Source organism: uncultured Oscillibacter sp., from assembly GCF_910584465.1.
Classification (GTDB): domain Bacteria; phylum Bacillota; class Clostridia; order Oscillospirales; family Oscillospiraceae; genus Oscillibacter.
Window position 1 is genome coordinate 1 of sequence record NZ_CAJUBK010000018.1, and the last position, 41,779, is coordinate 41,779.

General features: G+C 66.4%; 42 protein-coding genes. 21 read left to right on the forward strand and 21 right to left on the reverse strand.

What is annotated here, in order from left to right:
- Nucleotides 1-359 precede the first annotated feature (359 nt).
- The 3 genes from QZ332_RS06215 (at nucleotide 360) to QZ332_RS06225 (ending at nucleotide 3,309) form a co-directional block, all read left to right on the forward strand.
- A complete protein-coding gene (locus tag QZ332_RS06215) occupies nucleotides 360-1,559 on the forward strand; it encodes an acetyl-CoA carboxylase biotin carboxylase subunit family protein (RefSeq protein ID WP_295763697.1) in 1,200 nt (399 codons plus the stop codon).
- Between the two features lie 138 nt (nucleotides 1,560-1,697).
- Entirely contained in the window at nucleotides 1,698-2,300 is a 603-nt protein-coding gene (locus QZ332_RS06220; RefSeq protein ID WP_295763699.1) for a DUF4358 domain-containing protein, read from the forward strand.
- Nucleotides 2,301-2,610: 310 nt separating this feature from the next.
- Nucleotides 2,611-3,309: a flagellar brake protein gene (locus tag QZ332_RS06225; RefSeq protein WP_295763701.1), complete on the forward strand. Its 699-nt coding sequence runs from the start codon at nucleotides 2,611-2,613 to the stop codon at nucleotides 3,307-3,309.
- Between the two features lie 145 nt (nucleotides 3,310-3,454).
- Here QZ332_RS06225 and spoVAC read toward each other — a convergent pair whose 3' ends face one another.
- On the reverse strand, nucleotides 3,455-3,895 hold the full coding sequence (gene spoVAC, locus QZ332_RS06230) for a stage V sporulation protein AC (RefSeq protein ID WP_295763703.1): 441 nt from the start codon (nucleotides 3,893-3,895) through the stop codon (nucleotides 3,455-3,457).
- 281 nt (nucleotides 3,896-4,176) lie between these two features.
- On the opposite strand from spoVAC, the gene QZ332_RS06235 reads away from it, so the two are divergent.
- From QZ332_RS06235 to QZ332_RS06245, 3 genes are read left to right on the forward strand one after another with little or no spacing between them, the layout of a single operon-like run.
- A complete protein-coding gene (locus QZ332_RS06235) occupies nucleotides 4,177-4,377 on the forward strand; it encodes a VOC family protein (protein ID WP_295763705.1) in 201 nt (66 codons plus the stop codon).
- Nucleotides 4,374-5,486: a radical SAM family heme chaperone HemW gene (hemW, locus tag QZ332_RS06240; protein WP_295763707.1), complete on the forward strand. Its 1,113-nt coding sequence runs from the start codon at nucleotides 4,374-4,376 to the stop codon at nucleotides 5,484-5,486. Before QZ332_RS06235 ends, hemW begins: the two co-directional genes overlap by 4 nt.
- 17 nt (nucleotides 5,487-5,503) lie before the next feature.
- A complete protein-coding gene (locus tag QZ332_RS06245; RefSeq protein ID WP_295763708.1) occupies nucleotides 5,504-6,514 on the forward strand; it encodes a putative ABC transporter permease in 1,011 nt (336 codons plus the stop codon).
- A 3-nt stretch (nucleotides 6,515-6,517) separates the two neighbouring features.
- Here QZ332_RS06245 and QZ332_RS06250 read toward each other — a convergent pair whose 3' ends face one another.
- The 7 genes from QZ332_RS06250 to QZ332_RS06280 form a co-directional block, all read right to left on the reverse strand.
- Nucleotides 6,518-6,817: a DUF4298 domain-containing protein gene (locus QZ332_RS06250; RefSeq protein WP_295763710.1), complete on the reverse strand. Its 300-nt coding sequence runs from the start codon at nucleotides 6,815-6,817 to the stop codon at nucleotides 6,518-6,520.
- A gap of 56 nt (nucleotides 6,818-6,873) precedes the next feature.
- On the reverse strand, nucleotides 6,874-7,899 hold the full coding sequence (locus QZ332_RS06255; protein WP_295763793.1) for a rod shape-determining protein: 1,026 nt from the start codon (nucleotides 7,897-7,899) through the stop codon (nucleotides 6,874-6,876).
- Nucleotides 7,900-8,003: 104 nt separating this feature from the next.
- Nucleotides 8,004-8,681, reverse strand: coding sequence for a ComF family protein (locus QZ332_RS06260; protein ID WP_295763713.1), 678 nt, complete (start codon nucleotides 8,679-8,681; stop codon nucleotides 8,004-8,006).
- On the reverse strand, nucleotides 8,678-8,914 hold the full coding sequence (locus tag QZ332_RS06265) for a helix-turn-helix domain-containing protein (RefSeq protein WP_295763716.1): 237 nt from the start codon (nucleotides 8,912-8,914) through the stop codon (nucleotides 8,678-8,680). The genes QZ332_RS06260 and QZ332_RS06265 overlap by 4 nt, the downstream gene beginning before the upstream one ends.
- Nucleotides 8,915-9,511: 597 nt before the next feature.
- Nucleotides 9,512-11,719 (reverse strand): ATP-dependent RecD-like DNA helicase, encoded by a 2,208-nt coding sequence (locus tag QZ332_RS06270; RefSeq protein WP_295763718.1) that lies wholly within the window; start codon nucleotides 11,717-11,719, stop codon nucleotides 9,512-9,514.
- 36 nt (nucleotides 11,720-11,755) lie between these two features.
- On the reverse strand, nucleotides 11,756-12,085 hold the full coding sequence (locus QZ332_RS06275; RefSeq protein WP_295763721.1) for a hypothetical protein: 330 nt from the start codon (nucleotides 12,083-12,085) through the stop codon (nucleotides 11,756-11,758).
- Nucleotides 12,086-12,495: 410 nt separating this feature from the next.
- Entirely contained in the window at nucleotides 12,496-12,708 is a 213-nt protein-coding gene (locus tag QZ332_RS06280) for a helix-turn-helix transcriptional regulator (RefSeq protein ID WP_295763723.1), read from the reverse strand.
- A gap of 85 nt (nucleotides 12,709-12,793) precedes the next feature.
- Here QZ332_RS06280 and QZ332_RS06285 point away from each other — a divergent pair, with 85 nt between their 5' ends.
- On the forward strand, nucleotides 12,794-13,012 hold the full coding sequence (locus tag QZ332_RS06285; protein WP_295763726.1) for a hypothetical protein: 219 nt from the start codon (nucleotides 12,794-12,796) through the stop codon (nucleotides 13,010-13,012).
- A 3-nt stretch (nucleotides 13,013-13,015) separates the two neighbouring features.
- Here the strand turns inward: QZ332_RS06285 and ybeY are convergent, their stop codons facing one another.
- The 4 genes from ybeY to QZ332_RS06305 all read right to left on the reverse strand — a co-directional run bounded on the left by ybeY (nucleotide 13,016) and on the right by QZ332_RS06305 (nucleotide 16,100).
- On the reverse strand, nucleotides 13,016-13,504 hold the full coding sequence (ybeY, locus tag QZ332_RS06290; RefSeq protein WP_295763728.1) for an rRNA maturation RNase YbeY: 489 nt from the start codon (nucleotides 13,502-13,504) through the stop codon (nucleotides 13,016-13,018).
- Nucleotides 13,501-14,487: a PhoH family protein gene (locus QZ332_RS06295; RefSeq protein WP_295763731.1), complete on the reverse strand. Its 987-nt coding sequence runs from the start codon at nucleotides 14,485-14,487 to the stop codon at nucleotides 13,501-13,503. Before QZ332_RS06295 ends, ybeY begins: the two co-directional genes overlap by 4 nt.
- A gap of 123 nt (nucleotides 14,488-14,610) precedes the next feature.
- The gene (locus QZ332_RS06300) at nucleotides 14,611-15,810 is read right to left on the reverse strand and encodes a sporulation protein YqfD (RefSeq protein WP_295763734.1); all 1,200 of its coding nucleotides are present in this window, start codon (nucleotides 15,808-15,810) and stop codon (nucleotides 14,611-14,613) included.
- Nucleotides 15,804-16,100 (reverse strand): YabP/YqfC family sporulation protein, encoded by a 297-nt coding sequence (locus QZ332_RS06305; protein WP_295763737.1) that lies wholly within the window; start codon nucleotides 16,098-16,100, stop codon nucleotides 15,804-15,806. Before QZ332_RS06305 ends, QZ332_RS06300 begins: the two co-directional genes overlap by 7 nt.
- A gap of 126 nt (nucleotides 16,101-16,226) precedes the next feature.
- Here QZ332_RS06305 and QZ332_RS06310 point away from each other — a divergent pair, with 126 nt between their 5' ends.
- Entirely contained in the window at nucleotides 16,227-17,141 is a 915-nt protein-coding gene (locus tag QZ332_RS06310; RefSeq protein WP_295763741.1) for a sporulation protein, read from the forward strand.
- A gap of 463 nt (nucleotides 17,142-17,604) precedes the next feature.
- Here the strand turns inward: QZ332_RS06310 and QZ332_RS06315 are convergent, their stop codons facing one another.
- The 6 genes from QZ332_RS06315 to deoC form a co-directional block, all read right to left on the reverse strand.
- Nucleotides 17,605-18,546 (reverse strand): ABC transporter permease, encoded by a 942-nt coding sequence (locus tag QZ332_RS06315; RefSeq protein ID WP_295763744.1) that lies wholly within the window; start codon nucleotides 18,544-18,546, stop codon nucleotides 17,605-17,607.
- The gene (locus QZ332_RS06320) at nucleotides 18,543-19,670 is read right to left on the reverse strand and encodes an ABC transporter permease (protein ID WP_295763746.1); all 1,128 of its coding nucleotides are present in this window, start codon (nucleotides 19,668-19,670) and stop codon (nucleotides 18,543-18,545) included. The genes QZ332_RS06315 and QZ332_RS06320 overlap by 4 nt, the downstream gene beginning before the upstream one ends.
- A gap of 3 nt (nucleotides 19,671-19,673) precedes the next feature.
- On the reverse strand, nucleotides 19,674-21,182 hold the full coding sequence (locus tag QZ332_RS06325) for an ABC transporter ATP-binding protein (RefSeq protein ID WP_295763796.1): 1,509 nt from the start codon (nucleotides 21,180-21,182) through the stop codon (nucleotides 19,674-19,676).
- Nucleotides 21,183-21,399: 217 nt separating this feature from the next.
- Complete coding sequence (locus QZ332_RS06330; protein WP_295763749.1) at nucleotides 21,400-22,593, reverse strand: BMP family ABC transporter substrate-binding protein; 1,194 nt, start codon at nucleotides 22,591-22,593, stop codon at nucleotides 21,400-21,402.
- A 161-nt stretch (nucleotides 22,594-22,754) separates the two neighbouring features.
- Complete coding sequence (gene deoD, locus QZ332_RS06335; protein ID WP_295763751.1) at nucleotides 22,755-23,480, reverse strand: purine-nucleoside phosphorylase; 726 nt, start codon at nucleotides 23,478-23,480, stop codon at nucleotides 22,755-22,757.
- Between the two features lies 1 nt (nucleotide 23,481).
- On the reverse strand, nucleotides 23,482-24,138 hold the full coding sequence (gene deoC, locus QZ332_RS06340; RefSeq protein WP_295763753.1) for a deoxyribose-phosphate aldolase: 657 nt from the start codon (nucleotides 24,136-24,138) through the stop codon (nucleotides 23,482-23,484).
- A 171-nt stretch (nucleotides 24,139-24,309) separates the two neighbouring features.
- Here deoC and QZ332_RS06345 point away from each other — a divergent pair, with 171 nt between their 5' ends.
- The 4 genes from QZ332_RS06345 to hflX all read left to right on the forward strand — a co-directional run bounded on the left by QZ332_RS06345 (nucleotide 24,310) and on the right by hflX (nucleotide 27,885).
- Complete coding sequence (locus tag QZ332_RS06345; RefSeq protein WP_295763756.1) at nucleotides 24,310-25,524, forward strand: S1C family serine protease; 1,215 nt, start codon at nucleotides 24,310-24,312, stop codon at nucleotides 25,522-25,524.
- 127 nt (nucleotides 25,525-25,651) lie between these two features.
- Complete coding sequence (gene rpmE / locus QZ332_RS06350; RefSeq protein ID WP_016321164.1) at nucleotides 25,652-25,855, forward strand: 50S ribosomal protein L31; 204 nt, start codon at nucleotides 25,652-25,654, stop codon at nucleotides 25,853-25,855.
- A gap of 140 nt (nucleotides 25,856-25,995) precedes the next feature.
- Nucleotides 25,996-26,523, forward strand: a complete 528-nt coding sequence (locus tag QZ332_RS06355; protein WP_295763758.1) for a flavin reductase family protein — start codon at nucleotides 25,996-25,998, stop codon at nucleotides 26,521-26,523.
- A gap of 90 nt (nucleotides 26,524-26,613) precedes the next feature.
- The gene (gene hflX / locus QZ332_RS06360) at nucleotides 26,614-27,885 is read left to right on the forward strand and encodes a GTPase HflX (protein ID WP_295763761.1); all 1,272 of its coding nucleotides are present in this window, start codon (nucleotides 26,614-26,616) and stop codon (nucleotides 27,883-27,885) included.
- Here hflX and QZ332_RS06365 read toward each other — a convergent pair.
- The gene (locus tag QZ332_RS06365) at nucleotides 27,872-28,087 is read right to left on the reverse strand and encodes a hypothetical protein (protein WP_295763764.1); all 216 of its coding nucleotides are present in this window, start codon (nucleotides 28,085-28,087) and stop codon (nucleotides 27,872-27,874) included. The genes hflX and QZ332_RS06365 overlap by 14 nt on opposite strands.
- A gap of 83 nt (nucleotides 28,088-28,170) precedes the next feature.
- Here QZ332_RS06365 and QZ332_RS06370 point away from each other — a divergent pair, with 83 nt between their 5' ends.
- Together QZ332_RS06370 and QZ332_RS06375 are read left to right on the forward strand one after the other, a co-directional pair.
- A complete protein-coding gene (locus QZ332_RS06370) occupies nucleotides 28,171-28,419 on the forward strand; it encodes a helix-turn-helix domain-containing protein (RefSeq protein ID WP_295763767.1) in 249 nt (82 codons plus the stop codon).
- Nucleotides 28,412-29,044, forward strand: a complete 633-nt coding sequence (locus QZ332_RS06375; protein WP_295763770.1) for a YigZ family protein — start codon at nucleotides 28,412-28,414, stop codon at nucleotides 29,042-29,044. Before QZ332_RS06370 ends, QZ332_RS06375 begins: the two co-directional genes overlap by 8 nt.
- Nucleotides 29,045-29,118: 74 nt before the next feature.
- Here the strand turns inward: QZ332_RS06375 and QZ332_RS06380 are convergent, their stop codons facing one another.
- Nucleotides 29,119-32,580: a hypothetical protein gene (locus QZ332_RS06380; protein ID WP_295763772.1), complete on the reverse strand. Its 3,462-nt coding sequence runs from the start codon at nucleotides 32,578-32,580 to the stop codon at nucleotides 29,119-29,121.
- Nucleotides 32,580-35,054 (reverse strand): RND family transporter, encoded by a 2,475-nt coding sequence (locus QZ332_RS06385; protein WP_295763774.1) that lies wholly within the window; start codon nucleotides 35,052-35,054, stop codon nucleotides 32,580-32,582. The genes QZ332_RS06380 and QZ332_RS06385 overlap by 1 nt, the downstream gene beginning before the upstream one ends.
- A 174-nt stretch (nucleotides 35,055-35,228) precedes the next feature.
- Here QZ332_RS06385 and QZ332_RS06390 point away from each other — a divergent pair, with 174 nt between their 5' ends.
- From QZ332_RS06390 to QZ332_RS06420, 7 genes are all read left to right on the forward strand, one after another.
- Nucleotides 35,229-36,569: a VCBS repeat-containing protein gene (locus QZ332_RS06390; protein ID WP_295763776.1), complete on the forward strand. Its 1,341-nt coding sequence runs from the start codon at nucleotides 35,229-35,231 to the stop codon at nucleotides 36,567-36,569.
- 159 nt (nucleotides 36,570-36,728) lie between these two features.
- Nucleotides 36,729-37,421, forward strand: coding sequence for a response regulator transcription factor (locus QZ332_RS06395; RefSeq protein WP_295763779.1), 693 nt, complete (start codon nucleotides 36,729-36,731; stop codon nucleotides 37,419-37,421).
- A gap of 14 nt (nucleotides 37,422-37,435) precedes the next feature.
- Nucleotides 37,436-38,881, forward strand: a complete 1,446-nt coding sequence (locus tag QZ332_RS06400; protein WP_295763781.1) for a HAMP domain-containing sensor histidine kinase — start codon at nucleotides 37,436-37,438, stop codon at nucleotides 38,879-38,881.
- Between the two features lie 389 nt (nucleotides 38,882-39,270).
- Complete coding sequence (locus QZ332_RS06405) at nucleotides 39,271-40,245, forward strand: DUF1385 domain-containing protein (protein ID WP_295763784.1); 975 nt, start codon at nucleotides 39,271-39,273, stop codon at nucleotides 40,243-40,245.
- Nucleotides 40,246-40,256: 11 nt separating this feature from the next.
- Nucleotides 40,257-41,123: a peptide chain release factor N(5)-glutamine methyltransferase gene (gene prmC / locus QZ332_RS06410; RefSeq protein WP_295763787.1), complete on the forward strand. Its 867-nt coding sequence runs from the start codon at nucleotides 40,257-40,259 to the stop codon at nucleotides 41,121-41,123.
- Nucleotides 41,124-41,137: 14 nt separating this feature from the next.
- Nucleotides 41,138-41,332: a PspC domain-containing protein gene (locus QZ332_RS06415; protein WP_363323974.1), complete on the forward strand. Its 195-nt coding sequence runs from the start codon at nucleotides 41,138-41,140 to the stop codon at nucleotides 41,330-41,332.
- Between the two features lie 46 nt (nucleotides 41,333-41,378).
- Nucleotides 41,379-41,779, forward strand: a 401-nt coding sequence (locus tag QZ332_RS06420) for an ATPase domain-containing protein (RefSeq protein WP_295763790.1), incomplete at its 3' end; no start/stop codon positions are given.

Here is a 41,779-nt window from a genome sequence, read left to right on the forward strand (position 1 = left end):
TGGTGGCGTAGCTCACCAGGGCCGCCAGCAGCACCGCCCAGCAGATCAGGTGGATAAAGCCCCGCCAGTTGTTGTTCCTGCCGCTGTCCGGCTTCTTATTGTTGTTGTTTTGGTCCATATATGGGATCGCTCCTTTCAAGGGGGACCGCGTATCTCGAGCCAAAGGTGATGAGCGGCGAAATTATATCGCAGTATATCACAGAAGCCGGAAAGTCTCAAGGAGGTTTCATGAAGTTTCTGTAAATTCCCCCCCTCTGGGCATCCGGGGCCGTCCTCCCCCACTTTCCCTCTTGCAATCCTCCTTGGAGAGGTCTATAATTCAATGCTATGAAGCGCTAAACAAAGGAGGACTCCCCCTCATGAACTTCGTTTTCATCTCACCCAACTTCCCCGAGGCTTACCGCTGGTTCTGCATCCGCCTGCGGGAGAACGGCGTCAACATCCTGGGCGTGGGCGACGCGTCCTATGACGAGCTCCACCCCGACCTGAAAAAGGTCCTCCGCGAGTATTACCGGGTGGACAGCCTGGAGGACTACGATCAGGTGCTCCGGGCCCTGGGCTACTTCACCGGGCAGTACGGCAAGATCGACTGGGTGGAGAGCAACAACGAATACTGGCTGGAGCTGGACGCCCAGCTCCGCACGGATTTCAACATCACCACCGGCCTGAAGGCCGACCAGATCGAGCGGTTCAAGAGCAAGACGGCCATGAAGGAGTTCTATAAAAAGGCCGGGCTCCCCTGCGCCCGGTACGCTCCCGTCACGGACCTGGAGGCCGGGCTGGCCTTCGCCCACGAGGTGGGCTATCCCATCATCGTCAAGCCCGACAACGGCGTAGGGGCCATCGCCACCTGGCGGCTCAAGAGCGACGAGGACATGCGGGAGTTCTTCCGGGACCCGCCGCCGGTGCCCTATCTGATGGAGGAATACGTCTCCGGCTCCGTCACCACCTACGACGGCATCTGCGATTCGAGGGGGGACGTCCTGTTCGCCGCCAGCCACATCACCCGGAACTCCATCATGGACATGGTGAACGAGGGCGTGCCTACCTATTATTATGTGGACAAGGAGGTCCCCGCCGACGTGGAGGCCGCGGGCCGGGCCACGCTGAAAGCCTTCGGCGCGTTCAGCCGCTTCTTCCACCTGGAGTTCTTCCGCCTGACGGCGGACAAGCCGGGCCTGGGCCGCGTGGGGGACATCGTGGCCCTGGAGGTCAACATGCGTCCCGCCGGCGGCTACACGCCGGACATGCTGAACTTCGGCCAGAGCGCCGACGTGTACCAGATCTGGGCGGACATGGTGGCCTTCGACGAGCTGCGCCACACCTATGACGGCCCCCACAGCTACTGTGTCTACGCCGGGCGGCGGGACGAGAACCGTTACGTCCTCACCCTGCCCCAGCTGGAGGCCCGCTGCGGCGGTCATGCCCGGCTCTTCACCCGGATGCCCGACGCCCTGGCGGGCACCATGGGCAACCAGGTCGCCATCGCCTGCTTCGACACGGTGGAGGAGGTGGACGCCTTCGTCCGGGCGGCCTTCCAGCTGGAGGACGAGGCTTGATGCAGGATATCCAAAGGGGCGGCGGTCTGCCGCCTCTTTTTTCGTGCAGATCTTTTCCCGAAACGGGAACCTTTCCCCCGGGCCCTGCGTCAAACTATCGGAAGCAGCCAAACAAAGACTTCGATCAGGAGGACGACTATGAAAACGAAACTTTTTGCGCTGATGCTGGCGCTGGCCCTTGCCCTCTCCCTGTCCGCCTGCGGCGGATATACCGCCCAAGGCGGCGCGCCCGCAGACGGCGCCCCGGGGACGGACGCCCCCGGGACCAGCGCCCCCGGGGACGGCTCCCCGGGAGCGGACGCCCCCGAAGCCCCCGAGGGCCCCGCCCCCCAGGAGGACGTGGACCTCGCCGGATTCTATGATGCCCTGCTGGCAGAGACCGAGTGGCCCAGCCTGATGCCCCTGGAGGGAGAAGTGCTGGACAGCTTCTACCCCGGACTGTCGGACCTCAGCCTGAAGCAGTGCCTGGTGAACACCGCTGCCATCTCCGCCGCCGTGGGCGAGATCGCCCTGGTGGAGGTCGAGGACGCCGAGGACGCCAAGACCGTCGAGGAGATCTTCCAGGCCCGCATCGACTACCAGGTCGGCGACGAGGAAAATCCCGGCGGGGCCTGGTATCCCGAGACCATCGAGGGCTGGCGGAAAAACTCCCGCATCGTCACCCAGGGCACCTGCGTCATGATGGCCGCGGGCGACGCCGCCGACGACGCCGTGGAGCGCTTCAACGCGCTGTTCGCCTGAGCGAAGCGGAGGGACGAAGGTCCCTCCGCTTCAGGCTGTCGAAAAGTCTTTTCGACAGCCTGAGCAAGTTTTCAGAACTTTTTTGAAAGTTCTGAAAACTTATTTATCGGAAACGAAAGGGACCCTTCCTGGGTCCCTCTCGTAGCTCTCTTCCTTCCCGTCGATGTAGTTTCTCCTACTTTTTCGACAGGCTGGGGCGGAGGGACGAAGGTCCCTCCGCTTTTTCTATAGTTGCAAATCCCACTTGCCTTCCTTCGGGCTATCCATTATAATGGCCCTATCATCTGAAAAATAAGGAAAGGGATGCCACGTGGGAATACTCGATCTGTTCAGGAGCCGCCGGGAAGGAGCGCCCCCGCCGCCGGCCGTCCAGCCCCAGCTCTCTACCGACCCCGCCGACTACGCCCACATGCGGGTGGAGGTCACGGCTTTCGACGGACAGCTGCTGTTCGTCGCCAAGCTGATGTACCCCCGGGGGACCACGGCGGAGCTGCACCAGTACTTCGACTCCGCTCTCCCGGAGGATACGGAGCCCGTCCGGGTCCGCATCCGGGGCTATCATGACCACACCAAAAAGGCGGTCTACATGGAGGGCGTCATCACCCCCATGCCCAAGCACATCTGGAAGGTGGAGGAGCTGGTGGTGAACCGGGTGGGGAACGACCGGGCCTTCTTCCGCCTGGACACGGACCTCGACGCCCATATCACCAAGTTCAGCGGCCGGAACGCCGGGGAGGCGCCCTGCAAGCTGCTGAACATCAGCGTGGGCGGGGCCCGCATCGCCGCCGAGCAGCAATACTGGGAGGGCGACAAGCTCCTGCTGAACGTGCAGCTCTCCGAGGACCGGGACAACTCCGTCATGTTCTGCCAGGTGCTCCGGGTCATCGAGAAGGAGGACGGCCCTTATGAGTACGGCTGCCAGTTCCTGGAGCTGACGGAGGCCGACGAGGGGAAGATCACCCAGAACATCTTCGACATCCAGCGGAAGATGCGGGGAGGATCCCAGTAGGGACGGTGTGCCCAAGCCCCGGCGTGGGCGCACCCGCCCGCAGGAGGAGCGGGGATGCCCGCGGCGGGGCGCAGGCGCGCCGCGAGAGGGGGCCGGGAGGGTCCCCTCTCGCTTTCGATCCGAGGACTTCCCTATCCGGGGGACCTCAGAGCCGGAACAGCTGCAAGATCACGCCGTACAGCACGCTGGCCACCGTGCCGAAGACGATGACCGGCCCCGCCACGGTGAACATCTTCGCCGCCATGCCGGTGACGAAGCCCTCGCTCTTGAAGTCGATGGCCGGGGACACCACGGCGTTGGCAAAGCCGGTGATCGGCACCAGCGTCCCCGCCCCGCCGAAGCGGGCGATCTTGTTGTAAAGGTTCAGCCCCGTCAGCAGGGCGGAGAGGAACACCAGCGTGCAGGAGGCGGCGGTGCCCGCCTCTTCCTTGTTCAGCCCGGCGGAGGACCAGCCGTTGGTGATGGCCTGGCCCAGCACGCAGATGGCCCCGCCGATGACGAAGGCCAGGGCCACGTCCTTGACGATGGGGGATTTCTTAGACTTCTGCTTGACGTACGCCTGATACTCCTTGGGAGACATGTCCATGGGAAAGCGCCTCTTTTCCTTCTTGGTTTCCCATAGCTTTCCCCCCGCCGCCGGGAATATTCCCCGCGGGAGCGGCCGCGTCCCGCCCCGAGGACCGCGTCCGGGCGGCGTTCGTGGTATCGTCAGCGAAGCCGGAAGGGAGCGTCTGCTCCTTCCCGCCCGGCGGACCAAAGCTCCGCCAGGGCGCGCCGCGCCGCAAGGGAGCGGATCCAAAGGATCCTCCCCCGCTGTGCCGGCTATGACATGAGGAGCCGTGAGGCCAAGGAACGGAGGACGAGATCATGGAATTGAAAAACACTTTACCGGCCGTGACGGACATGGAGCGCAGCCTTGCGTTCTATGAGGAGGTCCTGGGGCTCCGGGTCATCGCGGACTTCGGCGCGAACGAGACCCTGACCGGCGGCCTGTGCCTGCAGACCCCGGAGCAGACGGCGGAGCGCATGGACGTCCCTGTGGACTGCGTCCGGGAGAACGCCCGATGAGCCGGCCCCTGGGCATCTACATCCATGTCCCCTTCTGCAGGCAGAAGTGCGTCTACTGCGACTTCTACTCCCTCCCCCGCCGGGAGGGGGACATGGACGCTTACGTCTCCGCCCTCCGCGCCCAGCTGCTGGGGACGGACTTCTCCGGCTATGAAGCCGATACCGTCTACTTCGGCGGCGGAACCCCCAGCTATCTGGGCCCCCGCCGCCTGACCGCCCTGCTGGAGGCGGTCCATGCCGCCTGCGGCGTGGACCCGGGGGCCGAGATCTCCTTCGAGGCCAACCCCGACTCCGCCGCGGACGCGGAGGCGCTGGCCTCCCTCCGGCGGGCGGGGTTCAGCCGGGTCTCCCTTGGGATGCAGTCCGCCGACGACGGCGAACTGGAGTCCCTGGGCCGCGTCCACACCATGGCCCAGGTCCGCTCGTCCGTGGAGGCGGTCCGGGAAGCGGGCTTCGACGATCTTTCCCTCGACCTCATCTACGGCCTGCCGGGACAAAGCCTCTCCCGCTGGCGGGCGAACCTGGCCGCCGCCGTGGAGCTGGCCCCGGAGCACCTCTCCTGCTACGGTCTCAAGGCCGAGGAGGGCACCCCCCTCTATGCCCGCCGGGACGCCCTCCCGGACGACGGCACCCAGGCGGACATGTACCTTGAGACGGTCGCCTTCCTGGAGGCCCGGGGCTACCGGCAGTATGAGATCTCCAACTTCGCCCGGCCGGGCCGGGAGTCCCGGCACAACCTGAAATACTGGACCCTGGGGGAATACGCCGGGTTCGGCCCCGGGGCCCACTCCGACTTCCGGGGCGTGCGGTACGCCTGGGCGCGGGACCTGGGGGCGTTCCTCCGGGGGGACCAGATCCTCTCCGAGGTCCAGCGCGTGTCCCCCCGCGAACGGGAGGCGGAATGGCTGATGCTGTCCCTCCGCCTCGTCCGGGGCCTGGATCCGGCGGAGCACGCGGAGCGCTCCCGCCGTCCCTTCGCCCGGTACCTGCCCTTCCTGCGCCGCTGCGAGGCGGCGGGCTACGCCGTCCAAGAGGCGGGCCGCTGGCGCTTGACCCCCCAAGGCTTCCTGGTGTCCAACCAGATCATCGGGGAGCTCTTGGACCTCTGAACGATCGGGAGGAGCTTATGTACGTCTACACCACCGGACAATGGGTCCTGTTGTTCTTCTTCTACTGCCTGTGCGGCTGGATCTGGGAATCCTGCTATGTCTCCCTCCGCCAGGGGCACTGGGTCGACCGGGGCTTCCTCCACGGTCCCGTGCTGCCCATCTACGGCTCCGGGGCCATCATCATCCTGCTGGCCACCATCCCCGTGGCGGAGGATCTGCGGCTGGTCTGGCTCTTCGGCATGGCCGCCGCCACGGCGCTGGAGTACGTCACCGGCGCGGTCATGGAGCGGATCTTCAAGGTCCGCTATTGGGACTATTCCAGCCAGCGGTTCAACCTCAACGGCCACATCTGTCTTTCCAGCTCCATCGCCTGGGGCTTCTTCTCCATCCTGATGGTGCGCTTCCTCCACCCTCCCGTGGCCCGGCTGCTGGCCCGGATCCCCGCCCTGTGCGTGGACCCGCTGGCCCACGTCCTCACCGCCGCCTTCACTGTGGACGCGGTCCGGTCCGTCCAGGCCGCTTTGGATCTGCGGGACATGCTGGCCAGATTGGCGGAGGAGAACGAGGACCTGCGCCGCCTGGCGAAGCGGGCGGAGGTCTATGCTGCCTTCGCCAAGGACGACCTGCGCCGCTTCCGGGAGCGGACGGAGCTGGAGCGGCTGGAGCTCCAGGAGCGTCTGGAGGAGGGGCTGGCGGAGCGCCGGCAGGCCCGGGCGGAACGGGTGGAGGCGTCCCTCCGCCGCCGCCTGGACGCCAAGCTGGAGATCCTGTCCGCGATCTCCGGCGCGCTGGAGACCTGCCGGGACCACCTGGACGATCTCCCCGAGCTGACCGGCGAGGAACTGGAAGCGCGCAGGGCGGAGCTGGAGGAGCTCGTCCGGCGGGTCCGGGAACGGGAGGCCGCGATCCGGAGCCGTCCCGCCGCGCCCTATCACCGGGCCCTGCGCATCCTGCGCGCCCACCCCTCCGCCACCGCCGCGAGATCCGGCGAAGTCCTGGAGGCGCTGAAAAAACTGGGGAAGAGCTGATCTTCAGCTCTCCCCCAGTCTCCGCAGGCGCTCCTTCAGCCACCTGACCTCCGCCAGCAGGTCGTAGACCGCGTCCTCTGAGAGGACGCCCCGCCTGAGGTCCTGCGGGAGCCGCCCGGCGGCGTCCTCCTCGTAGTCCTCCCTCCACCGGCCGTCCTCGTAATAGGCCGTCAGCTCCTCCAGCCCCGCCTGCGCGGCGGCGCAGCGGTCCAGGGCCTGGGCCAAAGCCTCCGCCGCGGCGGAGGCTTCGTTCAAGCACCGCTCCATGCGGGCGATCCGTTCGATCCGTCCACTTAGTTCCATCGTATCCTCCCTTGACATGAGGAAGACCGCCGAACAGCCGTCCGGCGGTCTTATCTTCAGCTCATCTGCTTGCGCCGGCTCAGGTTCATCGTGCCGTCCTGCATACTGTTCAGGGTCTCCAGGCTCTTGCCGGTGCCCAGGGCCACGCAGGAGATCGCGTCCTCGGCGATCATGGTGTGGATGCCCGTCCGGGCCGTGACCAGCTTGTCGAAGCCGGACACCAGGCTGCCGCCGCCGGTCATCACGATGCCGTTGGTGGAGATGTCCGCCACCAGCTCCGGCGGCGTCCGCTCCAGCACGGAGTGGATGGCCTCCATGATGCGCTCCACCGGCTCCTCGAAGGCGTCCATCATCTCCGTGGAGCTGACCGCCACCACCTTGGGCAGTCCCGTCAGCAGGCACCGGCCCTTCACGTCCAGGGTCTCCTCCTCCTCCTTGGGGAAGACGCAGCCGATCTGCTTCTTCATCTCCTCGGCGGTGCGCTCGCCCACCAGCAGGTTGTGCTTGCGGCGCATATACTTCACCACGGCCTCGTTGAGCTGGTCCCCGGCGATCTTGATGGAGGCGGACTCCACCACGCCGCCCAGGGAGATGACGGCGATGTCCGCCGTGCCGCCGCCGATGTCCACCACCATGTGGCCGTCGGGCTTGGCGATGTCGATGCCCGCGCCGATGGCGGCGGCCACAGGCTCCTCGATGAGGTAGACCTTCCGCGCGCCGGCGGAGATGCCCGCGTCGATGACGGCGCGCTCCTCGACCTCCGTGATGCCGGAGGGCACGCAGATGATGACCCGGGGCTTGAAGACGGAGACCCCGGCCACCTTGTGGATGAACTCCCGGAGCATCCGCTCCGTCATGTCGTAGTCGGAGATGACGCCCTCCCGCAGGGGGCGGATGGCGATGATGTTGCCGGGGGTCCGGCCCAGCATCTCCTGGGCCTCCATGCCCACCTTCAGCAGCTTCCCGGTGCTTTTATCCATGGCGACGACAGAGGGCTCGTTCAGCACGATGCCTTTGCCTCTTATAAATACCAGAACTGAAGCGGTACCAAGATCGATACCGATATCCTTTGACATGGGCAATTCCTCCATTTATCTTAAGTCCAACTGCTGACAGGCGGCAGACCGCCTGCGATCCTATAAAATTACAAGCTACATTATACTGGCAGGACCGCCAGAATGCAAGCCTATTCTTTCGCTTTTTCTCCCCCGTTTTCCGCATCCGGCCCGGCGAAAGCCGCGGCGGCGCAGACGACCGCCTCCGCTCCCGCCTCCCGGAGGGCCCCGGCGGCGGAGACGAGGGTGGAGCCGGTGGTGCAGACGTCGTCGATCAGGAGGATGCGCTTCCCGGAGAGGTCCCCGACAGCCTCGTAAACGCCCCGGGTGTTCTGCCAGCGGGCCCCGGCGCCGTCCAGGCCGGACTGGGCAGGGTTGTCCCGGACCTTGCGCAGGAGGCGCTCCGGCTCCACGTCCCAGAGCCTGCACGCCTCCTCCGCCAGGAGCCGGGCCTGGTCGTATCCCCTCCGGCGCAGGCGCTTTGCGCTGACGGGGACCCAGGTCACGGTGTCGAACCCGCCGGAGAAGCGCTCCGCGGCGGCCTGGGCGATGAGCCCGCCCAGGGGCGCGGCGGCAGAGAGGCCGCCATGGAACTTGAAGCGCCGGATGCCCTTCCGGACGGAGCCCTCGTACCACAGCGGAGCAGCGCAGAGGAGCCCGCCCCGCAGTTCCCGGAGGGAGCGGGCCTCATCGGTCCAGGGCAGATCCTCCCTGCAATCCGGGCAGATGCCGGGGGCATCCTGGACCCTGCCGCAGAAGGGGCATTTGGGCGGGAAGAGGAGGTCCAGCATGACATCGATGAGCTTCATGATCCCAGCAGTTCGTCGTAGGTCGTCTCCAGGGCATCCCGGATCGCCCTCAGCTGGGACGCCTGGATGTGCTGTGCTCCCCGCTCGATCTTCACCAGGGCCTCCCTTGTCATGGAAACGCCCTGCAGCTGCATGAGGCTCACCAATTCCGTCTGCTTCAGACAACGCCGCTGGCGGATCTCCCGGATGTTCGCGCCGATGCAGATATCCTGTTTGATTTTTTGTTCCGTCATAGCAACCTCGCAAAAGGACCCATTTGGGTTCATCTGCTTTATTCTATGTAGGAACGATTTTTCAATGGGACTCATTTGGGTCCACATAAACACTTGACAGGATCGGTCTGTCCATCTATAATAAGCATGAGAGGGCACCGTGACTGGCGGTTAGCTCATTCAAGTCCTGGTAACAAAAGCAACTTTGAAACCGTCACTTGGCAGAGTGACGGTTTCTGCTTTTCACGATGATCGTGACCGTAAAGGGCCCGATGTGTAACGTGATCCGCATGCAGCCTCACCTCCTTTCGGAGGGTACAGCCAACCGCCCGCCTTTTGCACAGTGCCTTCTCGAGTGATACGATACCATAATTTTCGACAAAAGGCAAGGGCCGCCGTAAAACAGCGGCCCTTGTCTCAGGCTGTCGAAAAGGTCTTTTCGACAGCCTGAGCAAGTTTTCAGAACTTTTAAAAAAGTCCTGAAAACTTATTTATCCAAAACGAAAGGAACCCTTCCTGGGTTCCTCTCGTAACTCTCTTCCTTCCCGTCGATGTAGTTCCCTCTACTTTTTCGACAGGCTGAGGCAAGGGCCGCCGTAAAACAGCGGCCTTTGCCTTTCATCCGCCGGTCCCCTTCGCCAGCCGCCACCGCAGGCCGGAATACCGCCGCTGCCGCCGGTCGTTCGCCGCCATGGCCCGGACCGCCGCGTCGTCCCCTACCACGACCAGCAGCTCCCTGGCCCGGGTCAGCGCCGTGTACAGCACCCCCCGCACCATCAGCGACTGCGCTGCCGGCATCGCCGCCAGCACCACGCAGCGGTACTCGCTGCCCTGGGCCTTGTGCACCGTCATGGCGAAGGCCAGGTCCACCTCGTTGAGCTGCTCCGCGCCGTAGACCGCCCGCCGCCCGTCGAAGTCCAGCTCCAGCCAGTCCCCGGAGTCGTCGATCTTCACGATCTTCCCCACGTCCCCGTTGAACATCCCCGCGCCCATGGTCCCGTCTTCCTTTTCCCAGACCACGTCGTAATCGTTCCGGGTCTGCATCACCCGGTCGCCCTCCCGGAACAGCCGCTCGCCCCACGAGATCTCCCGCTTCCCCGGCGCCTTCGGGTTCAGCGCCTCTTGGAGCCGCCGGTTCAGCTCGACGGTCCCCATGGGGCCCTTCCGGGTGGGGGTCAGCACCTGGATCTCCGCCGCCGGGACCCCCATCTTCTCCGGCAGGCGGGTCCTGCACAGCTCCACCAGGGTCGTCACCGCCCGCTCCGGATCCCGGCGGCAGAGGAAGAAGAAGTCCCCCTGGTTGTTCGTCAGGTCCGGCGCCTTCCCCAGGTTCACGGCGTGGGCGTTGCGGATGATGGCGGACTGCTCCGCCTGGCGGAAGACCTCCCGGAGGAAGACCGTCTCGATCCTCCCGCTCCGGATCAGGTCCGAGAACACGTTCCCCGCCCCCACCGAGGGCAGCTGGTCCGCGTCCCCCACCAGCACCAGCCGGGTGCCCGGCCGCAGGGCCCGGAGCAGCGCCGAGAACAGCGGCAGATCCACCATGGACATCTCGTCCACGATGACGGCATGGGCCTCCAGGGGCTCCTTCTCCGTCTTGGTGAAGCTCACCTGCCGGGTGCTCTCGTTCCAGCTCATCCCCAGGAGGCGGTGGACCGTCTGGGCCTCCATGCCGGTGAGCTCGCTCATGCGCTTCGCCGCCCGGCCCGTGGGAGCCGCCAGGACGACATCCAGCCCCATCTTCCGGAACAGCGCCACGATGCCCCGGACCGTCGTCGTCTTGCCGGTGCCGGGGCCCCCGGTGAGGATCAGCACGTCCTCCCGCGCCGCCAGCTCCACGGCCTTCTTCTGCTGGGGGGCGTAGGTGATGCCCTGGGCCCGCTCCAGCTCGTCCACCGTCCGGGCGGCGGAACGGATGCGGTCCGGCTGGGCGGACAGCAGCAGCTCCAGCCGCTCCCGGACGGAGGTCTCCGCCTCCCACAGCCGCCGGAGGTAGCACGCGTCCACGTTCGCCACCCGCTCCTGGACCACCAGCCCCCGCTCGATCAGCTCGTCCAGGGCCAGCTCCGGCTGGTCCGCGCCGCACTCCAGGAGCTGGGCCGTGGCGGCGACGAGCTTCTCCCTGGGGAGGAAGACGTGGCCGTTGTTCTCGTTGTGGCTGAGCTCGAAGGTCACCGCCGCCTGGAGCCGCCGGCTGCTGTCCGGCTGGATGCCCATGCCCATGGCGATCTCGTCCGCCACGGAGAAGGCCACGCCGCACGCGTCGGCGGAGAGGAGGTAGGGATCCTCCCGCAGCTTCTCCAGCGCCGCGTCGCCGTACTGCTGGCGCAGCCGCATGGCCAGCACCGGCGGCAGCTCGTACCGGGCCAGGAAGGCCATCAGCCGCCGCAGGCCCATGTGATGGCGGAAGCTCCCGGCGATCTCCTGGGCCCTCCGGGCGGTGACGCCCTTGAGGGTGGTCAGCCGCTCCGGAGCGGTCTCCAGGATGTCGAAGGTCTCCAGGCCGAAGCGGTCCACGATGTTCCGCGCCGTGGCGGGGCCCACGCCCTTCAGGACGCCGGAGGCCAGGTAGGAGACGATCTCCTCCTCGTCCTCCGGCAGGCTCCGCTCGATCTCCTCCGCCCGGAGCTGCTCCCCATGCTGGGGATGCTGCTCCCAGGAGCCGTTGACGGTCAGGTGTTCCCCGGGGGCCGCGCAGGGGATGCACCCCACCACGGTGACGACCTCCCCCTCCTCGGTGAGGAGGCGGAGGACCGTGTAACCGTTCTCGGCGTTTTGAAAGATGACGCTATGTACCGTGCCCTCCCGGCAGATCTGTCCTTCCATTTTGGATATCCTCTCTTTTTCGTCTCCCTGGCGGAGTCAAATCTCCGCGGCCAGCTCCCCGGCGCTGACCAGGGAGGCGTCCTTCTCCCGCTGGGCCAGGTAGAGGGCCAGGGTCCGGGCCTCCGGGGTCAGGCCGCAGTCCGCCAGGACGATCTTCGCCCCTGGGAGCCCTCCCTGGACCCGGCGGAGCTCCCGGACGTCGGCCTCCATGGCCAGGGCCTCGCCCCTCAGCGGGAGGACCAGCAGCAGCCCCGGGATCGCCGGGCGGCCCCCCAGGTGGAGCAGGGTCCCGGCCACGACCCAGACGATGGTCGTCAGGCCCACGGCCGACAGGAAGGCCAGGACGCCGTCTTGCAGTAACAGCATTGATATCACCTCGGTCCAGCTTATGCCGGAGGAGGGGATTCGGTTATACCGGCCCGTCCCCCTTGACAAAGCGGCCCGTTTCGATATAATGGATATGGAAGGGCGCTGCCACACAGCGGTCAGCCCTTACAAGTCAATACAGGAAACCTATGCTGACTGCTCGTGCCACCGGGCAGTCAGCACGCTTTTGTGGTCAGCGTCCAGGTCCAAAAGGCCAGGCACGCCAGGAACCGGAGCACCAAGTACGACCGTTTCCTCCACATCCGCATCACCCCCCTCCTCAGGGAGTGGCCGACCGCCTGTTATGTAACAGCGTCCTTCTGGAGCTCATCCTACCAGAAGCGGCACTTTTTGTCAAACGGCGCGAGGCCCCAGGAGCCGCCGGGCACGGCGGCTCGTCTCCTCCCGCCTCATCGCTCCTCGGACCGTCCTACCAGATAGTCGATGCTCACCCCGAAGTGGTCCGCCAGCTTCCACGCGTTTTCCAAATTGGGCAAATTGGCCCCATACTCCAGCTTTTGATAATGCTGCTCCGTGATGCCGATCGCTTCGGCAACTTGGACCTGTGTTTCACATTCCTCTTTCCGCAGCTCTTTCAATCTCTCTTTTATCAAAATTTCCATGGTTGACCCCCTTGACACATTACGCTTTATGTGTTATCCTAATTATAGGACCTCAAAGTTAATGTCTATATGAGTGGAGGAAATTATGTCCGACTTCATGAAATGGCTCTATGCCAACTACATCAAGCCTTATCTGGACACGGTCCCCCAGGGGGACTACAAACCGGACTTCTACTTCCTGGAGGATGAGATCTCCTCCGCCACCGCGGACAGCTTCTCCAAGGCCCAGGAGTTCACCGCCGTCCACGCGTTCCTCCTGGGCCTCCGCACCGGGAAGGGCTTGTCCGATCCTCTCCGCCCCTGACGCTCAGCGCCCGATCCCCAGCTCCGCCAGGATGACCTCCTCCCGCTCCCGCATCTGCGCCTTCATCGGCCCCTCGTCCAGGTGGTCGTATCCCAGCAGGTGCAGGACCGAGTGGACCGTCAGGTACGCCAGCTCCCGGCGGGCCGAATGGCCGTACTCCTTCGCCTGGGCCGCCACATGCTCCATCGAGATCATCATGTCCCCCAGGGGCACCAGCCCTGTGCCCGGATCGGCGTCCTCCGGCCCGGGCAGCTCCCCCGGCCGGAGGTCGAAGGCCGGGAAGCTCAGCACGTCGGTGGGCTTGTCCACCTGCCGGGCTTCCCGGTTCAGTGCGCGGATCTCCGCGTCGCTGGTGACAAGTACGTCCACTTCACAGGGGAAGTCCACCCCCTGCGCCGCCAGGGCCGTGCGGATGACCTTGCGGAGGAAGGCCCGCCGGCTCTCGCTCACCCCGGGGACGCCGGCGGTGACAGGGATATAATGCCGCTTCATCTCCGCCGCCCCTTCCCCTGGTCCTTCCGCCCGTCCCGCTTCTCGTAGTCCTCATAGGCCTGCACGATGCGCTGGACCATGACGTGGCGGACCACGTCGGCATTGGTCAGCTCGCAGATGCCGATGCCCTCCACGTTCTTCAGGACCCGCATGGCCTCCCTGAGGCCGGAGGTCTTCCCGTCCGGCAGGTCGATCTGGGTCGCGTCGCCGGTGATGACGATCTTGGACCCGAAGCCCAGCCGGGTCAGGAACATCTTCATCTGCTCCCGGCTGGTGTTCTGGGCCTCGTCCAGGATGATGAAGCTGTCGTCCAGGGTCCTCCCCCGCATATAGGCCAGGGGGGCCACCTCGATGCTCCCCCGCTCCAGGTACTTCTGGTAGGTCTCCGCCCCCAGCATGTCGAAGAGCGCGTCATACAGCGGCCGGAGGTAGGGGTCCACCTTGGACTGGAGGTCGCCGGGCAGGAAGCCCAGGCGCTCCCCGGCCTCCACGGCGGGGCGGGTGAGGATGATGCGGTTCACCTGCTTATCCCGGAACGCCTGGACGGCGGCGGCCACGGCGAGATAGGTCTTGCCGGTGCCCGCCGGGCCCACGCCGATGGTGACGGTGTTCTTCAGCACGGAGGCGATGTAGTCCTTCTGGCCGATGGTCTTGGGCTTGATGGGCCGTCCCTTGGCGGAGATGCAGAGCACGTCGCCGGCAAGCTCGGCGATCTTCTCCTCCTTCCCCGCCCGGACCATGCTGATGACATAGCGGACGTTCTGCTCCCCGATGGCCTCCCCCCGGCTGGAGAGGGTCAGCAGGGCCTGGACGGCCTTGCAGGCCATCATGACGTCCTCCGCCTCGCCCTCCACCCGGAGCTCGCTGTCCCGGTTGACGACGGTGACGGAGAACTCCTGTTCCAGCAGGCGGATGTTCTCGTCGAACGATCCAAAGATGTTGATGGCCTGTTCCAGCCGCTCGATGCTGATCTTTTGTTCCAAATCTTTCCACTCCTCCGTCCTCCCCCGGAAGGGGAGGACTCCAAGAACTCTCGCCCGCTCCCCGGCGCCTGCCGGTCCCAAGCGCCCCCATGGCGTCCGGGAGCCGCGCGGCCGGCAGGCCGTTCACGCTCCTGCCGCGCCCTCGGTGTAGATGGGCACCGACTCCCCGATCTCCTCCAGGCACTCCGCCGACAGCGTGACGATCAGCGCGTCTCCCCTCTGGCGGGAGGAGCACAGCGTGGACTTCACCTCGCCGTAGGGCTCCACCAGTTCCCGGAGCTGCGCCGTCAGGATGGCCTCGGCGGCCTCCTCCGCCCGGGCGGCGTCTTGGGGCGCGGGGACGGGCTCGTAAAACCGCCACCCCTCCACCACCAGCGTCACCGGCAGGGGCACGCCGAAGAGGACCCAGGGGTATCTCTTGGTCATTTTATCATAGTTTGCCCCTTCGATGCTACTGTTTGAAAAGAATTTTATGCGCCGGGTCCCAAAGACCAGGGACACGCCGGTCTTCTCCTCGCCGGTCCAGCGTTTCTCCATGGCCGTCAGGGGCATGGAGACCGTCAGGTCGTACCACGTCCGGGCCTCCACCTTCCCCATGCCCGCCAGGACCCGGGCGCCCACGGTGTCCGTGTCCTCCACGCCGGAGATCAGGATCTGCCCCTCCGTCACGGCGCTGCCCGGGACCACGCAGGCCACGCCCCCGATGGTCTGGATCTTCTTCACCAGCCCCGCCCGCCGGGCCACCAGGTTGCACGGCTCCCGCCGGTCGATCCTCACCGGCTCCGGCTCCCGCTCCCGGACCTGGACGTTCGCCCGGCAGCCCGAGACGTTGACGGCGATCCAGCTCAGCTTCGGCACGTCCAGGAGCACGTGGTTCCGGATGTCCTCCCCGTCCAGGGACAGCCCGAAGGTCCCCAGCCCCACGCCGTTCTTCTCCAGGGCCCGCAAGATCTCCTCCGTGGGGACGGTCTCGTTGCCCTCCACCCGGAGGTCCCAGATGAAGAAGGACCCCAGGAACAGCGCCAAGGCGCAGCCCACCATCCCCACCACCAGCGCCTGGCGGTGGCGGAAACGCAGGAGGAAGTACGGCGCGCCCTCCAGGCCCACCAGGTCGAAGGTGCAGTCCAGGTTCTTCCCCACCTCCCGGAGCTTCTTCCAATCCCTCCGGGACAGGCGGCAGGTGAAGGCCGTGGGGGACTCCCATTCCAGGTCCCAGAAGGCCAGGTCCTGGGCCCCGCAGAGGTTCAGCACCCGCTCGGGGAACGCGCACTCCGCCCGGACCCGGACCTGGCCCCGGAGGCGGTTGACCATCCCGTTCAGCATGGCGCCACCCATTCCACGGACCAGATCTCCCCGCCGATCCGCAGCTCGCCCGCCGTCATGGCCAGCAGGGTCAGCCTCCGCCCCTTCACCCGGAGGACCCCGGCGGAGGTATTGGCGTCGATCTGCTCTTCCGTATAGGCCAAAAGGCCGGTGTGGTGCTCCAGGTACAGCTGGCGGCCCCCCACCATCTCCAGCCGGGGCAGGCCCGCCACGATGTCCGCCGGCAGGTCGAACAGCTCCGCCACCGTGCCCAGGACGCCGCCGTCCCGGTCCCGTCGATTCCGTTCCATAATGTCTCACCTCGCTCTAAGCCTATGCAGCGGCGTCCAAAATCCTGCTTGTCCCGCCTGCGGTCCCCAAACAAGCCCTGGCATGTTCCCTCCTCCCGCCGCATAGGGATGACCGGGGTGAGGCTTATGAAACGGCGCTGGCGGACGGACCTGTGCCTGGTCCTCTGCGGACTTTTGATCTGGTTCCTGGCGGACGCGGCCCGGGTCCGGGAGGCGGCGGCGGCGGGGCTGGCCCTCTGCGGCCGGTCGGCGGTCCCCGCCCTGTTCCCCTTCATGGCGGTGTCCACTATGCTGGTCTCCATGGGCTTCGGGGGATGGGCCGCGCCCCGCCTGGCGGGGCTGATGAGCCTATACCGCCTGCCCGGCCCCGCCGGATCCGCCCTGCTGCTGGGCCTGGTGGGGGGCTATCCCATCGGGGCCCGGACGGCGGCAGAGCTCTACGAGAAGGGCCTCCTCACCGCGGAGGAGGCGGAGCGCCTCCTGGGCTTTTGCAACAACTCCAACCCGGTGTTCCTGATCGGCGTCCTGGGGGAAGGGGTCTTCGGCAGTCCCCGGACGGGGGTGTATCTATGGCTCATCCACGTGCTGTCGGCCCTGCTGACGGGGTTTTTCTTCCGGGGGGACGCCGGGGCCCCTGTGCGGAGGCGGGTGCCAAGGGCAGTCCCTTGTCAGGATACCACCTTCGCCTCCGCCTTCGTGGAGGGCGTCCGGAGCGCCTGCGGGAACATGATCTCCGTCTGCGGCTTCGTCATCTTCTTCTACGTGCTGGCAAGCCCCCTCGCGGGGCTCGGCGGACCGCTGGGGGCGGGGCTGGTGGGCCTCCTGGAGCTCTTCTCCCTGACGCCTCTGCTGACGGCGGACCGGCTGGGCTTCGTCCTGGCCTCCGCCTGCGCGGGCTGGGGCGGGGCCTCCATCCTGTGCCAAACGGCGGCGGTGCTGGACGGCAGCGGCCTGCGGCTGCGGAACTGCGTCAAAGGGAAGATCCTCCAGGGCCTCCTGGCCGGAGGGCTGGCGGCGGCAGTCAGCTGTTATCTGTTTTGATGCTCCGATGAGAAGGTCCCCTGCCCGCGGGCAGGGGACCTCAGGCCGTCGAAAAGTCTTTTCGACGGCCTCAGCAAGTTTTCAGAACTTTTAAAAAAGTTCTGAAAACTTATTTATCGAAAACGAAAGGGACCCTTCCTGGGTCCCTCTCGTAACTCTCTTCCTTCCCGTCGATGTCGTTCCCTCTCCTTTTTCGACAGGCTGAGGTCCCCCGCCCGCAGGCAGGGGACCTTCCCTATGACGGTGGATGCGGGAGCCGTATCCGGCGGGAAGAGGGCGTGCGGGACCTCCTCCCCGGCCGCCCGCGCCATTGGGATCGTCGGTCTCCGGGGCTTTCAAAAGTCCCGGGAACTCCCTCAGCCTGCCGAACGGGGCCTTTCGGCAGGAAAGGCCCCCTGCCCGCGGGCAGGGGACCTTTTCCTGTGCTCATCGTATAGATCCGACAAAATACTACGTTCCGTACTCACCGCTGCCCCTTGTCGTAGGGGATGCCCTCCGCCTTGGGGGCCCTGGACTTCTTGGACGTGAAGGCCAGCACCACCAGGGAGATGATGTAGGGGAGCATGTTGTACACCGAGGCGGGGAGCTCCAGCGCCTGGAGGAAGCTGAAGCCGGAATACACATTGCCCAGCGCCCGGCAGAACCCGAACAGCAGCGCCGCCAGGGCGATGCGGCTGGGCTTCCACTGGCCGAAGATCATGACGGCCAGGGCCAGGAAGCCGAAGCCCGCCACGCCGTTCTCGAACTTCCACTCGCTGACGCCGGCGGTGACGTACACGATGCCGCCCAGGCCGCCCAGCATGCCGGAGATCAGCACGCCGGCGTAGCGCATCTTATAGACGTTGATGCCCACGCTGTCCGCCGCCTGGGGATGCTCGCCGCAGGCCATGAGCCGCAGGCCGAAGCGGGTCTTGTACAAGGACACATAGGACCCGACCAGCGCCAGCAGGGCCAGCAGCATGAACCAGTTGAACTCGAAGCTCCCGATGTTCACCAGGAACGCCTTCTTCGCGCTGATGTACTGGATGGTAGAGGACACATTGTCCACGCTCTCGGCGGTGTTCATGGCCTTGACGAAGACCGTGGCCGCCGCGGTGCCCAGCAGGTTCATGGCGGTGCCCACCAGGGTCTGGTCCGCCTTGAAGTTAATCGCCGCCACCGCCAGCAGCAGCGAGTAGATCACGCCCAGCCCGACGGCCGCCAGCACCACCAGCAAGATCATGCCGGCGGCGGGGGTGGTCTCGGGGAGGAACTTCATCATCAGCGCGCCGCCCAGGGCGCCCATGACCATGATGCCCTCCAGGCCGATGTTGATGACGCCGGAATGCTCGGAGAAGCAGCCGCCCAGGGCCACCAGCAGCAGCACCGACGCGAAGATCAGCGTGTATTGCAGCAGAAGGATCATTTCCCGTCGCCTCCTTTCTCAGCGGCCTTCTTCTCGTCCCGGCGGTCCAGCCAGCGGTTCATCGCCGTCCGGAAGAAGAGGACGAAGGCGCAGAGATAGATGATCATGGCGGAGATGAGGTCGGAGATCTGGGAGGAGTACATGGTCTTATCCACGTACGCGCCGCCGTTGGTGATGTGCTGGATGAAGTAGGAGGAGAAGATCGCGCCGATGGGATCCAGTCCGCCCAGGAAAGCGGCGGCGATGCCGTTGAAGCCCATGGCGGGGACGGCGGACTGGGTGCACTGCCACTGCTCGAACCCGGTGAGGAACAGCATGGCCGCGCCCATACCGGCCAGCCCTCCGGCGATGGCCATGGTGAGGATCAGGTTCTTCTGCTCCCGCATGCCGCAGTACTTGGCGGCGAACTTGTTGCAGCCCGTGGCCCGCAGCTCATAGCCCAGCTTGGTCTTCTCCAGCAGGACCCACACCAGCACGGCCACGATGACCGCCAGGGGGATCGCCAGGCCCACGTACTGGTTCTTGCTGAACAGGGCCCCCAGCCCCAGGGAGGGGAGGATGGCCCCCTCGTTGGTGCTGGCCAGGGTGAAGGTATAGGGGCTGGTCTCCTCCTTCACCTGGGTCAGCAGCATGTTCACGCTGTAGAGGCTGATCCAGTTCAGCATGATGCAGGAGATGACCTCGTTGACGTTGCAGTAGGCTTTCAGCACGCCGGAGACGGCGCCCAGGGCGGCCCCGGCGAGGATGGCGGCGATCAGGCACAAAAACCAGGGGAGCTTCAGCCCCAGGGCGCAGTAGAGGCACGCGCCGGTGCCGACCACATACTGGCCCGCCGCGCCGATGTTGAACAGGCCCACCTTATAGGCGAAGAGCACCGACAAACTGCACATCAGCAGGGGGGCGGTCTTCACCAGGGTGCTGCCGAAATAGCGCAGCTGGGCGGTGGACTTGGAGTAGGTCATGAAGTTCTCCACGATGGCCAGGATGGCCCCGTTGGCCCCGGCGGGGTTGATGATCAGCAAGATCACGTACCCCAGCAGCAGGCCGATGAGGATGCACAGCAAAGACGCCAGCAGGGTCTGCACCGCGCTGTTGCGCAGCAGGGAGTCCTTTTCCTTCTTCATCCCTCACGCCCCCTTCCTTTTCGCGCCGGCCATGTAGAGGCCCAGCTCTTCCACCGTGACGGCCTTGGGATCGAACTCGCCCACGATCTCCCCCTCGTACATGACGAGGATGCGGTCGGATACGTTCATGACCTCGTCCAGCTCCAGGCTGACCAGCAGCACGCCCTTCCCGGCGTCCCGCTGGGCCACGATCTGCTTGTGTATGTACTCGATGGCGCCCACGTCCAGGCCGCGGGTGGGCTGGACGGCGATCAGCAGCTCCGGATCTTTGTCGATCTCCCGGGCGATAATGGCCTTCTGCTGGTTGCCGCCGGACATGCTCCGGGCCGCCGTCACGGGGCCCTGGCCGGAGCGGACGTCATACTGGTCGATGAGGCCCACGGCGTACTCCCGGATGGCCTTGCGCTTCAGGAAGCCCGCGGGGGAGACGAAATGGCTCTCGAAATACCGCTGGAGCACCATGTTGTCCTCCAGGCTGTAGTCCAGGACCAGGCCGTGCTTGTGCCGGTCCTCGGGGATGTGGCTCATGCCGGAGGTGCTCCGCTTGCGGATGGGGGCCTTGGTGATGTCATGGCCGTTCAGGACCAGCGAGCCGCCCTTCAGCGGCTCCAGGCCGGAGATGCCGTAGACCAGCTCCGTCTGGCCGTTGCCGTCGATGCCGGCGATGCAGACGATCTCGCCCCGGCGGACCTGGAAGGAGACGTCCTTCACCGCGTTGTTGTTGTGGCGCTTCGAGGCGACGGTGATGCCCTTCACGTCCAGGACGACCTCGCCGGGCTTGGCGGGGGCCTTCTCCACGGCAAAGCTGACGTCCCGGCCCACCATCATGCGGCTCAGCTCGGCCGGGTCGGTGTCCGCGATGTCGACGGTGCCGATGTACTTGCCCTTGCGCAGCACGGAGCAGCGGTCCGCCACTTCCATGATCTCGTTGAGCTTATGGGAGATGAAGAGGATGCTCTTGCCCTCCTTGGAGAGGTTCTTCATGATCTGCATGAGCTCCTCGATCTCCTGGGGGGTCAGCACGGCGGTGGGCTCGTCGAAGATCAAGATCTCGTTCTCCCGGTAGAGCATCTTCAAGATCTCCGTGCGCTGCTGCATGCCCACGGTGATGTCCTCCACCAGGGCGTCGGGATCCACGTGGAGCCCATACTTCTCCGAGAGGGCGACGACCTTCTCCCGGGCCTCCGCTTTTTGGAGGAAGCCGTGCTTACAGGGCTCCACGCCCATGATGATGTTGTCCAGGACGGTGAAGCACTCGACCAGCTTGAAGTGCTGGTGGACCATGCCGATGCCAAGGTCGTTGGCGTCATTGGGGTCCTTGATGGACACCACCCGGCCCTCTTTCTTGATGACGCCCTCCTCCGGCTGATACAGGCCGAACAGCACGCTCATCAGCGTGGACTTCCCGGCGCCGTTCTCGCCCAGCAGGGCGTGGATCTCGCCTTTTTTCAGCTGCAGGGTGATATTGTCGTTGGCTATGATGCCCGGGAAGCGTTTGGTGATGTTCAGCATCTCGATGGCATAGCTCTGTTCCAATTTCACGACCTCCTCCTTCTTCTCTGTTTCCTCGGATCTCACGCAGGGGACGATCCGTGTACATTGTACCATATCCGTGCGTGGAATTCAAAGCATTTTTTGCAAATATCCACAAGGTCGACCTCAGGGCCCCCTCCGGCCGAAAAAACGAGGACGGGAACAGGTCCCGTCCTCGCTGCTGCTTGGAAGTCCGTTACTTGATGTTGCCCAGGTCGTTCACCTTGATGTTGGAGACGGAGGGCATGGCGGAGATGTCGTCGGACACGGTGATCTTGCCGTCGAACATATCCTTCACCAGGGCCTTATAGTCGTCCTGAGAGAAGCCGTCGCCCCACTGGGTGGTCTCCATGGGGAGCAGGACATAGTTGGCGTCGGGATCGTCGCCGGAGACCAGGCCCAGGGCCTCGGCCTTGCCGGCATAGTCGGCGAAGTTGCCCGCGGACACCTCGTCCAGCATGTGGTTGACCGTGGCGGCCAGGCCCTTCATGGCGGAGGTCAGGGTCACGCCCTCGCCGTAGGCGGCGTCCAGGTTGAAGCTCTGGTCCACGTCCACGCCGATGACCTTGGTGCCGGGGACCTTGGCGGCCGCCTCACCGGCGGAGGTGCAGATGCCGCCGCCGCAGGCGAAGACCACTTCCACGCCCAGGTTCTGGTACCAGTTGTCGGTGTAAGCGGTGATGTCGGGATCGCCGAAGAACTGGTTGCCGTAGACATACTCCACGACCACGTCGCTCAGGCCCAGCTCACCGGCGGCAGCGTCGATGCCCTGGACATAGCCGTAGCCGAAGCGCTGCACGGCGGGGACGGCCATGCCGCCCAGGTAGCCCAGGTGCTTGTAGCCCAGCTTCACGGCGGCGTAACCGGCCATGTAGCCGCAGAGCTCTTCCTTGTAAACGGCGCAGTAGACGTTCTCGGGGACGGTGCCGCCCACGTCGCCCTCGCTGACGTCCAGGGCGATGAAGCTGATCTCGGGATAGGTGTCGGCCACCTGGGTGATGGTCTCGCCGAAGGCGAAGCCGGGCATGACGATGACGTTATAGTCCTCGTCGGCGGCCTTCTCCACCATGGCCACGCGCTCGGCCGTGGAGTCGCCGGCGGGCTTGTAGTAGGTGAAGTCCACGCCGTTGGCCCCGCACCAGGCCTTGCTGGCCTCGTAGGTGGTCTGGTTGAAGGACTGGTCGGTGATGTCGCCGTAGTCGGTGATCATGGCGACCCGGATGCTGCTGCCGCCGCCCTCGCTGCCGCCGTCGTCGGCGGGCTGGGAGGCGCCCTGCTGGCTGTCGGAGCCGCTGCCGCTGTCGGAGGGAGCGCCGGAGTCGTTCCCGCCGCAGGCGGCCAGAGACAGGACCATCGCAAGAGTCAGCAGGATCGCGAATAACTTCTTCATATGTGATCAACCTTTCTTCCGTTTTTCCTCTTCAAAAAAGAGGCCGGCCTCACAGGGCCACATTTATTATAGCAAGTCCGCTGGGAGATTTCAACCAATTTTACAAAATGTTTTCCTTTTGGGGAAAACGCCGGGGGAGCCCCCAGGGGCCTCCGCGGTCCTCACGCGCCCTGCCGCTCCGCCATGCGGACGGCGGTCTCCAGGGCGATCTCCATCATCTGGACCAGGGACGTCTGGCGGTCCGCCGGGGGCAGTTCCTCCCCGGTGACCAAGTTGTCCGTGACGGTGCAGATCGTCAGGGCCCGCTTGCCGGCCTCGGCGGCGGTGGTGTAGAGGCCCGCCGTCTCCATGTCGATGGCCAGGACCCCCATGGGGGACCACTCCAGGCCGCCGCCGTGCTTGAAATAGAACACGTCGGAGCTGAGGATGTTCCCCACGGGAGGCTCCACGCCCATCCCCCGGGCCACGGACACGGCGGTCTCCAGCAGGCCGAAGTCCGCGATGGGGGCGAAGACGCCGGGGAGCCCCAGATGGTGGGCGAAGTTGGAATCCGTACAGGCCCCCTGGGCCAGGACCACGTCCCGGAGCTTCAGCCTCCTGCTGAGGGCCCCGGTGGTGCCCACCCGGATGATGTTGTCCACGTCATAGACGTGGAAGAGCTCGTGGGAGTAGATGCCGATGCTGGGGATGCCCATGCCGGAGGCCATGGCGGACACAGGGACGCCCTTGTAGGTCCCCGTCCAGCCCTGGATCCCCCGGACGTCGTTCACCAGCCTGGCGTCCTCCAGGAAGGTCTGGGCGATGAACTTGGCCCGGAGGGGGTCGCCGGGCATGAGGACCGTCTTGGCGAAGGCGCCCTTGGCGGCTTCGTTGTGGGGGGTGCCCATGTCAGCCCTCCTGCGCCTTCACGGCCTTGACCACCCGGCTGGTGCCCAGGCGGGACGCGCCCAGGCGGATGAAGTCCTCCGCGTCCTTCAGATCGGCGATGCCGCCGGCGGCTTTGATCTTCACGTTGGGGCCCACGTGCTTGGCGAAGAGGGCCACGTCTTCCCGGGTGGCCCCGCCGCCGCCGAAGCCGGTGGAGGTCTTGATATAGTCCGCGCCGGAGGCGGTGACGATCTCACACATCTTGATCTTCTCCTCGTCGGTGAGGAGGCAGCACTCGATGATGACCTTCAGGAGCCTGCCCTTGCAGGAGGCCTTGACGGCCCGGATCTCCGCCAGGAGCTCGTCCCACTTCCGGTCCTTCACCCAGCCGATGTCGATCACCATGTCCACTTCCCCCGCGCCGTTGTCCACGGCGTCCGAGGCCATGAAGCACTTGGCCGCGGTGGTATCATAGCCGTTGGGGAAGCCGATGACGGTGCAGATGGTGAGCTTGTCCCCCACATAGTCCGCGGCCTGCTTGACGTAGCTGGCGGGGATGCAGACGCTGGCGCAGCCGTACTCGATCCCATCGTCGCAGAGGGCGCGGATCTCCTCCCAGGTGGCTCCCTGGGCCAGGAGGGTATGGTCGCACTTTCCAAGGATCTCCTTCAGTTCCATTTCAGCTTGCTCCTTTACAAAATAGAGATAGCGGGCATATCCATATGCCGCGGGAGGGATCTGCCGCTTCGATCATACCAGATTTTCCCCGGTTTGTCCAGCCCGCCGCCCCTTGCAAAGAAGGTCCCGGCATGCTACAATGATGCGGACATCCTATATGGAGGCTTCTCAATGAAAAAACGGCTTTTCTCCCTGCTCTGCGCCTTGACCCTGCTCCTGGGCGCGGTCCCCTCCGCTGCCGCCCTGGAGGGCGAATCCCAGCGGGCCGCGGAGGTCCTGGCGGCCCTGGGGCTCATCGGCGGCGTCCCCTCCGCGAAGGCGCTGTCCGCTCCCGCCAGCCGGGACCAGGCGGCGGAGGTCCTGGTCCGGCTCCAGGGGCTCACCGAGGAGGATCTGCCCTCCGGCGCTTACGACCATGCCGCGGACCAGGGCTGGATCGCCCGCGCCGGGCGGAGGGCCCCCATCCCCGCGTCCGAGTTCTGCGCCGGCCTCCTGCGGCAGCTGGGCTATGAGGGCTTCACCGAGGAGGACGCCGCCGTCTTCGCCCGCCGGATCGCCCTGACCGCCCGGGACTACGGCGAGACGCTGACCCTGGGCGGCCTGTGCCAGCTCGTCCGGGACGCGCTGGTCTTCCCCGACGCGGAGGGCCGGCCCCTGGCCCGGCGTCTGGCGGATGAGGGCCTCTGCGCCCCGGAGCAGATCCAGGACCTCTTCCCGGAGGAGCTGAACGCCCGGCAGATCGCCGACCGCCACATGGCCGCCGTCTTCCGGCTGGACATCTATTACACGGAGAGAGCCTACCGCCTGGGCCAGGCCAGCAACGGCGGGAGCGCCTTCTTCATCTCCGCCGACGGGCTGGCCGTCACCAACTGCCACGCCATCGACGGCGCCGTCCTGGCCACCGCCACCCTGATCACCGGGGAGACCTTCCCGGTGGAGCGGGTCCTCTTCTACGACTACGGCGCCGACCTGGCCCTGCTGAAGATCTCCCAGACCTCCGCGGACGGGGAGACCACCGCCCCCCTCTTCTCCTATCTGGAGCTGGCCGGGGAGCCGGACCTCCGCCGGGGCGACTGCGTCTACACCCTGGGCGTGCCCCTGGGCATCACCCCCGCCGTCAGCCAGGGCATCATCAGCGCCACGGACCACCATGCCGACCGCTTCTCCGTCCCCTGCATCATCAACACCGCCGACATCTCCCACGGGAGCAGCGGCGGCGCGCTGCTGAACGTCTACGGACGGGTGGTGGGCGTCACCTCCGGCGCGTATCAGGCGGGCAACAGCCTGTACATCTCCGTCCCCCTGGACCTCGTCCTGGAGGCGGACTGGGAGGCCGAGGGCCTCACGCTGAAGGAGGCCGCGGCGCAGAGAAAGGCCCAGGGCTGATCCGGCGGGCCCGTCCAAAAAATAAATCTCCCAGATCGAAGAAAATGCTTGCAATCCCAAAACAGCCGTGCTATACTGACAGATGCTGTTATAGCGCAATCCGTTTTAGAAAGGGGTGAACAGAGCAATGAAGGAAGGAATCCATCCCAATTATCAGCAGACTACGATTACATGCGCCTGCGGTAATGTGATTGAGACAGGTTCTACCAAGAAGGATATCAAGGTGGAAGTCTGCTCTAAGTGTCACCCCTTCTTCACCGGCAAGCAGAAGCTGGTGGATACCGGCGGCCGGGTCGCGAAGTTCAACAAGAGGTTCGGCCTGGACAAATGAGTCCGACACAGTCACATCGAGGAGAGCGCGCCGTAGTCCGGTGCGCTCTTTTTCTGCGTGTATCCCAAGATCCCCATTGCGTTTTTTCGGGAAACGCATATACTGGGGATAGTTGAAACGATCGAAAGGAGCCCTCCGCTATGAGCTTACATCCTGCCGACCCCAAGACCACCGCCCCCAAACTCCTCCCGGCCTTCGGCGCGGAAAACGCCCTCCTCACCGCCGGGACCGCGGACCGCTGCAACACCATGACCATCGGCTGGTGCCAGCTGGGCCGCCTCTGGGGCCTCCAGACCTGCACGGTCTACGTGCGGCCCGAGCGCTATACCTATCGGTTCATGGAGGACAACGACTATTTCACCGTCTCCGTCCTCCCCGCGGACATGAAAACGGCCATGTCCGTCTGCGGCACCAAGAGCGGACGGGACATGGATAAGATCGCGGCCTGCGGCCTGACGGTCCGCACCGGCGCGGGCGGCGCCCCCTTCTTCGAGGAGGCGGAGCTGGTCCTGGTGTGCAAGAAGCTCTATGCCCAGGATATGGACCCCGCCGCCGTCCTGCCCGCCGGGGAGGAGGCCATCCTGCCCTCCTACGGCGCCAAGGGCGGCTGGCACCGGATCTACACCGGCCAGATCGTGGAGGCGTACTCTAAGGACCCGCGTCCATGACCGGGGGCGCCGGATGGGCGGGGAGGAGACCGCCCGGACGGTGCTCAGCGGCCGGGGACGCCGGCCCCAAATGACACGATAAGGAGAACTATGCGAGAAACAGACAAGATCCGAGACAAGGTGGTCCTCGTGGGCCTGAACTCCCCCGTGCTGAAACGGGATCAGAACGCCGACGAGGACACGCTGGAAGAACTTTCCGCCCTGGTGGAGACCGCCGGGGGCGAGACCGTGGGCATCGTCCTGCAGAACCGGAACAGCCCCGACCCCCGGACCTTCATCGGCGAGGGCAAGTGCGCCGAGGTGAAGCTCTACTGCGAGAACACCGAGGCCACCATGGTCATCTTCGACAACGACCTCTCCCCCTCCCAGCTCCGGGTGCTGACCGAGGTCCTGGGCGTCCAGGTCCTGGACCGTTGCGCCCTGATCCTGGACATCTTCGCCCAGCGGGCCAGGACGCGGGAGGGGCGGCTCCAGGTGGAGCTGGCCCAGTACCAATACCTCCTGCCCCGCCTGACCGGCATGTGGACCCACCTGGAGCGCCAGGCGGGCACCAGCGGCAGCGGGCCCATCGGCTCCAAGGGCCCCGGCGAGACCCAGCTGGAGACCGACCGGCGGCACATCCACCGGAAGATCGACAAGCTCCGGGAGGACCTGGAGGACGTGCGCCGGGTGCGGAGCACCCAGCGCCGCCAGCGGCAGAAGAACGAGATCCCCGTGGTGGCCCTGGTGGGCTATACGAACGCCGGGAAGTCCACCCTGCTCAACCGGCTCACCGGGGCGGGCATCCCGGCCAACGACCGGCTCTTCGACACCCTGGACACCACCAGCCGCCTGCTGGCGGTGGACGACACCCTGGACGTGGTCCTCAGCGACACGGTGGGCTTCATCCGCAAGCTCCCCCACCAGCTGGTGGAGGCGTTCAAGGCCACGCTGGAGGAGCTGGAGCACGCCGATCTGCTGCTCCACGTGGTGGACGTGTCCAGCCCGGACTGGCAGGAGCAGGCCCGGGTGGTGGAGGACCTGATCTTAGAGCTGGGCGCGGGGGAGCTGCCCCGCATCGACGTGTTCAACAAGTCCGACCTGCTCCCCCCGGGGGAGATCATGCCCCACGGGGAGGACATCTGCGCCGTCTCCGCCAGGACCGGCGAGGGCGTGGACAAGCTGCTGGAGACGATCGCCCGGCGGCTGGACAAGGGCGCCCGCCGGGTGACGGTCCGCCTGCCCTACGACCAGGGGGGCTTGCTGGACATGCTCTATCAGGAGGCCAAGGTGGAGAAGGTGGACTACGGCGCGACGATCGACGTGACGGCGGTCTGCGGTCCCCGGGCCCTGGGGCGGGTCGCGGCGTTCATCGACGGCTGAGGGCCAGCCCCTCCCCGGTGCGCAGGCCCAGGAGGAACGCCTGGATGGCCGTGAACTCCAGGGCCTTGTCCAGGTCCCGCCGCCCGTCGTCGCAGAGCACGTTGCGCAGAGCGTCCATAGGGTAAGCGTAAGCCCCCAGGGGCGCGGCCCCTAACTGGGGCTTGATGTAGTTGGCATAGAGCCAGAGCATGAAATCAGACATAAGGACCGCCTTTCTGAAATACCACAAAGTTGTCGTGTTTATCTGATTATAATGCTTAATAGATGTCGTGTCAAGGGGGTATTATGAAATTCCGAGAGAGGATCAAGGCTCTGCGAAAGGAGCAGGGGGAAACGCAGATCCAAACAGCGGCGGCGATTGGGCTTGCGGACCGTCACTATCAGCGCTTTGAAGCGGGCACGAATCTGCCCAGCTTCCAAAATATCATCGCCCTGGCGGACCATTTCCAGGTCAACACAGACTATCTGCTCGGCCGGACGGACGTCCGGGAGATGCTGCCGCCCCCTTCCGAAGAGGAGGCCGGGCATGAGTGAGGGCTACCGCGTCCCCTTCCAGGATGCCGAGACCGAGTTCACGGAAAAACGCTCCCGCTTCATCACGGACCTCTGGCGGGTGGAGTCCGAGGCCGAGGCCCGCGCCCGCCTGGAGGAGGTCCGCAGGCGGCACTACGACGCCCGGCACCACTGCTGGTGCTGCATCATCCGGGAGGGCGGCGTGGTCCGCTATTCCGACGACGGTGAGCCCCAGGGCACCGCCGGACAGCCCATGCTGAACGTCTTCCAGCGCCAGGAGGTCACCAACGTCTGCTGCGTGGTGACCCGCTATTTCGGCGGCGTGCTGCTGGGGGCGGGGGGCCTGAGCCGCGCCTACGGCCGGGGGGCCAGGGACGCCCTGGACGCGGCGGGCACCGCCTGGGTGAGCCGCTGGACGCTGTGGGACGTGCCCTGTCCCTACCCGCTGTTCGAGCGGCTGAAGCTGGAGACCGCGGCCCAGGGCGGCGTCCTCCGGGACGCGGAGTACGGGGCGGACGTGACGCTCCACACGGCCTTCCCGCCCGCAGGGGCGGAGGCGTTCGCCCGGCGGCTGACGGAGCTGTCCGCCGGGCAGCTCGCCATGATCCCGGCGGGGGAGGAGTACCTCCCCGGCCCCCGGGAGTGACGCACCGCCGGAGCGCGCGGCGGATACGGATACGAAGAGGACTGTCGAAAGCCGGCAGTCCTCTTCGTATTCAGTCATCCCTTGGCGGGGGCCTTGGCAGGGGCCTTCGCCGCCGCCTTCTTTTTCCGCTTCCGGACCCGGAGGACCGCCAGCAAGACCAGCAGGACGGCGGCGGCCAGCGCCAGCCACAGCGCTCCGTCCCCCTGGGCGGGGACGATGTGGAAGGTCCCGGCGGTCCCCTGGATGGTGACGATCAGGTAACTGCCGTTCACCTCCGCGTCCAGGCGGGTCTCGCCCCGGCCGTCCCGGAATTCCCGGACCTCAGCCTTTCCGCCGGTGGTGTTCAGGAGGCGGAAGGTCACCGCGTCCTCCGGGCCCAGGTCCGTGCCTCTCAGGCTGACCTCCCACCAGACGCCCACGGTCTCCACGTCAGGGTTCAGCGCGGGGGACTGGACGCGGAGCACGGCCTCCTCCGTAAACCGCCCCTCCGCCAGAGCCAGGGCCAGGGGGCCCTCTCGTTCCTCACTGGCGACCAGCGTCACCCAGGGAGCGTAAACCGCCTCCAGGATGATGTCCGAGTTCCGCCCGGAGACGTCGAACTCCGGCCATACGCCATAAAAGCCCTCCAGCTCCGGCACCGGCGGAAGCTGGATCTTACTCAGGTCCTGGCCATAGGTAAAGGGGATCTCCTTTACGGTCTCCCCGTCCGCCTTCAGCGTCAGGGTAAAGGCGGCGAACTCCGCCGGGACGTCCGGCAGGGCCCGCAGGACCTCGAAGGTCATGGGCTCGGCGATCCCGGCGTAGCTCACGCCGTCGATCCCGGCCACGCCGGTGTCGATGAAGGCGTTGTCCCGGATGTCCTCCAGGTCGCCGCTCCCGGCGATGGCCCCCACCCGCTCCGTGCCCTCCAGCACGGTGACGATGGCCCGGCACTCCCACACGCGGCCCACCCATCCGGCGATGCCGCCGATGTCGTCCACGCCGGAGAGGGCGCACTTGGCGAAGCTCTCCCGGATCACGCCGTCGCAAAAGCCCGCCACGCCGCCTACATAGCTCCCGCTGGCGCTGGAGACGGGACCGTAGTCCTCACAGCCCAGGGCGGTGCCCAGGTCCATCCGCCCCGCCAGGCCCCCCGCGCAGTCCTTCTTGGCGGTGACGGCGCCGTGGTTGACGCAGCTTTGCAAAACGGCCTTGGTCTCGTAGGTCCCGCCCAGGGACAGCTCCAGGTCGCCCTCGGGGTCCAGGCCGTACTCGATGGACATGGCCCCCACGATGCCGCCCACGTTCCGGTCGCCGTCCACCGCCGCCTCGTTCCGGCAGTTCTCCACCTTGCCGAAGCGGGTGGCGGCGATGTCCTCGTTGGACGTGTCCTCCAGGATCTCCCGGGGGGCGCTGTCCGCGCCGTCCCGGACGTCCGCCAGGGCGTCCAGCAGGACCTGGGAGACGGTGTTGAACTGGCGGCTGATGGCCCGCAGGTCGGAGGCGGAACGGTCCCCCGCCCGGTCCACCGCGCTGTGGAGGTCCTCCAGCTCCAGGCTGAGATCGGCGAGGGAGTCGAAGAGGCCCCGGCCCGCGTCCCGGGCGGCCTCGCCCAGGGGCGTGAGCTGGGTGGGTCCGTCCTCGGCCAGCCCCTGGACGGCGTCCCTCAGGATGTCGAAGGCCCGCTCCAGCCCACGGCCCACGGGGGCGGCGAGGGAGGCGGCGTCCGCCAGCTCCCGGACCGCGCCGCCAAGCTCCCCCGAGAGCCCGCCCAGGCCGTCCAGAGCGGTCTGGACGGCCCCGATGGCCTCGTTCAGGCGCCGGGAGGCGTCCCCGAGGCCCCGGAAGCCCGTGCCCGCCTCATCCAGGGAGGCTCGGACCTGCTCCCAGTCCAGCCCGGTATCCGCGCCGATGGTCCTCAGGGCCGCGCCCGCCTGCCGGAGGGCCGCCCCCATGCCCTTGAGGGCCGGGATCATCTGTCCGCGCAGGACCTCCCGGACGTCCTCCAGGGCGGGGAAGGCCCCCAGGGCCTCCCGGAGCGCATCCGCCGCCGCCCCGGCCTGTTCCAGGGCGGAGCCGAACCCCTCCAGGGCCTTGGCCAGGTCCGCCGCTGCGGCCTCCACGGCCTCCGAATCCCGGACCACGACGGCGCCGCGCAGGGCGTCCGCCGCCGCCCGGAGGTCCCCGACCGCCGCCGACAGGGCCTCCCCCGCCCGGCGGAAGATCCCGGCGGCGCGGCCGGCGTCGGCGGAAACGTCCGCGCCCCCGTCCGCCGCATCGCCCAGGGCGTCCAGCGCATCCTCCAGCCGGCGGGCCAGGCCCTCCATCCGCCCGGAAACATCGGAGAGCTCCTCCAGGGCGGGGACCGTGTCGTCCAGGGCCTTGGTGACCGCGGCGCTGAGGCTGTTGACGGACCCGACATTGCCGTCCACGAAGTCGGAAACGTGGTCCAGCAGGTCCTCCGTGTGGTCCCGGGCCTCGCCGGCGGTGCGGCCGATGCCGCTGAGGCGGGCGGAGATGCCGTCCCCGTCCTCCCCGGCCCGGTCCAGGGTCCGGCCGATCAGGTCTTCCAGGACGTCCAGCTCCCGGCGCAGGCGGTCCAGGGCCCCGCTGTCCGGGGAGAGGGCCACGTCCGGCTCCGCCTGGCCCACGATGCCGCCCACGTCCTTCCGGCCATAGACCTCGCCCCGGTTGGTGCAGCCGGAGAGGTGGCCGTCCTGCCGCCCGGCGATGCCGCCCACGTTGTAGCCCACATGGGGATAGCCCACGGCCCCGGTGTTCCGGCAGCTGTAGACGATGCCGCTGGACCAGCCCACGACGCCGCCGGTGTCGCTGTGGTTTTTCAGGAAGCCGCCCTCGCCGTCCCCGCCGGGGGCCTCCTCCAGGGAGAGGGCCAGGTCCTCCACGTCCATGCCGGTGTCCTCGTCGGGCGCGGCGGTGTTGACCTTGGCCCCGTTCTCGCACTGGAGCAGCGCGCCCAGGTTCCGGCCCGCCGTGCCGCCGGTGGACTCCTCCCCGGTGACGGAGCCGGAGACGAGGGCCCGGGCGATCTCTCCGGTCTCCCGGTTCCATCCCGCGATGCCGCCCACGTCGCTCCTGCCCTCCACGGAGCCGCGGAACGCGCAGTTCCGGACGGCCCCGGCGTTGTCGCCCACGATGCCGCCCACGCGGGCCGCGCTGCCCCCGGGGCGCACCACGCCGGCGACGCTCAGGTCCCGGACCACCGCCCCCTCCTGGAGGTAGCGGAAAAAGCCCATGTCCGACCCGGCGGCGGTGATGCGGAGCCCGGAGATCTGGTGCCCCTCCCCCAGGAACGTGCCGCCGAAGGTGGGGATGGGGGTGAACTCCCGTCCCCCCAGGTCCAGGTCCGCCGCCAGGCGGACGGTCTTGCCCCGGGACCAGGTGTCCAGGGAGCAGGATCTCGCGAACGCCTCCAGCTGGCCGACGGAGGAGATGGAGATCTCGGTCTCCGCCCCCCGGGCGGCAGACAGCGCCGGGCCCGCCAGCAGGCAGAGGGCCAGCAGGAGGGAGGCGCATCGTTCAAACAGTCGTTCCATCATGCTTCCTCCTTCCCGCCGTCCGGCAGCGCGGGGGCGTCGGGCGGCGCCTCGGAGGCGTCCTGGACGGCCCCGGACTCGATGGCGGCGTTGATGGTGCCGCGGAGCAGCCCGGTGAAGTCCGCGTCCACCATGCCCGAGACGTAGCCCCGGACGTGGCCGTCCAGCCGCAGGATGCCGCTGCGGCTCTGGATGGGCAGGCGGGCCTTGAGGGTGAAGGCGGTCTTCTCGATGATGATGTCCCCCAAAAGCAGGATCTGGGGCAGGATGCCCAGGACCAGGAAGATGGAGATCAGCGTGCCCCGGCCCAGGCATACGCCGATGGAGGAGATGGAGGGCGTGGTGGACAGGACGCCGATCAGCGCCCCCGCCGCCGCCAGGATGGTGCCGGAGGTGACGATGGTGGGGAACGCCTCGTTCAGCGACTCGATGACGGCGTCCTTCAGGGGCATCGCCTGCTTCAGCTCCGTGTAGCGGTTGGCGATGACGATGGCGTAGTCGATGTTCGCGCCCATCTGGATGGAGCTGACCACCAGATAGCTGAGGAAGAAGAGGTCCTCCTTCATCAGGTACGGGAAGGAGAAGTTGATCCAGACGCTCCCCTGGATGACCAGGATCAAGAGCACGGGCAGGCCGGAGGATTTGAACGTGAACATCAGCACCAGGATGACGAAGACGATGGTCAGCACCCCGATGACGATGTTGTCCTTCTCGAAGGAGCTGGAGAGGTCGAAGTCGCTGGTGGAGTTGCCCACGATGAGGAAGTCGTCGTAATACTGCCCGGCGGCCTCATGGAGGGTGTCCAGGAAGGCGAAGGTCTCCGGGCTCTCCTCCGGCAGATCCAGCTGGAGCACCAGGCGGCTGTGCTCCCCGCCCTTCAGCTGGAGCTGGGCGTCGGTGAGCTGGGCGTGCAGGTCCTCGATGGTCGAGGTCATGTCGTCGTCCAGGGTGACATAGCCCTCCTCCATCTGGTCGTAGACGAAGAGGAACATGTCCAGCAGGGGCACACCGTAGCTGTCCAGCCCGGCCACGACCCGGCCATAGCTCTCCTGGTTCACGGCGTAGGCCGTGTAGAGGAGCCGGGCCACCTCCACGTCCAGGTCCGTCAGCTCGGCGAACTGCCGGGGCGTCAGCTTGTCGGTGAGGACATAGCCGTCCATGGCCTCGATGTTGGCAAGGCCCAGCACGCTCTCGATCTCGGGCATCTCCTCCAGGTCCCGGAGGAGGCGTCCCTCCCGCTCATAGTCCCCGGCGGGGACCATGACCGCGATGGTGTTCACGGCCCCGAAGGTCCCGTCCACCTTCTGCTGGGCGATCTGAGACTCGTTCTGCCGCATGGTGGTCAGGGTGGTCTGCCCGTAGACGTAGGGGCAGCGGCCGGAGAAGACGAAGCCGCCGATCAGCAGGACCAGGAAGATGGGCGGCATGATGTACCGGGTCTTGACGGCCAGGCGGCCCCAGGCCGTGATCTTGGGGACGAAGCTGCGGTGGTGGGTCCGGTCGATGAGGCTGGAGAAGCTCATGAGGAGCCCCGGCATCAGGGTGAAGACGGCCAGCAGGCTCAGCACGATGGCCTTCATCAGGATGACGCCCAGGTCCTTGCCGATGCCGAAGCGCATGAAGCACATGGCCCCCAGGCCCGACAGCGTGGTCAGGGAGCTGCCCGCGATCTCGGGGATCGCCTTGCTCAGGGCGGTGACCACGGCCTCCCGCGCCTGCTGGTGCTCCCGTTCCTCGGTGTAGCGGTGGCAGAGGATGATGGCGTAGTCGATCGCCAGCGCCAGCTGCAGCACCACGGCCACGGAGTTGGACACGAAGGAGATCTCCCCGAAGAGGAAGTTGGTCCCCTTGTTCAAAAGCGCCGCCATGCCGAAGGTGGCCAGCAGGACGGGGATCTCCATGTAGGTATGGGAGGTGAACAGCAGGACCAGCAGGATGATGGCCACCGCGATGACCATGACCACCTGCATCTCCGCGTCCAGGCTGGCGGAGGCGGAATTGCCCGTGTCCCCGGTGATGTAAAGGTCATAGCCCGTCAGGGCCTCCTTCACCCGCTCCAGGGCGTCCAGGCTGATCTGGTCCCCGGCGGCGCCGCCGTAGGTGATGGAGAACAGCGCCGCGCCGTCGACATAGTGCTCTTCGGAGCCGTCGAACTCCACGCCCGAAACGCCCTCCAGGCCCTCCAGCTCCTCCGCCAGCGCCTCCGCCCGGGCGTAGTCGATGTTGTCCACCAGGACGCGGTTGGTGCCGAAGGTGACGAACTCCTCCTCCATGACGGTGAGGCCCCGGCGGGTCTCCGTCTCGGCGGGGAGGTAGCTGGTGAGGTCGTCGTTGACCTCCACCCAGCCGCTGGCGAAGACGCAAAAAATGGCGAGTCCGATGTACAGCAGGTAGAATGCCTTCCGTTTGTCCACGATGAAGGCCGCCAGCCGCTCGATCGGGCTCTGCTTCTGGTCGGTGCTCTGCTGGTCCAAGGATGCCGCTCCCTTTCTTGCCCCCGGATACGGGGGATGCTGCGATCTCTTTTTTTATCATATACCAGAGGCCATGGAAAATCAAGTTAAGAAGGGCTACCCAAACGGGGAAAAACGTGGTATGATATTAGAATTAGAGTCCCACCGGACCCCGGTACTACAGGAGGCGGAGCCATGCGCAAACAGATACGGGCCCTGGCGGCGGCGCTGATGCTGTCGGCGGCCCTCAGCGGCTGCGGCGGCATCCAGCTCGAGTTCAACCCGGAAGAGCTTTACGCCCTGCCGGAGCTGCCCGCCAAATATACGGAGCTGAACGCCCAGCTCAACGAGATCTTGGAAGACGGCGCGGAATACGCCGCGCCCGCCTCCGGCACCAACATCCAGCCCGTCCAGCTGACGGACCTGGACGGCGACGGGCTCCAGGAGGCGGTGGCCTTCTTCCGAAAGCCCGAGGACGAGAGGCCCCTGAAGATCCACATCTTCTCCGTCCGCGGCGACAGCTACCGGCAGACCGCCGTCATCGAGGGCAGCGGCGCTTCCGTCTACAGCGTGGTCTACAGCGACCTGGACGGCGACGGGAAGACGGAGCTGATCGTGGGCTGGCGGGTCAACGCCGAGCTCCAGGCCCTGTCGGTCTACGCCCTGGGCCCCGGCGGGCCGGCGGAGCTGCTCCGCAGCGTCAGCTACGTCCGCTATGCCTGTGTGGACCTGGACAGCGACGGCCTGCAGGAGCTGGTGGTCCTCCACGCCGACGAGGAGGGCGAGGGCGTGGCCGACCATTACGACTGGCTGGACGGGACCCTGGTGCCCCTGTCCCCGGCCCGCATCTCCGTCACCATGGCGGAGCTGAGCCAGCAGGGCCGCCTGAGCGTCGGGAAGCTCCGGGGCGGCGAGCCCGCCCTGTTCGTCACCGGCGTGACGGAGCAGTCCGGCGCGGTGACGGACATCCTGGCCCTGCGGAACGGGGAACTGACCAACATCGTCCTTTCCGAGGCCACGGGGGTCTCCGGGGAGATCGCCCCCTTTTACAGCCTCTATCCCTCGGACATCAACGGCGACGGCCTGACGGAGGTCCCCATCCCCATCTCTCCCGACGGGTCGCCCCCCTTCCACCGGGTGGACTGGCGGGCCTACCGTCTGGACGGCACCGGGGAGCGGGTCACCAGCACCTACCACTGCGTGGAGGACGGCTGGTACCTCCAGGTCCCCGACGCCTGGGTGGACCACGTGGAGGCGGAGCGCAGCGGCGTCTCCGGCGAGTCCAGCGTCACCTTCTACACGCTGGACGAGGACGGCAGCCGGGGCGGGGCCATCCTGCGGATCAGCGCCCTCACCGGCTCGGGCCGGGAGGTCCGGGCCACCCGGGGCAACCGCTTCCCCCTCAGCCGCCAGCCCGCCGCCATCTTCACCGCCGAGCTGCCGGAGACCCCGCCCTGGGACCATGCCCTGACGGCGGAGGAGGTCCGCGGGGCGTTCAGCCTCATCGCCCGGGAGTGGATCCCGGGAGACAATTGACGCGGGCGCATGCGCGCCCCGGCGGAGGATCCCCTGTCCAAAAACGCGGCCCATCCCGCGCGCCGGCGGGCTCCGCCCGTTTCGAAGGCCGTCCCCCGGCCTTCCGACATCTCCACGATACCAGCGGATACCAGTGTAAGAGCGAAAGGAATGGACACGATGAAAAAAGTGTTGGTTTTAGAAGACGAGGCCAGCATCCGCGGCTTCATCGTCATCAACCTGCGCCGGGCGGGCTATGACGTCATCGAGGCCGAGAGCGGCGAACAGGCCATGGAGCTCCTGAAGGAGAACCCGGACGCGCGGGTCGCCCTGCTGGACATCATGCTCCCGGGCATCGACGGCTTCGAGGTCTGCCGCCGCATCCGGGCCACCAACAGCCGGATCGGCATCATCATGCTCACCGCCCGGTCCCAGGAGATGGACAAGGTGACGGGCCTGATGACCGGGGCCGACGACTATGTGACCAAGCCCTTCTCCCCGGCGGAGCTCACCGCCCGGGTGGACGCCCTGGTCCGCCGCTCCGGCGGCGAAGATCCCCTCCCCCAGGCCACCGGGGAGCTGAGCCAGCCCCCCTTCCTGCTGAACACCCGGAACCGGACCCTGGAGAAGAACGGCCAGCGGATCAAGCTGACCCAGGTGGAATACTCCATCATGCGGGTCTTCATGGAGAACCCCGGCAAGGCCCTGTCGCGGGAGGAGATCTTGGACATGGTCTGGGGCCGGGACTACTTCGGGGAGCTGAAGATCGTGGACGTGAACATCCGCCGCCTGCGTCTGAAGATCGAGGACAACGTGCAGAACCCCGCCTATATCACCACGGTCTGGGGCTACGGCTATAAATGGGGGCTGTGATGGAAGGCCCGATCATGGAAAAGGAACAGCGGTGGAGCTCCCTCCGCCTGCGGGGCCTGCGGCAGCGGTGGATCTTCAACTCCATCCTCCCCATCGCGGCCTTGCTGGTGCTGGTGGTGACGCTGTTCTCCGCGGGCGTGTCCAACTATTACTACGGCACCATGCAAAAGGGCCTGGAGACCCGCGCCCAGGCCCTGGCCAACTCCTTCAACGAGTATTTCATGGACAACGGCTTCAGCAGCTACTACCAAAAGGCCGTCCAGTCCGCCGAGAGCTTCGAGGACAAGAACCGCATCGAGCTCCAGTTCATCGGCTCCAGCGGGCGCATCCAGGTCTCCACCTCCGGCCTGACGGCGGGCACCTCCCCGGGGACGGACGACATCCTCCGGGCCCTCCAGGGGACCGAGTCCGCGCCGTCGCCCTATCAGGGCCGGGACCTGGAGACCGGGGAGGAGATCCTGGCGGTGTCCTGCCCCCTGACCGTCAACGGCCGGGTGGTGGGCGTCATGCGGCTGGTGACCTCCCTGCGGGCGGTGGACCGGCAGGTGATGACGGCGGTGCTGGCGATCTTCCTCATCGCCCTTTTGTGCATGCTGCTGGTGGTGTTCTCCAACCTGCTGTTCATCAACAACGTGGTGGAGCCCGTGGCGGTGGTGACGGAGGCGGCCAAGCGCATCTCCGCCGGGAGCTACGGCGCCCGCATCGAGAACAAATACTCCGACGAGCTGGGGGAGCTGGTGGACAACATCAACGACATGTCCCTGAAGATCAGCCAGAACGAGAAGATGAAGAGCGAGTTCATCTCCTCCGTCTCCCATGAGCTGCGCACCCCCCTGACGGCCATCAACGGCTGGGGGGAGACCATCCTGGAGGACGACCTCACCGACGATCCCGAGCAGCTCCGCCGGGGCATCCGGGTCATCGTCAACGAGTCCCGGCGCCTGTCCAACATGGTGGAGGAGCTGCTGGAGTTCTCCAAGATGGAGGACGGCCGCTTCACCCTCCAGATTGAGGACGTGGATCTCCAGGCGGAGCTGGAGGACGCCATCTTCACCTATCAGGAGCTGTTCCGCCAGGACGGCATCGCCCTGGAATACCACCCCGGCGACGGGGACCTGCCCCTGATCCGGGGGGACTCGGAGCGGCTGAAGCAGGTCTTCTGCAACGTGCTGGACAACGCCGCCAAGCACGGCGGCGCGGGCCGGCGCATCACCGCCTCCATCGACCAGGAGGGGAGCGTCCAGGTGGTCCGGGTCCGGGACTACGGCCCTGGCATCCCGGAGCAGGAGCTGCCCTTCGTGAAGCAGAAATTCTATAAGGGGACCTCCAGGGCCCGGGGCAGCGGCATCGGCCTGGCGGTCTGCGACGAGATCGTGGGCCTCCACGGCGGCACCTTCACCATCGGCAACGCCGACGGCGGCGGCGCGGTGGTCACGATCAAGCTCCCGGTGCGGGCCTAACTTAAAGAGGGGACTGCGTCCCCCCTTCAGATCCCCCCTGTCCTGTTGGGGACCTGGGGGCGGACGGGGTGCGGTGTGTCTAACGGAGTGCGTCCTGACACCAGTGACTCGGTCACTGGTGTGCGCGCCCCCGGGGCGCGCGGGTCGAGGTATTTTCCTGACGCGCATGTCGTCAGGAAAATGATTTTGATCCTTTTCCCGCCTCCGGCGGAAAAACCGGGGACCGCAGGTCCCCTGGCCCCTCCTTCCGAACGATCCATCGTGTGACACACAATGGATCGTTCGGCGAATGGTAAGCCGGTGTCTGTGAGAATCAAACGGGCGTTTGCTTTTTGTGACGCCCTGTGCTATACTATATCGACGCGATCGACGCATAGAAAGGAAACTCCATGGCAGAAGAAAAAAGATCCTGCGCCTTCCGCACCAGCATCGGCGGGCAGGCACTCATCGAGGGCATTTTGATGCGGGGCCCGGAGAAACAGGCCGTCGTGGTCCGGGACCAGGAGGGGGACCTGGTGGAGAAAGTGGAGGACCTCCGCTTCATCAAGGACCGCTATCCCATCCTGGGCTTCCCCCTCATCCGGGGGACCGTGAACTTCCTGGACTCCATGGTCAACGGGGTCAAGGCCCTGATGTACTCCGCCGACTTCTACCCCGACGACGAGGCCGCTCAGCCCTCCAAATTTGAGCTGTGGCTGGAAAAGCACCTCTCCAGCAAGAAGCTGGAGAGCGCCGTGGTGGCCCTGGCGGTCGTGCTGGGCGTGGGCATGTCCGTGTTCCTCTTCATGGTGCTGCCCACCCTCCTGACGGGGGCCATCCTGCACTTTTTCCCCGGCTTCCCCCTGTGGGGGCGGAACTTCGTGGAGGGCCTTTTGAAGGTGGTCATCTTCCTGATCTACCTCATCGCCTGCTCGAAGCAGAAGGACATCTACCGGGTCTTCCAATACCACGGGGCGGAACACAAGACCATCTTCTGCTACGAGGCGGGGCTGCCGCTGACGGTGGAGAACGTCCGGATCCAGCCCCGGCACCATCCCCGGTGCGGGACGAGCTTCCTGTTCGTGGTCATCTGCGTGTCCATCCTCTTCTCCAGCATCTTCTTCGGCATCTGGCCCATCACCAACGCCTGGCTGCGCACGGCGGTGCACCTGCTGCTGCTGCCGCTGGTGGTGGGCGTGACCTATGAGTTCAACCGCTGGGTGGGGCGGCACGTCCAGGAGAGCGCCCTGGCCAAGGTCCTGACGGCCCCCGGCCTATGGATGCAGAACTTCACCACCAACGAGCCGGACGACGGCATGATCGAGTGCGCCATCCGGTCGCTGGAGCTGGTGCTGCCCTCCGAAAAAGGAAAAGACGAATGGTGAGGTGATTCCCCTTGGCGATCACGTACAACGACCTGTATCTGGACGTCCGCCAGACCCTCCGGGGCAGCGGCGTGGAGGCCGCGACCCTGGAGGCCCGGGAGCTGGTCTGCTTCGGCACCGGCAAGAGCCGGGAGGAGCTCCAGCGCGACAGCCGCCTCTACGCCTCCCCCGAGCGGGAGGCCCAGGTCCGGCGGCTGGTGGAGCGGCGGCTGGCGGGGGAGCCGGTGGCCTACCTCATCGGCGAATGGGAGTTCTACGGCCTCCCCCTGGACATCTCCCAGGACGTGCTGATCCCCCGCCCCGACACCGAGGTGCTGGCCGAACAGGCCATCGCCTACATACAGACGCTGGGCGAGTGCCGGGTGCTGGACCTGTGCGCGGGGAGCGGGTGCGTCGGCCTCGCCATCGCCTCCCAGGCCCCCCAGGCCCGGGTGTCCCTGGGCGAGATCGACGACAGCGCCCTGAAGATCTGCCGCCAGAACATCCGGCGCTGCGGCCTCTCCGCCCGGGTGTCCCCCATCCAGGCGGACGCGCTGGAGAAGCCCCTCCGGTCCCTGGGGGAGTTCCACTGCATCGTCTGCAACCCGCCCTACATCCCCACCGCTGACATCGCCGGCCTGGAGCCCTCCGTCCGGGACTACGAGCCCCATCTGGCCCTGGACGGCGGGGCGGACGGCCTGGACTTCTACCGCTCCATCACCCAAAGCTGGCGGGAGGCCCTGGTCCCCGGCGGGAGGCTGTATCTCGAGGTCGGCATCGGGCAGGCCGACCGGGTCCTGCGCCTCATGCGGGGCCAGGGCTTCGGCGACCTGCAGGTCGTCAAGGACCACCACAAGATCCCAAGAGTGGTGCTGGGCACCCTCTGCCAAGAGATTTGAACAGGAGGACTATCATGGAAAAACGGCTCTATAAGATCGACCAAGGCAAGATGGTGGACGGCGTGTGCGGCGGCATCGCCCAGTACTTCGGCCTGGACCCCACTCTGGTGCGGCTGGCCTGGGTCCTCTTCTGCGCCATGGGCGGCAGCGGCGTCCTTGCCTATATCGTCGCCGCCGTCATCATCCCCAGGGACCCGGGCATTTATTGAGACTATTTTATAGACTACCTATATAAGTATCGGGAGGAACATACACATGGCAAAAGACAAAGCGCCCCTGCCCTCCGCGGCCCCGGCGGCGGACAAGAAGAAAGCCATCGACAGCGCCATGAGCCAGATCGAGAAGATGTACGGCAAGGGCTCCATCATGCGCCTGGGCGACCGGACCGCCATGAACGTGGAGGTCATCCCCACCGGATCCCTGGCCCTGGACGTGGCCCTGGGCATCGGGGGCCTGCCCAAGGGGCGGATCGTCGAGATCTATGGGCCGGAGTCCTCCGGCAAGACCACCCTGGCCCTCCACGTCGTCGCCGAGGCCCAGAAGCGGGGCGGCGAAGTGGCCTTCGTGGACGCGGAGCACGCCCTGGATCCCACCTATGCCCACGCCCTGGGCGTGAAGGTGGAGGACATGCTGATCTCCCAGCCGGACACCGGCGA

Coding starts and splice junctions, on each gene's coding strand:
- QZ332_RS06215 (WP_295763697.1), top strand. CDS start 360: ATGAACTTCGTTTTCATCTCACCCAACTTCCCCGAGGCTTACCGCTGG.
- QZ332_RS06220 (WP_295763699.1), top strand. CDS start 1,698: ATGAAAACGAAACTTTTTGCGCTGATGCTGGCGCTGGCCCTTGCCCTC.
- spoVAC (WP_295763703.1), bottom strand. CDS start 3,895: ATGGACATGTCTCCCAAGGAGTATCAGGCGTACGTCAAGCAGAAGTCT.
- QZ332_RS06235 (WP_295763705.1), top strand. CDS start 4,177: ATGGAATTGAAAAACACTTTACCGGCCGTGACGGACATGGAGCGCAGC.
- hemW (WP_295763707.1), top strand. CDS start 4,374: ATGAGCCGGCCCCTGGGCATCTACATCCATGTCCCCTTCTGCAGGCAG.
- QZ332_RS06245 (WP_295763708.1), top strand. CDS start 5,504: ATGTACGTCTACACCACCGGACAATGGGTCCTGTTGTTCTTCTTCTAC.
- QZ332_RS06250 (WP_295763710.1), bottom strand. CDS start 6,817: ATGGAACTAAGTGGACGGATCGAACGGATCGCCCGCATGGAGCGGTGC.
- QZ332_RS06260 (WP_295763713.1), bottom strand. CDS start 8,681: ATGAAGCTCATCGATGTCATGCTGGACCTCCTCTTCCCGCCCAAATGC.
- QZ332_RS06265 (WP_295763716.1), bottom strand. CDS start 8,914: ATGACGGAACAAAAAATCAAACAGGATATCTGCATCGGCGCGAACATC.
- QZ332_RS06270 (WP_295763718.1), bottom strand. CDS start 11,719: ATGGAAGGACAGATCTGCCGGGAGGGCACGGTACATAGCGTCATCTTT.
- QZ332_RS06275 (WP_295763721.1), bottom strand. CDS start 12,085: ATGCTGTTACTGCAAGACGGCGTCCTGGCCTTCCTGTCGGCCGTGGGC.
- QZ332_RS06280 (WP_295763723.1), bottom strand. CDS start 12,708: ATGGAAATTTTGATAAAAGAGAGATTGAAAGAGCTGCGGAAAGAGGAA.
- QZ332_RS06285 (WP_295763726.1), top strand. CDS start 12,794: ATGTCCGACTTCATGAAATGGCTCTATGCCAACTACATCAAGCCTTAT.
- ybeY (WP_295763728.1), bottom strand. CDS start 13,504: ATGAAGCGGCATTATATCCCTGTCACCGCCGGCGTCCCCGGGGTGAGC.
- QZ332_RS06300 (WP_295763734.1), bottom strand. CDS start 15,810: ATGCTGAACGGGATGGTCAACCGCCTCCGGGGCCAGGTCCGGGTCCGG.
- QZ332_RS06305 (WP_295763737.1), bottom strand. CDS start 16,100: ATGGAACGGAATCGACGGGACCGGGACGGCGGCGTCCTGGGCACGGTG.
- QZ332_RS06310 (WP_295763741.1), top strand. CDS start 16,227: ATGAAACGGCGCTGGCGGACGGACCTGTGCCTGGTCCTCTGCGGACTT.
- QZ332_RS06315 (WP_295763744.1), bottom strand. CDS start 18,546: ATGATCCTTCTGCTGCAATACACGCTGATCTTCGCGTCGGTGCTGCTG.
- QZ332_RS06320 (WP_295763746.1), bottom strand. CDS start 19,670: ATGAAGAAGGAAAAGGACTCCCTGCTGCGCAACAGCGCGGTGCAGACC.
- QZ332_RS06325 (WP_295763796.1), bottom strand. CDS start 21,182: ATGCTGAACATCACCAAACGCTTCCCGGGCATCATAGCCAACGACAAT.
- QZ332_RS06330 (WP_295763749.1), bottom strand. CDS start 22,593: ATGAAGAAGTTATTCGCGATCCTGCTGACTCTTGCGATGGTCCTGTCT.
- deoD (WP_295763751.1), bottom strand. CDS start 23,480: ATGGGCACCCCCCACAACGAAGCCGCCAAGGGCGCCTTCGCCAAGACG.
- deoC (WP_295763753.1), bottom strand. CDS start 24,138: ATGGAACTGAAGGAGATCCTTGGAAAGTGCGACCATACCCTCCTGGCC.
- QZ332_RS06345 (WP_295763756.1), top strand. CDS start 24,310: ATGAAAAAACGGCTTTTCTCCCTGCTCTGCGCCTTGACCCTGCTCCTG.
- rpmE (WP_016321164.1), top strand. CDS start 25,652: ATGAAGGAAGGAATCCATCCCAATTATCAGCAGACTACGATTACATGC.
- QZ332_RS06355 (WP_295763758.1), top strand. CDS start 25,996: ATGAGCTTACATCCTGCCGACCCCAAGACCACCGCCCCCAAACTCCTC.
- hflX (WP_295763761.1), top strand. CDS start 26,614: ATGCGAGAAACAGACAAGATCCGAGACAAGGTGGTCCTCGTGGGCCTG.
- QZ332_RS06365 (WP_295763764.1), bottom strand. CDS start 28,087: ATGTCTGATTTCATGCTCTGGCTCTATGCCAACTACATCAAGCCCCAG.
- QZ332_RS06370 (WP_295763767.1), top strand. CDS start 28,171: ATGAAATTCCGAGAGAGGATCAAGGCTCTGCGAAAGGAGCAGGGGGAA.
- QZ332_RS06375 (WP_295763770.1), top strand. CDS start 28,412: ATGAGTGAGGGCTACCGCGTCCCCTTCCAGGATGCCGAGACCGAGTTC.
- QZ332_RS06380 (WP_295763772.1), bottom strand. CDS start 32,580: ATGGAACGACTGTTTGAACGATGCGCCTCCCTCCTGCTGGCCCTCTGC.
- QZ332_RS06390 (WP_295763776.1), top strand. CDS start 35,229: ATGCGCAAACAGATACGGGCCCTGGCGGCGGCGCTGATGCTGTCGGCG.
- QZ332_RS06395 (WP_295763779.1), top strand. CDS start 36,729: ATGAAAAAAGTGTTGGTTTTAGAAGACGAGGCCAGCATCCGCGGCTTC.
- QZ332_RS06400 (WP_295763781.1), top strand. CDS start 37,436: ATGGAAAAGGAACAGCGGTGGAGCTCCCTCCGCCTGCGGGGCCTGCGG.
- QZ332_RS06405 (WP_295763784.1), top strand. CDS start 39,271: ATGGCAGAAGAAAAAAGATCCTGCGCCTTCCGCACCAGCATCGGCGGG.
- QZ332_RS06415 (WP_363323974.1), top strand. CDS start 41,138: ATGGAAAAACGGCTCTATAAGATCGACCAAGGCAAGATGGTGGACGGC.